Raw genomic sequence first — 43,497 nt, forward strand, 5'->3', positions numbered from 1 at the left:
GGTCCGAGGGGCACTGCGTGTTCGCCGCGAATCTCGGCCCGACGCCGGGCCTGCGTGACGTCGTGAGCGGCCAGGCCGGCTCCGGATCCATGGGTGTCGGCCCGGTCGGTGCCGCGATGCTCGGCCGCACCATCTACGGCGTCGGCGACATCGACCGCATGGCCACCGAGCTGAGCGATGTCGTGCAGGCCGTGCGCGCCGCGACCGGCGCCCGCCAGGTCGCGCTCGTCGGCCACTCCACCGGCGGCAACGTGATCCGGCAATACCTGCGCGCGCACGGCCCGGAGGCCGTGACGCAGGTGATCACCCTCGGCACCCCGTATCGGGGCTCCACCTGGGCCGGGCTGCGCACGAACTATCCGGACCTCGCCTCGCTCGGTCTGGAGAACGCGCAGATCGCCGCCCAGGTCTTCGGAACTCCGGGTCAGCAGCAGGTGGTTGGGTCACCGTTGCTGAACCGGCTGAACGCGGGAGGCGAGACCGTGCCCGGTGTCCGGTACACGGCGCTCGCCTCCCGCGCCGACGAGATCATCACCCCGCAGGAGACCGCGCTGCTGTCCGCGCCCACCGGCGACAATCGCAATATCTGGCTGCAGGACGGCTGCCCGACCGATATCGCCAATCACAGTGGGCTGCTGGGGGATACGCGCGCCGCCGCGGCCGTGCTCAGCGCATTGGCCAACGACAACCGCCCCCTGCCCTGCTGAACGGCGGCTACGCCGGGGTGACCCACGTGGTGATGTCGGCGTGCACGACCTCCAGGCCGTGCTTGTCGTAGATCGAGACCGGCACGATGAGGTCCCGGCCCTCGGTGACGGTCGCGAAGTCGGGGATCTCGTCCAGCTTCGCGACCGCCCGCAGGCTGGTCTCGGCCTTGGCCAGGTACTGCACGTTCATCGCCTTGGGGATCCAGCGATGGGTGCTCGGCACGGTCGCCTCGCTGAGCATGCCCATCGCCACCTCGGCCAGGTTGCAGGCCGCGATGGCGTGGTAGGTGCCGAGATGGTTGTGGATGCCGAACCACTTCGGCGAGGTCACCTCGCACAGGCCCGGCTCGAGGCGCACGACGCTCGGCAGCACCGTGCCGAAGTACGGCACCCGCGCCACCATGCCAAGGGAGAACAGCGTGTGGCCGAGCCGGTTGTCCGGCAGTTTCTTCCAGCTGCGGAGGGTCGCAGTCTCTTTCGTCATGCGCTCATCTTACTGCCGAGTAAGTTAGCGTCGCGCGGTGTGTCCCGATTACCTGGTTCTCTGCTATGTTGTTCGGTTGCGCCGAGCTGAGGCGCGGCTGGGGCCGTCCCCATTTCCATTGGCGGATAAGGGAACTGGGAGTTCTGAAGCATGGGTATTCGTACTGCCGTCGCGGCGTCGGCCATCGCGCTCGGTGGCGCCGCCATCGCGGCATCGGCCGGTGCGGGCCAAGCCGCCGCCTTCACGCCGGTGATCGCGCCGGAGGACGGCATCTACCTCGGCGTCGACCTCGATCACAACGAGACGGTCGCGCTGCAGCGCAGCCCGCTCGTCGGGATGCTCAACGGCCCGCTGACCACCGACGGCCTCTTCTACGTCGACGAGAAGTCGGTCTATCAGGGCGGCGTGGAAATCGACGGCATCCGCTACCAAGAAGACCTGGACTTCGCTGGGGTCACCGGCGAGGCCGCGAGCACGCGGAGCGGGACGATCTCGCTCGCCGTCGTCGACCCCGCCGTATTCGCGGGCTCGAGGTACGTGATTCTCCAGGTGCTCGGCTGATCGGATCGGCCGAGGATCTCGGCTGATAATGACGAGCGGCGGCGGCTGTCGCGGTTCCCCGGAACCGCTGCTCCGCCGCCGTCGTTGTTCTCGGTGTCACCGCGATGACCTGCGCTGAGCCGCTCGCGGGGGGCGGATTTGAAGTAGCCGAGCGCGTCGGGCATACTGTTCGGGTTGCCTTGCACCGGGCCGTGCCTGTTTCCGAGTGAAGCGGGATGGCTAGGCGGGGCGAGCAGTGCCAATCGTGTACCTCGCTGGTTTGTCCGGCGCGGGTACGTCCGGGACTCGTGTTCCAGGCCTAGATGAAGTTCGATCGGGGCCGAGGAATGAGCGGATGGGCGACACGCCCGACCGCGTGGACCGGAGAACCATGACAGATGAACAGCGGCGAGGGTCGAGCATGCGTGCTCGGTCGTGGTCTCACGTGAGACGTCTTCGTGTGTTCGGGCTGTGCAAATAGAGGGTGGTGCGGAAGCCAGCTTCCGGATCACGAAGGTATAAGCGGAGAAAAGGACACTTAGCGTGGCGGGACAGAAGATCCGCATCAGGCTCAAGGCCTACGACCACGAGGCGATCGACGCGTCAGCGCGCAAGATCGTCGAGACGGTGACCCGCACCGGGGCCCGTGTGGTCGGGCCGGTGCCGTTGCCGACCGAGAAGAACGTGTACTGCGTCATCCGTTCGCCGCACAAGTACAAGGACTCGCGCGAGCACTTCGAGATGCGTACGCACAAGCGGCTTATCGACATCCTCGACCCGACGCCGAAGACCGTCGACGCGCTCATGCGCATCGACCTCCCGGCCAGCGTCGACGTCAACATTCAGTGACGGGGACTGGAGATATGACTGACAACAAGAACAGGCCCGCGGCGGGCATCCTCGGCACCAAGCTCGGGATGACCCAGGTGTTCGACGAGAAGAACCGCGTCGTTCCCGTGACCGTCATCAAGGCCGGTCCGAACGTGATCACCCAGATCCGCACCGTGGAGCGCGACGGCTACAGCGCCGTCCAGGTCGCCTTCGGCGCCATCGACCCGCGCAAGGTGAACAAGCCGGTCTCCGGCCAGTTCGCCAAGGCCGGTGTCACGCCGCGCCGCCACGTCGCCGAGATCCGCGTCGCCGACGCGTCCACCTTCGAGGTCGGCCAGGAGATCAACGCCGACGTCTTCGAAGAGGGCACCTACGTCGACGTGACGGGCACCAGCAAGGGCAAGGGCTTCGCCGGCACCATGAAGCGCCACGGCTTCGCCGGTCAGGGCGCCTCGCACGGTGCGCAGGCCGTGCACCGTCGCCCCGGCTCCATCGGTGGCTGCGCCACCCCCGGCCGCGTGTTCAAGGGCATGCGCATGTCGGGCCGCATGGGTAACGACCGCGTCACCACGCAGAACCTGTCGGTGCACAAGGTCGACGCCGAAAACGGCCTGCTGCTGATCAAGGGCGCGATCCCGGGTCGCCGCGGCAACGTCGTGATCGTCAAGAGCGCAGTGAAGGGTGGTGCGCACGCATGACCAGCCTGGAGAAGAAGGCCAACCTGACCCTTCCGGTCAAGGAGCAGGGCGGCAAGACCAATGGCACCGTCGAGCTCCCCTCGGAGATCTTCGACGTGACCGCGAACATCTCGCTGATGCACCAGGTGGTCATCGCGCAGCTGGCCGCGGCCCGCCAGGGCACGCACTCCACCAAGACCCGCGGTGAAGTCCGCGGCGGTGGCAAGAAGCCGTACCGGCAGAAGGGCACCGGCCGCGCCCGTCAGGGCTCGACCCGCGCGCCGCAGTTCACCGGCGGTGGCACCGTGCACGGCCCGCAGCCGCGCGACTACAGCCAGCGCACCCCGAAGAAGATGGTCCGCGCCGCGCTGCGCGGAGCCCTCTCGGACCGGGCGCGTAACGAGCGCATCCACGTGATCACCGAACTGGTCGCCGGGCAGACCCCGTCGACCAAGACGGCCAAGAGCTTCCTCGCGGAGCTGTCGGACCGCAAGAAGTTCCTGCTCGTCCTCGGACGTGAGGACATCGCGGCCTGGAAGAGCGTGCAGAACCTCGAGTTCGTGCACCCGATCGCGCCGGACCAGCTCAACACCTATGACGTGCTGGAAAGCGACGAGGTCGTGTTCAGCGTGGAGGCCCTCAACGCCTTCGTGCACGGCCCCGCCGAGGCGGCACAGGAGGAGAGCAAGTGACCACCATCGCCGACCCCCGCGACATCCTGCTGGCGCCGGTCATCTCGGAGAAGTCCTACGGACTCATCGAGGAAGGCACCTACACCTTCATCGTGCACCCGGACTCCAACAAGACGCAGATCAAGATCGCCGTCGAGAAGGTCTTCGGTGTCACGGTTACCAGCGTCAACACCGCCAACCGTCAGGGCAAGCGCAAGCGGACCCGCTTCGGTTACGGCAAGCGCAAGAACACCAAGCGCGCGCTCGTGACCATCTCGGCCGACAGCAAGCCCATCGAGATCTTCGGAGGCCCGGTCGCGTAAGCGCCTGGGACCCCAGAAAGAAGAGAAGAACTCATGGCAATTCGTAAGTACAAGCCGACAACCCCGGGTCGCCGCGGGTCGTCCGTTTCGGACTTCGCTGAGATCACTCGGTCGACCCCCGAGAAGTCGCTGATCCGCCCGCTGCACAGCAAGGGTGGTCGTAACGCGCACGGCCGCATCACCACCCGTCACCGCGGCGGCGGCCACAAGCGGGCCTACCGTCTGATCGACTTCCGTCGCCTGGACAAGGACGGCATCCCCGCCAAGGTCGCGCACATCGAGTACGACCCGAACCGCACCGCGAACATCGCGCTGCTGCACTTCGTGGACGGCGAGAAGCGCTACATCATCGCGCCCAAGGGCGTGGTGCAGGGCACCCCGATCGAGTCCGGCCCCACGGCCGACATCAAGCCGGGCAACAACCTGCCGCTGCGCAACATCCCCACCGGTACCACCATCCACGCGGTGGAGCTGCGTCCCGGCGGCGGCGCGAAGATGGCCCGTTCGGCCGGGTCCAGCATCCAGCTGCTCGGTAAGGAAGGCACCTACGCCACGCTGCGTATGCCCTCCGGCGAGATCCGCCGCGTCGACGTGCGCTGCCGCGCCACCGTCGGCGAGGTCGGCAACGCCGAGCAGTCGAACATCAACTGGGGCAAGGCCGGCCGCATGCGCTGGAAGGGCCGTCGCCCCACCGTCCGCGGTGTCGTGATGAACCCCGTCGACCACCCGCACGGTGGTGGTGAGGGCAAGACCTCCGGTGGTCGCCACCCGGTCTCGCCGTGGGGTCAGCCGGAAGGCCGCACCCGCAAGCCCAACCGCCCGAGCGACAAGCTCATCGTCCGCCGCCGCAAGTCCGGCAAGAACAAGCGCTGAAGGAGGAGGTAAGAAATGCCACGCAGCCTCAAGAAAGGCCCGTTCGTCGACGACCACCTCCTCGCGAAGGTGGACGTGCAGAACGAGAAGGGCACGAAGCAGGTCATCAAGACCTGGTCGCGTCGTTCGACCATCATCCCCGATTTCATCGGCCACACCTTCGCCGTCCACGACGGTCGCAAGCACGTGCCGGTGTTCGTCTCGGACAACATGGTCGGGCACAAGCTCGGTGAGTTCGCGCCGACCAGGACGTTCAAGAGCCACGTCAAGGACGACCGGAAGAGCAAGCGGCGATGACGACTGACACTCAGAATCCGACTGCACGCGCGACTGCGAAGCATGTTCGCGTGACCCCGATGAAGGCGCGTCGCGTCGTGGACCTGGTCCGCGGCAAGCGAGTCGAGGACGCCCTGGCGATCCTGAAGTTCGCGCCGCAGGCCGCGAGCGAGCCGGTCGCCAAGGTCGTGGCCAGCGCCGCGGCGAACGCCGAGAACAACCTCGGCCTGAACCCGTCCACCCTGGTCATCTCGACGGCCTACGTCGACGAGGGTGCGACCATGAAGCGGTTCCAGCCGCGCGCCCAGGGCCGTGCGTTCCGAATTCGCAAGCGCACCAGCCACATCACCATCGAGGTCGAGAGCATCCCCACCGCCGGTGGAGCAACTCGCAACCGCCGGAAGGGAGGGGCAAAGTAAATGGGTCAGAAAATCAACCCCCATGGCTTCCGCCTCGGTATCACCACCGACTGGAAGTCGCGTTGGTACGCGGACAAGCAGTACGCGGACTACGTGAAGGAAGACGTCGCCATTCGCAAGCTCCTCGCCACCGGCATGGAGCGGGCGGGCATCTCCAAGGTGGAGATCGAGCGGACGCGGGATCGCGTTCGTGTTGATATCCACACCGCTCGTCCGGGCATCGTCATCGGCCGCCGCGGCGCCGAGGCCGATCGCATCCGGGCCGAGCTGGAGAAGCTCACCAAGAAGCAGGTGCAGCTGAACATCCTCGAGGTCAAGAACCCCGAGTCGGACGCGCAGCTCGTCGCGCAGGCCGTGGCCGAGCAGCTGTCCAACCGCGTCGCGTTCCGTCGTGCGATGCGCAAGGCCATCCAGTCGGCCATGCGTTCGCCGAACGTCAAGGGCATCCGCGTGCAGTGCTCGGGCCGCCTCGGCGGCGCCGAAATGTCGCGCTCGGAGTTCTACCGCGAGGGTCGCGTCCCGCTGCACACGCTGCGTGCCGACATCGACTACGGCCTCTACGAGGCCAAGACCACCTTCGGTCGCATCGGCGTGAAGGTCTGGATCTACAAGGGCGACATCGTCGGTGGCAAGCGTGAGCTCGCCGCCGCCAGCGCGCCGGCCGGCGATCGCGATCGTCCGCGCCGCGAGCGTCCGTCTCGCCCGCGTCGGTCCGGCTCGGCCGGTACCACGGCGACCAGCACCGAGGCCGGTCGCGCCGCCACCGCGGTGGTGGACGCTCCGGCAGAGACACAGGAGGGCTGACGCAATGCTGATGCCTCGTAAGGTCAAGCACCGCAAGCAGCATCACCCGGGTCGCTCCGGCATGGCCAAGGGCGGCACCTCGGTGGCGTTCGGCGAGTTCGGCATCCAGGCGCTGGAGCCCGCTTACGTGACCAACCGGCAGATCGAGTCGGCGCGTATCGCGATGACCCGCCACATCAAGCGTGGCGGCAAGATCTGGATCAACATCTACCCGGATCGCCCGCTCACCAAGAAGCCGGCCGAGACCCGCATGGGTTCCGGTAAGGGTTCGCCGGAGTGGTGGATCGCGAACGTCAAGCCCGGCCGCGTGATGTTCGAGATGAGTTACCCCAATGAGGAGATCGCTCGCGAGGCCCTGCGCCGCGCGATGCACAAGCTCCCGATGAAGTGCAGGATCGTGACCAGGGAGGAGCAGTTCTGATGGCTACCGAAACGCCGGCCGCAGAGCTCCGCGAGCTCACCGAAGAAGAGTTGGTGCAGAAGCTGCGCGACTCCAAGGAAGAGCTGTTCAACCTGCGCTTCCAGATGGCGACGGGTCAGCTGGACAACAACCGTCGGCTGCGCGTGGTCCGTCACGAGATCGCGCGCATCTACACGGTCATGCGCGAGCGCGAGCTCGGTCTGGCCTCCGGACCCGCTGACAAGGGAGATGCGGCATGAGCGAACAGAAAGTCGAAGAGCGCAACAGCCGCAAGGTTCGTACCGGCTACGTTGTCTCGGACAAGATGAACAAGACGATCGTCGTCGAGCTGGAAGACCGTAACCGGCACTCGCTCTACGGCAAGATCATTCGCACCACCTCCAAGGTGAAGGCGCATGACGAGAACGAGATCGCCGGCATCGGCGACCGCGTCCAGCTGATGGAGACCCGACCGCTGTCGGCCACCAAGCGCTGGCGTCTGGTCGAGGTGCTGGAGAAGGCCAAGTAAGCCTTTTCGGTTCATGGTCGAAGGCCCGCTTCCCACTTGGGAAGCGGGCCTTCGTTTTTGCGCTGCAAACTTCTATTCCACAGTAATTAGCGTGGGCCACGTGATAGTCTGTGGACATGTCCAAACGAAATGTGACGTTACAGCTCGATGAGGAGTTGATCACGGAGGCCAAAGTGGTCGCGGCAAGGCGGGGCACCTCGGTCAGCGCGCTTCTGGCCCAACAGTTGCGCGAGCTCCTCGCTGATGCCGCTCGCTACGAGGCCGCCAAAGTTCAGGCGTTGGAGTTGATGGCGAAGGCGGCGGGGCGTACAGGCGGCAGCGGTCCCGTCACCTGGAAGCGCGAAGATCTCTACGATCGTGCTGGAGGACGTTACCAATGAACTCCGAAAGAACCTTCGTAGATACCAACATCCTCTTTTACGCCTACGACTCCGGAAGCGACGACCCACGCAACGAGATCGCCCGAGAAGTCCTCGCGGATCTCTGGGACCGCGAAGTCGGCTTGCTGAGCACGCAGGTCCTTCAGGAGTTCTATTCGGTCGCCACGCGCAAATTCAAGACGAAGTTGAGTCCGGCCGAACTCCGTCGAATCATCGCGCTCTACAGCGAATGGTGCATCCGCGATACGGATCCGCTGATGGTCCTGAACGCGTCCTTCCTCGCCGAGCAACACACCGTGTCCTGGTACGACGCGCTGATCATCGAGGCCGCGTCTCGCTCCGGCGCGAAATACCTACTGACGGAAGACCTTCAGCACGGACGTGACTTCTGCGGCCTCGAGATCCGAAACCCGTTCCTGGAGTTGGGGGATCGGGCAACCGTCTGAATCCGGCGGCTAGAGCGAATGTTTCGCTGGTGCTGAGCGCATGTGGTGGTGAGTGCGCGAGCGGGATGCCGTCACGCGCAGGCTCGTCCTTGTAGTGTCGAGTTGACGGCGAAACGGACACTGCGTCGATGCACCCGGCCTCGATGGCGGCGTCGGCCGATGCGGAGGTGGGATTGTTGGTGCAGCCATATGATCGGGCGCTGCTACGGAAGCATCTGTTGCAGACGCGGATAGCGGGAGACGTCGCGACGCCGCGCGAGGGAAACCTGGCGCACTACCGCAGGATGGTCGCGAAAGATCCCGGCTACCAGTTCGGCTTGGCGCTGAAGGATTGGACCTTCGAGGAGACGCTGGACATGATGGCCCGGCTGTGCGGCGTCGATCCCGATCCGCGACACCGGCAGGGCGCCGACACCATCGGCGTCGACCTGACCATCGACGCGCTGGACGACATGGGCGCGAGAATCGGGCGCGCCGCGCGCGAACAAGAGACTGTGCTGCTGGCGACCGGTCACCCCGCCACGCTCATGGGCGTCTATCGCGCCGTCGAGGACGCGCTGCACAACGCGGGCTGCACCGTGCTGACCCCCGCCGCAGGCTGGTCGTATCAGGTGATCACGGCCAACGGATCGCGAGTGCGCGAGATCGTCTACACCTCGGGCGTCGCCGCGCTCAGCACCGGCGGCCGGTTGCAGCACACCCACGACCCGAACCCGATGCAGGCCATGCTCCAGGAACTCCACGACGCCCCCGAACCGCGATCCTGGCCCGACCTCGTCATCGCCGACCACGGCTGGGCCGGCGCCTCGGGCGAGGCCGGCATCGACACAGTCGGGTTCGCCGACTGCAACGACCCCGCCCTCTTCGCGGGCCACGCCGAAGGCAAGATCGCCGTCACCGTGCCGCTGGACGACGGTGTCTTCCCCGAGTACTACGAGCCCATGATCGACTACCTCCTCGACCGCGCGGGCCTCGCCGCCTGACCCGTCGCCCGCCTGGGGGCGAAAGGCGTACCAGCCCTTACCCGTTGGGCGGTCGTCGAGTTTCCTGGACGTGCTGAAAATTCATGGGATAAATCGCTGGCGGCTTGTCGGTGAGGCGTGACAAGCTCGGTTGGTGCGGTCCTATCGGGTGGTGTTGTCGAGTGCGGCGGTGCGAAATGTATTGCTGCTCGGGGCCCTGGTGCGTATCCCGTTATTCGCGGGGGCCGTGCTGCTCGCACTGCACGTCGTGCAGACGCTGCACGGGTCGTACGTGCAGGCCGGTGCGCTGAGCACGATCGTCACGGTGTGCATCGCGCTGAGCGGGCCGTGGCGCGGGCGGCTGCTCGATCGGTTCGGGCTGCGCCGCACCATCGCTCCGTCCATCCTGATCGGCGCGGTGTGCTGGTCGATCGCGCCGTTCGTCGACTACGTCCCGCTGCTCGTCCTGGCCGCCGTCGCCGGCCTCTTCGACGTCCCCATCTTCACCGTGGTGCGGCAGGCGGTCATCGCCGCGACCACCGAGCAGAACCGGCAGCCCGCGCTGGCCCTGGAGGCCGTGTCGGTCGAGTGCGCCTTCATGGTCGGGCCGATCGTCGGCGTCGCCGCCGCGGGTATCTGGTCGACGACGATGGTGCTGTTCTTCGTCCAGATGACGCTGGTGCTCGCGGGCATCCTGCTGTGGGTGCGCAATCCGCCGCTGCGCTCCGCCGAGGACGCCGACCAGGCGAGCTCCGTTGCGGTCCCGCGCCGCAGCTGGTTCCGGATGGAGTTCGTCGCCCTGTGCGTCGGGGCGAGCGCGGCCATCGCCGTGCTCGCCGCCTCCGAGCTGACCTTCGTCTCGGCGATCCGCGAGTTCGGGGCGCAGCAGTGGCTCGGTGTGGTCCTGGCGGTCTGGGGTTTCGGCTCGGTGGTCGGCGGCCTCTTCTACGGCGCGCTGCACCGGCCGATCTCGACCTACCTCCTGCTCGCGGGCTTGGGTGCGGTCACCCTCCCGATGGCCTTCGCCATCGGCCCGATCTCCCTCGCCATCACCGGCTTGGTCGCCGGATTGTGCTGCGCCCCAACGATTACCGCCTCCATCGATCAGATGAGCCGAATAGTCCCCGAGGGCGGCCGGGGCGAGGCCATCGGCTGGCACAGCGCCGCCCTGACCCTCGGCAACGGAATCGGCAGCTCCCTGGCGGGTGTCGCCATCGACGCGGGCGGCTTCCCGGCGGGTTTCGGCGCCGCGGCCGCCCTCGGCGTGGGTGTCGGCCTCGGTCTGCCCCTGCTGCTCGCTCTGCGTGGGCGTCGCCGTCCCGCGCTCGAGCAGGAACCGGCGGCCAGCGGCCACATCGGCGCCTGAACCGCGTACGAACCACTGCCGAGTCCCTCGGTGAAAATTTGCGCGCTTCCTCATGTCGAGAATGCGCGGTCGGCTCCGTCCCAGGTCTGTAAGCCCACGCGACCAGACCATGACAACGGAGGTACGACCATGCACGCCACCGAGATCGCCGAGATCCTGAACCGCCCGCTCAGCCAGGAACTGCTGGCCCGCGAGCTGACCCGACTGGCCTACGTCGCCAAGGACGGCACACCCCGCAACGTCCCGATCGGATTCACCTGGAACGGCTCGCAGATCGTCCTGTGCACGACGACGAACGCCCCCAAACTGCCTGCCCTGCGCCATAATCCGGCCGTCGCCCTGACCATCGACACCGAGGCGTTCCCGCCCCAGATCCTGCTCGTCCGCGGCCGCGCCGAGCTGGACGTGGTCGACGGCATCCCGGACGAGTACCTGCAGAGCAGCGGCACCTACAAGATGACGCCCGAGCAGCGGGTGCACTGGGAGGCGGAGGTGCGCTCGCTCTACTCCAGCATGGTCCGGATCGTCGTCACCCCGACCTGGGTGAAGCTGATCGACTTCGAGACGACCCTGCCCAGCGCGGTCGAGGAGCTGATCCAGCAGCGGGACCAGCGCCCCTGACGGCTCGTCGAAACTCGCCGAAAGAACTTCCCCGAAGGATGTCGAGAACTCGCGCTCGGCTCCGTCCCTGAACCGAGTACGGCCACAATGGGCCGAACCGCACGAGGAGTACACAATGACCAAGTACCTGTTTCTGAAGCACTACCGCGGCGCACCCGCGTCGGTCAACGACGTGCCGATGGATCAGTGGACGCCGGAGGAGTTCACGGCGCACATCCAGTACATGGAGGATTTCGCCGCCCGGCTCGAGGAGACCGGCGAGTTCGTCGGGCATCAGGCGATCGCGCCGGAGGGCACGTTCGTCCGCTACGACGGCGAGGGCCGGCCCCCGGTCACCGACGGACCGTTCGCGGAGACGAAGGACCTCATCGCCGGGTGGATGATCATCGACGTCGAGACCTACGAGCGGGCGCTCGAACTGGCCGCCGAACTATCCGCGGCGCCGGGCGCGGGCGGCAAGCCGATTCACGAGTGGCTCGAGGTGCGCCCGCTCTTGTCCGCGCCGCCGACCATCACGGAGTGAGCGAGGCGTGGACGAGTCGCTGGTGCGGACCCTCGCCCCGACCGTGATCGGCATCCTCGTCCGCCGCGGCGCCGACTTCGCGGCGGCCGAGGACGCCGTGCAGGACGCGCTGCTCGAGGCCGTGCGGGTATGGCCCGTCGATCCGCCGCGTGACCCGAAGGGCTGGCTGGTCGCGGTGGCCTGGCGTAAGTTCCTCGACGCCGTTCGCGCCGACAACTCGCGGCGGGACCGCGAGATTCGCGTCGAGATCGAGCCGCCGCCGGGCCCGAGCGAGGTCGAGGACGACACACTGCGACTGTATTTCCTCTGCGCTCACCCGTCCCTGACACCGGGTTCGGCCGTCGCGCTCACGTTGCGCGCGGTGGGCGGTCTGACCACGCGGCAGATCGCCCAGGCCTACCTGGTGCCGGAGGCGACCATGGCCCAGCGGATCAGCCGGGCCAAGCGGACGGTCGCCGACGTCCGGTTCGATCAGCCCGGCGACGTCGCCACCGTGCTGCGCGTGCTGTACCTGGTTTTCAACGAGGGTTACTCGGGCGACGTCGATTTGGCGGCGGAGGCGATCCGGCTCACCCGCCAGCTGGCGCGGATGACCAAGCACGAGGAGGTCGCGGGGCTGCTCGCGCTGATGCTGCTGCACCACGCGCGCCGCGCGGCCAGGACCGGCCCCGACGGCAGCCTCGTGCCGCTCGCCGAGCAGGATCGCGGCCGATGGAACACCCGGCTGATCGCCGAGGGTGTCGACATCCTGCAGGCGGCCCTCGCCCGCGATCGGCTCGGCGAGTTCCAGGCCCAGGCCGCCATCGCCGCGCTGCACGCCGATGCCCGCACGGCCGAGGAGACCGACTGGGTGCAGATCGTGGAGTGGTACGACGAACTGGTGCGTCTCACCGACAGCCCGGTGGCCCGGCTCAACCGGGCCGTGGCGGTCGGCGAGGCGGACGGCCCGCGCGCGGGTTTGGCGGCGCTGGCGCGGCTCGACCCCGCGCTGCCGCGCTACGCCGCGGTCGCCGCCTACCTGCACGAGCGCGACGGTGACCCGGTGACCGCCGCTCGCCTCTATGCCGAGGCCGCGAACTCGGCGCACAGCCTCCCGGAACGCGATCACCTCACCCGGCAGGCCGCCCGGCTCAACACCCGGCTTCGCGGCTGACCACTGCACGCCTTGGCTGACGACCGTCCGTCTCTGCTGATTGAGCGCACGCTTCGGCTGACCGCCGCACGCCGCGGCTGACCGAGCGCACGCCTCGGGCGACCTGCCGAATGGCAAAACACTGCTAGCTGGAGACCAACTTCTCGCCAGGTCTTGCGCTATACGTATACATCTACATATAGTTGGCTCGGAATGAGCGCCTGATGCGCATCGGGGTAAGGGATGAACACAGCTCTGCGGGGGTCGACGGCTGACGAGGGGTTCGTCGCCCACTCGGCCTATGCGCGCATGCGCAACTGAATATGAATGGAGCCATCATGGATACGCGGCACGCCGGTACAGGCGACGAGGTTGTCGGTCTCGACAAGGGGGAGGAATTCCGCGAAGTCGTGGTGAAGGTGGGGCCAGGAGGCGGGCGGGCACAGCGGTTCGTCGGCCGGCTCCTGGGCGAGTCGACCCACTTCACCTCCGCGGGAATCGAACTGATCCGGGTTTACCTGGGGCGCAAGGGAAAGTACGCGGTGCACAGGCAGGCGACGGACTGGACCGACTTCGCCGTGATGTCCGATTGGGTCAAGGACTTCCGCAAGGACTGGCGCCAAAGCCTCGAACTCGACGATCGGCGCTGGAGCGACTCCACCCTGGACGTGGCGAATTCGTTCGAGGAACTCCGAGATCGCTTGCCCGCCAGAGTTTTCCGCACGCTCACCGATCCCACCGAACATCCGTCCGTCGAGACCCTCGACATCTGAGCCGCGGCTCGGATACCGAAAGGAATTGTCCCCCATGTTCGCTCGGCTCGGCCGGCTGGTCGTCCACCACCCGTGGAAGGTGATCGGCCTGTGGCTGCTCATCATCGTCGGTGTGGTGGCGGCGGCGCCGAAACTCACCTCGACCACCGACCAATCCGACTTCCTGCCTTCGCATTACGAGTCGATTCAGGCTCTCGACATGCAGCAGAAGGCTTTTCCGCAGAGCGCGGCGCCCTCCGCCCTGATCGTCTTCGCGCGGTCGGACGGCGCGCAGTTGAGCGAGGGGGACACGGCTTCGGTCGCGTCGATCGGCGCGAAACTCACCGACGCGCACATCAAGGACGTCATCGGTCTACAGGCGATCCCACCGTCGGAGAATCGGCTGATCCAGGTCATCGCGGTGCAGCTGACGAAGATCACCAGCGCGAGCGACACCACGCAGAGTGACGCGGTGAAGGCGCTGCGCGACGCGTTGCAGGCGCAGGTGAAGGACACCGACCTCAAGGCGGGCATCACCGGTCAGGCCGCGCAGATGCTGGACCAGGTGGAGTCGAGCAACAAGGGCATGGCCATCATCGGCGCCGCGACGATCATCCTGATCCTCGTGCTGCTGCTGATCATCTTCCGCAGTCCGGTGATCGCGCTGCTGCCGATCGTCACCATCGGCGCGGTCTCCAGCCTCGTCTCCGGGCTGATCGCCATGGTGGCCAAGGCTTTCGACCTCAAGATCGACAGTTCGGTGAACGCCATTCTGCTGGTGGTGCTGTTCGGCGTCGGCACCGACTACATCCTGTTCCTGATGTTCCGCTACCGGGAACGGCTGCGGGCGGGGAGGACCCGAAGACGGCCATGGTCAGCGCCGTGACCAGGGTCGGCGAGGCCATCACCTCCGCGGCGGCCGCGGTGATCATCGCCTTCATGGCACTGACCCTGTCCACGCTCGGCATGTTCCGGGCGCTCGGCCCCGCGCTGGCGATCGCGGTCGCGGTGGCATTGTTCGCGGGGCTGACGCTGGTGCCCGCCGTCGTCTCGCTGTTGGGCACCAAGGTTTTCTGGCCGTCCAAGGCCTGGCGGACGGAGCCGAAGGGGGCGCGGTTCGCCGCGCTCGGCACGGCGCTCGGCCGTCGTCCCGCGGTGTTCGCCCTGGTCTCCGGCGGCGTGCTCGTCGTGCTCGGCATCGTGGCCGTCGGGTTCAACCCGACCTTCGATCTGAGTTCCGGCTCGACCTCGGACGCGTCCGAATCGGTGGTCTACAACAAGGAATTGCTCAAGGGCATGCCCGCGGGCGCCACTCAACCCTCGGACGTGCTGCTGCACTCGACGGGCGGTGCGCTGGCCGGCGATCAGCTGACGACGTACCGCGCGGCGCTGACCGCGGTGCCGGGGGTCGGCCAGGTGGCCGAGCCGCTGCTGTCCGCGGACAAGGCGACCGCCAACTTCCAGGTGACGCTCGCCGCGGCCCCCGAATCGGACGCCGCGCTCGAGACGGTTCGCGGTGCGCTACGCGATGCCGCGCACGCGGCGGCTCCGGCCGGAACGACCGCGGCCGTCGGCGGCATGACGGCGGTCTTCGTCGACTTCCAGGACGCGATGAATCACGACTACGCGATCGTGTTCCCGGTGGCCGCCGTCTTGATCATGATCGTGCTCGGGTTGCTGCTGCGCAGCTTGGTCGCGCCGTGGTACCTGATGGCCTCGGTGTTCCTCGGATTCGCGGCGACGCTCGGCGCGGCGGTGCTGGTGTTCCAGCACATGCAGGGAGAGACCGGGCTGATCTTCACGCTGCCGGTGATCATGTACCTGTTCGTGGTGGCGCTCGGCACGGACTACAACATCCTGATGGTCGCCCGCCTGCGGGAGGAGGCCCGCGCGGGGCACGAGCCGAGACAGGCTGCGGCGCTTGCCCTTCGGCACACCGGTCCGACGGTCGCGGCGGCGGGCTTGATCCTCGCGGGCACCTTCGCGTCGATGATGCTGGCAGGCAACAATGTGCTCTCGCAGATGGGATTCGCCATCTCGGTCGGCATCGGGATCGCCGCCTTCGTGATGGCGATGTTCTTCACCCCCGCGCTGACCGCCCTGCTCGGGCACCGCGCGTGGTGGCCGGGGCATGGGGACGAACAGTCCGGCTCGGCGGATCGGGGCGAGACGTTCGACATGCGAGACGATCGCACGCTGGCCGCGCCCGGTGGTCAGTGGACCAGCAGTGGTGAACGGCGGTAGATAGCACGAAAGGCTGCCCTCCCGAGTTACCATGGAGGGCAGCCTTTTTCGTTGTCCGTGTATGAGAGCGGGCTGGTCGTCAGCCGCTGATGGCGAAGGGGCGACGGACCTTGATGCCCGCCTCGACCGCTCGGTCTACGGCGGCGCGGGAGACGCCTACCTCGTTCGCGATACCCGGCGTCAGCCAGGATTCGTCGGCGAGCCGGAAGATCTGCGTGAGCTGCTCGACGGAGAGGTTGGACATCCCGCGGCGGGCGATCTCGTGCGCGAGAACGGTGATTTCGTCGTCCTCATCGATCTGCTCCTCGTCCAGGAGGTCCGATTCCAGCTCCTCCTCGACCTCGACGGGCGGGCGGGCGACGATGCCGGCGGGTTCGGCACGGACGCGAGGCCGCGGCGGCTCCGGGTCCTCCTCCAAGACAAGCTGTTCGACCTCGGCGTCGGGAACGCTCGGCGCCGCCTTTCGCCGGCTCGCGGTGGAGCGGGACGCGGATTCACCCGAGATCGCCTGCGCGACAGTGTCGGCGATGGTTGCTGCGGCCTTCCGTATGGGGTCACCAGGGTGAGGCTCTTCTGGCTCGTCGCCACGAGGGGCGTCCGGGGAGGTGTCCGCGGCGGGCGCTGCGGTGCCGGAGTCGGCGCGTTCGCGCGGAAGCTCGTTCATCGGAAACAGTTGCATGGCATGGCCGTCGCTGACTCCGTGGCCATTGGTCGCCGTCGGGCGTCCGCCATCGACAGCGTGGCCGTTGGTGCGCGGCGTATCGCCGTTGAGGGATGTGCGGCTGTTGACCGGCTGTCCGTTCGCTGCTCGGCCGCCGTCAGAGCCGGTGGTGCCGTTGGTGCCGGCAGGGTTGCTGGACACCGCGTGTCCATCGGTGGCGGTGCCGATCACCTGCTCGTCGGGTGTCGCGTCGCTGTCCGTGACCGCGTATCCGTTGGTGACCGTGCGCCCGTTAGTGACCGGGTGGCCGCTTGTGACCGCGTGCCCATTGGTTGTTGCACGACCGTCGATATCGGCGTGACCGTTGGTCACCGCGTGTCCGTCGGCGCCACCGTTGCCGTTCGTCGCTGCTCGACGGTCGGTTACTGCGTGGCCGTTGGTACCAGCGTGGGCGGAGTAATTGTTCGTGCTCGCGTGCTCATTCGGGGCGGCGTGGCCGTTGGTGACCGGATGCTGGTCGGCGGCATGGCCGTTCGGCTGCCCGTCGGCACCCCCGTGCCCATTGCTGCGCGCGCTGTCCGCAAGGCCGTTGGCTCCCAGGTGGCCGTTGATGGTGTGGCCGTTCGGGGCGGCGTGGCGATTGGTGACTGGATGCTGCGTGCCAGCGGCGCGGCCGTTCGGCTCGTTCTGCCTGTGGGCTCCCGCGTGCCCGTTCGTGACGCCGAGTCCACTGGTCCCCGTGGGCCCCTCGAGGACAGCATGGCCGTTCGTCACGGCGTGCACGTTGGTGGGGAACGAATGACCTTCGTCGGGCGCGGTGAAGTGGGGCGACCGTTGAGTGGGCGTCTCGACGGTGCTCGGTTCGGCCAGTAGCGTGGTGAACACCGAGTCGACCTGGGCCGCAATCCCATTGCTGACCGACCGACCGTTGCTGATCGGCGGAGCGGAGTACGTGTCGCGCGGCTCGACGGGCAGCGGGTGGCCGTTGAGTGCCGAGAACGGAATCACCACAGGGCCATTGGTGCGCTCTGCGGTCGAAGCCCCAGCCCCGTACTGGATGTCGGCCGGAACGTGGACCGCATGTCCGTTGGTCGACGGCCGACTGTGGTCGGTCTCGGCCGAGGGAGGAGTATCGGTCGAGACGGCTTGTACCGTAGCCGCGTTGGCCGCAGGCATAGAAGCAGGCTGCGAGTGATCCGACTCCGCCGACCCGCCATCACCTTCCCCGCGATCGGCGTCCGCGCCGGCCGCCCGGGCGTCGTTCGTATACGGATCACCACCGAGCAACCACCGCCGCTCATCCGGCGCGTCCACGGTCAGCCCCGCGAGCGAATCCCGCTCGCTGACGCGCCGCCGCACGACCGTGGCCGCACGGTCCAGCACCGGCGCCCCATCGATGAGCAACGCGTATCGCGCGGAGACCCAGGCGTGCAACCAGATCACGACCCCGACCATGACGGGCGCGATGGCGTACTCGGCGGCGCGACCGAAGGAACCGGTGGCCAGGTGCGGCCCCGCGTTCAATGCGATGGTGGTGCCCAGCAGCGCGGTCTCGAAGAACACCACCTTGCCGCGCGCGAGTTCGCGCCCCCAGCGGGCGGCGGTGGTCGCGGCGACCATGATGGTGATGATCGGGATCGAGATCATCGCCTCGATGCCGTAGCTCAGCCAGTAGAGCGGGTCGGACATGTCCCCGCTGGGCACCAGGTTGTGCTGCACGTTCACGCCCGCCCACACCATGCCGAGCACGACGACGGCGATCAACGCCCGCGACGACCACTCGGCGCGCCGGTAGAGCTGCGCCAGCCGCGCGTCCTCGCTGGATACCCGCCGCCGCGCGGCCAGCGCCCGCCGGTGCCACCGCTCGTCCGCCTCATCGGCCCGCCGAATGGCGCCGGCGCTGCGCCGTTCTCGCTTCTCGGCGGCCAGTTCCTCCTCGACCGCCCGTCGCCGCTGCTTGCGCCGCTGTGCCCGAACCCACTCCGCGAGTTCGCGTTCCGCCTTGATCTCGCTCTCGGACAACACCTCGAACAGCGCGGAATCGTGCTGCAACGGCAGTTTTCCGCGAGCCGTCTCGACCCGCTGCGCCAACGCGGCGATCTCGGAACTACCGGTGGATTGTTCGTCGCGCATCGCGAGCCTTCCCGGAGCAGATCGTCAGCAGACCTACTTGCTCGAACGTATGTGTGATCGCAATGAGGCTAAACCGGCCACCGGCCGAGGTCAATGCCGACGCTCGAAAACCAGTGCGAATATTCGGTCTTCGCAGGAACGCTCTGCCGCCGGTTCAACGGACGACGGAAATGCGCGACACGCAAGCGGAATTGCCCTGCGACACGCCAATTTTCCGCGCAATCAGCTCAATGTCGTATGCCAAACAATCGCCGCCGCCAGTGCCCCCGCACCGTTGACCGACCAGTGCAGCGCGATAGGCGCGAGCAAACTACCGCTGCGGCGGCGCAGCCACGTGAACACGACGCCCGCCGCCGCGGTCGCGAGCACGGCCAGCAGAATCCCGACGAGCTGACCGGCGAGCCCGCCGCCGACGAACCCGGCGAGCCCGCGATTACTACTGGTCAGCCCGAGCGAGGAGGCGATATGCCACAACCCGAACAGCAGCGACCCCGCCGCGAACACGCCTCGCGCCCCGTACACCCGATCCAGCGTGCCGTGCAGCACGCCGCGGAATGCCAACTCCTCGGGGATCACCGTCTGCAAGGGAATCACGATCATGGAGGCGATCAGCGCGCCGGAGATGGTGGCGTAGCGATCGGCCAGGAAGAACGGCCGGGTGATCGGGAGCGCCGCGCCGATGGCGACCGCCGCGAGGACGACGCCGACCGCCCCGAGCGCGTAGAGCGTCCCGCGCCGCCAGTGTCGCGGCGAGAGGCCGAGCTCATGCCAGTGCAGGCCGCGACGGCGCATCAGCGCTAACAGCACGAGCGCGGCCACCGGCACGGTGACGATGCTCGCCCAGGCGGTGGTGAAGTGCGCGATCAGGTTCGTGCCCGCCAAGACGACGACAACCACGGCGACATCGGCATACGCATGCAATTTGTGTCGGGGCGCGGCGGTTTCCCCTAGGTCCTGTGCGAGCATCCCGCCCAGTGTACGGATGGGCGTGGGAGCCGCCGATCGATTGGTCATCGGTGGTCCAGCTACCCGAATTCGCCCGATCCGCCGGTCTCGATGTGGCCGCGCGCCGGAGGGGTTACGCTCACTAGAACTTGTTTCAGTCGCAGGAGCCGCGCTCGGCGTGGCCTGAGCCACCGCGGCGGGCGCATGGGCCGGTTGACCTCCAGTGCCGTCAGCCGGCCCACCCGGCCGGATCCGTCCACGCCTGCAACTCGCGGGTGGTCTCGAAGCGCCGAGTGTCGTGACTGATCGGATCGGTGAACTCGAGCGACGCGGCGAGCAATTGCAACGGTCGGGTGAAATCGTCGACCGGCTTGTCGGTGAGCACGGGGTAGAAGTCGTCGCCGAGAATCGGAATGCCGAGGCTGTTCATGTGCAGCCGCAGCTGATGGGTCCGCCCGGTCAACGGCCGCAGCCGGTAGCGCCCGAGCCCGTCGCGATGCTCGAGCAGTTCGATCGCGGTCTCGGCATTGGGCTCGCCCTCGACCTCCTGCGCGGCGAGCACGTGCTTCTCCTTCACGATCCGGCTGCGCACCACGCGCGGCAGTGCCAGCGCCGGATCGAACGGCGCGATCGCCTCGTACTCCTTACGGACGGTTCGCTTGTGGAACATGGTCTGATACGCCCCGCGCCGCGCCGGGTCGATGATGAAGAGCACCAGACCCGCCGTCACCCGATCGAGCCGATGCGCCGGAATCAGGTCCGGCAGGTCGAGTTCGCGGCGCAGCCGCACCAGCGCGGTCTCCAGAATGTGCTGGCCGCGCGGGATCGTCGCGAGGAAGTGCGGCTTGTCCACGACGAGCAGATGCGCGTCGCGGTGCACGACGGTGATCTCGAACGGCACCGGCGTCTCGACGGGCAGGTCGCGGTGAAACCACACCGCGCCGCCCGGAACGTACGGCGCGTCCGGCGCGATCGGCCCGGCGAGATCGACGATGCCGCCCTCGCGCAGCAACTCGTCGATGCGGGCCGGATCCACCCGGGGCAGCCGCTCGACCAGATGGTCGCGAATCGTCGCCCACTCGCCGTCCTCCGGCAGCCGCAGCCGCGCCGGGTCGAGGCCGTGCCGCTTGGGCAACGGCGCTTTCTGCCGCCTTCTCATATCGGCATCGACCCTAGTCGGCGGGTGGGGTGCCGCCGGTCAGTGGGCGCGCAGGGCGATGCCGGGGTAGTCGAGGACGAACCCGGACTCGTCGTAGATCAGCGTGCCGGTGAAGTCGAATTGGGGTGCGGTGTAAGCGAACCGCTGGTGCGGGCCGTCGTCGTCGATTCGGTGATACACCTGCTCGAGCCGGGTCACCGTCAGTCCGGCGGCGTGCACGTAGACGGCGGGTGCCTCCGCGGTCGCGTCGAGGTCTAGGCCGAGGCGGTGCACCGGGAACGCGTTGGTCACCGCCGAGGCCTCGAGGTCCACGTCGAGGCAGCCGGCCAGAGCGGTGTCCGGCACGCCGTCGACGGTCCAGTGGCCCGCGCCGTCGGAGTCCAGTTCGACCGTGTGCCAGCCGCCGCGCCGGCGGGTGGCGACCGTGGCGCGTCTGGTGTGCCACTGCGGGTCGAGGATGATCTGGTAGTCCACTGCCCAGACCTGACCGTCCTCCACCGCGGTGGTACAGCCGTCGATCTGCACGCCGGCCTCGCTCACCTTGAAATAGGCGATCTCGAATCCGGTGCGCGCGCCGCGGTGCTGCCACGCGGCCGTGGCGGGTGCCGACTCGAACATGGGTGACACCGAATTCAGAAGCCGCGCAAGCGATCCGGGCGAATCCGGACGGCCGCCGAGTACTCGGCGAAGAATTGTTCGGCGGTCATCTCGATGTCCTTCAGGCCCTGGGTGTATTTCGTTGTGTACGCGGCGATTTCGTCGGCGGACGGGGCGGTGTCGTCGATGCGTGCCGTACCCGTGAAGATTACAACGTCGCCGCCCCACTCGGTGCTGTTGAAGTTCAGCGAGACGCGCGGATTGCGGACGAGGTTGCGCAGCTTGGCCTGATCGGGCTTGCTGAACACCAGGAACTCGTCGTCGCGCCACTGGAACCACACCGGGTTCGGCTGCGGGGTGCCGGTCGGGCCGACGGTGGTCAGCCAGATCACGTGCTCTCGGTTCAGTCGCTCGACGACCTTGGCGCCGAAGGGGCTGCTGGGGTCGACGACGGGCGCGGCGGAGCGGTCGGATGCCGTTGCGGTCATGTGAGGCACAACACCTCGGCGGGCCAGAGGATTCCGCGCTACGAAGTGGTCCGCGCGTCGAGCATCCCTCGGCAGGTTCGTTCAGTGCACCCGCCCGCCGTGAATATCCCGGTGACGGGCGGCCGCGCCATCCGGATCGCCCGGACCCGCGCCGAGCGGCTCCTGCAGGAATGCCGCCAGAATGTCGTTGGTGGCCCGCTGCGTGTGGCGTGGCCCGCGCTCGCCGCCGATGAACTGCGCCACCAGGAATCGGGCCGGATCGGCGAGGAAGCGCGGCGCGTCGGTGAAGCTGTAGTGGTTGGCCTCGGCGATCTCGTAGCGGTAGCCGGGCGCTGTCATCCGATCCAGCAACTCGCCGTTGCCGTTCAGGAACTGATCGGAGTGCCCGGTCTCCGAATGATCGCTCTCTATAAGAAGGAACGGCTTCGACAGCGATCGCTGCGGCAGTGTGCCGTATAGGGTTCCGTCGATATTCGCGGCGGCGCGCAATCGGGGGTCGCCCGCGAGCGCTGCCGCCGCTGCCGCACCGCCGAACGAATGGCCCACCGCGGCAATGTGTTCGGTGTCGAGGTGGCCGGACAAGCGTGGTCCCAGCACGCCGGGCCGTGCTAGTTGATCGACCACGAAGCGCAGATCCGCCGCTCGCACGTCGAGTTGCCCGGCCATATAACGGAATTGGTCCGGATCGTCGTCCAGGAAGCGCTGACGCGGGGTCGCGATGGTCCCGTCGGCGAGTTCGGTCACCGCGGCCTCGTACGGATGGTCGACGGCGAGCACGACGAATCCGCGGCTGGCCAGATCGGCGATCAGCCCGGTGTAGAAACCGCGGGGCGCACCGTATCCGGGCGAGAACAAGACGACGGGCCAGCGTGCGCGTTCCGGACTGACCGGCGCTTCCCGCACGGCATGAGTATCGATGCGGTCGTATCCGTGCATGAGGAATCGGGGCAGCATCGAGACGCTGCTCGGCAGCCGGTCCAGCCCGTCGAGGTACTCGGAGCTCGGGCCGCGCGCGGCAGGGTCGGCCGGATACCACGCCTGCACAACGACATTGCGGCGATCCTCGGCGGAATTCGTTGCCTCCTCGGGCCGATCCGGGTCAACCCACCGAAAAACCTCGGTGCCCACCGTATACGGACCCGTCGGGCGCGGTAGATGCGGGACGGGAACCACCATCCAGGCGAACACCGCGGGCACCACCAACAGCCCGACGCCACCCCGGGCGAGCGCCATCGCCACCCGGCGCGGACGCCCCACCCCCGGCCCACCGGGCCACTTCGCCTGTGCCACAACGAGTCCGCTCGCGGCGGCGATCAGCACGTACGTCGGCACCGACTGCCCGTAGAACCCTTCGAGCAGCCACTGCGCCCCGCATCCCGCGGGCAGCACCGGCAACGCCACGGGTGCCACACGCCGAGCGATCCGCCCGGACGCGATGACCGACACCGCGAACGCGACGCCGCCGAGCGCGAGTAGCGCATCGATGATCGACATGCCTCGCTGACCTCCACTCCGTCACCGGCGCGCGACCGGCCCCGAACCCGACTACCAGCCTGCGCCACGGACCATGGCCCGCGCGTCGACAGATGGTCGCGATCGGGGTCATCCTGCGGGATGAGCGGCTACCCCGCCGGGTAGCGCCTGTGACCTACTTCCAGTAGGCCTGTGACTTGATCGAGGTTTTCGGCAGGCCGTGGGTCGTCTTGAGCGCCTTGACGATCGATCGCGTGGTGTGACCGTCGCAGGCCACCCATGCGAAGGCGTCCTTCGGGCAGTCCAGCGTCTGCGCCTGTTCGCGCATGAGCCTGCCGTCGTCGACGCGCTGCAGCCAGGTCACCTCGTGGTGGGGTTTGTTCCGCACCGGCAGGGTGGTGTCGGACTCGTACTGCCACTCCAGCCACACCCGGGCCGGGGTATCGCCGACGGCGTCGAGCAGCGAGTTGATCGCGGGCAGCGAGGCGGTATCGCCGAATACGACGAACTCGCTCGGCATCGGGTCCGGCAGCTGGAAATCCGAGCCGAGGACCGATACGTCGATCTGCTCCCCGACAACCGCGTTTCGCGCCCACTCGGCGGCCGGCCCGTGGTGAATCGCGAACTCGATCCAGAACCGGTCGCCGGCCGGATCGGGGTCGACCAGCGTGTAGCCACGCTGATGTTCCTTGTCCCCGTTGGGAATCCACAACCGGACCCACTGCGTCGGGTGCACGGGGTGGTCTTTCAGCAGCCCCCCGGCGGAGAAGCCGAGCCGCACGAACTTGTCCGTGACGGCCTCGGTCGACGTGACGGTGAGTCGGTAGTCCTCGGCGCGCCACGCCTTCAGCAACAAGCCTTCGAATCCTCTACCCATGCGAGTAAGGTTAGCCTAAGGATACTTACGTCACCGGTGTGTCCTGCGCCACAGCGACTTTCGGCTGGTCGGGAAGATCGTTGTCGAGAATTCGGTCCCGTAAGATCGCTGCCGCTGTTTTCGTCGCCGGACACGTGGAGGTACCGATGACGCCGCCGGTGCCCAGCTGGATCGCGGCCCCCGTGCTCGGTTTCGCGTTCGTGGTGGCGGTCGCTCGCTGGATCCTGGTGCGCGAGTCGGCGATCAACCGGCTGGTCAACCGCATGCTGAGCTGGCAGGTCGCGGCCGGTGCCGTCTTCGAGGCCGGGCACGGCTCGCAGTTCGCCGACGCGACGTATCGGCTGTTCCTCGGCTGCGGGGTCATCACCGTCGCGTGTGCGTACGGCATCTCCGCGTTGTTCGCCGGCGCCGATCCCGCGACGGCACGGCGTCGGCAGCGCGGCTACGACGCCATTGCCGCGGTCTGCGCCGTGATCGTCATGATCATCGGCCGCCCGGCGGATCCCGCGCAGCCGAGCTTCGAGTGGAAGGTCCCGCTGCTCTGGGCGATCTTCAACATTCCGACGACCATCCTGGCCGTCAACATCATTCGAGCGAGTCTGCGTGATCTCCGGGTGTCGACGGCGACGCTTCGCGAGCGTTTCGTGTTCTCGGCGCTGTTCCTCGTCGCCGTGTACTGCCTCTACTGCGCTGTCTCCGCCGCGGTGCACGTGCTGCGCGGGCAGCCGTCGGACAGCCCGCCCACGACCTGGACGCAGGCGTCCTGCTTCAGCTTCTTCGTGATCAGCGCGCTGCTGGCGCTGCCGGTGGTGAACACCGTGCTGGCCCGCGTCGGCTGGGACCGGACCGGCCGCGACCACCGGAAGTTGTTCCCGCTGTGGCGCGATCTCACCGCCGCGGTCCCCGGCATCGTGCTGGACCAGGGCACCGCTCGGCTCGGTTCGGAGCCCCGGTTGTATCGCAGACTGATTGAGATCCAGGACGCGGTGCAGCATTTGAAGCAGTACATGCCGCCCGGCGATCAGCGGTCCGTCGACGGCTACGCGGTCCGGCTCGCGCAGGCCGCGGAGAACAAGCTGCGCGGCTGTGCGCCCGTGGTCGCCGCGCAGGAACGCGGCGAGCCCGTCGTCCGGGACCGGGCCGCCGAGCTCGACGATCTGCTCCGGCTCGCCCGGGCCTGGCCTGCGGCCCGCGCCGCGGCCTCGGCTGGGGCCCTCGCGCGCTGATTCGAGCCCGCATCGGCGAGGTCGAGGCGGTGGATCGATACCGTAAGATCGGCCACCGCCGATCATTCGACCGTGTCTGGAGGTACCGATGCCCCCGCAGGTGCCGACCGACATCGCGGCCGCGGATCGATCGCGCCGATGACGACGCCCGCGCCGATGTGGCTCGACCTCGCGGCGACCGCGGTGCTGTGCGTGGTCACGCTGACCAGATGGGTGCTGGTCGACTCGACGCCGACCTCCCGGCTGGTCAATCGCGCGGCCTCGTGGGTGGCGGCGGGGGCGGTCGCGCAGCACGCCGTGCTCGCCGCCGGGCACGAAGCGCTGGGCGTTCGGTTGTTCCTGTTCTGCTCGGTGCTGTCGATCGCCGATATCTACGGGCTGGCAAGGCTTTTCGCGGGTGCGGATCCGGCGGGCACTTGGGACCGGCAGCGCCGCTACGACATCGCGGCTGCGCCGGCGGGGCTGGTCGCGGTGCTCGCCGGGCCGCCGGAAGGCGCTGGGGGAGCGGGCTTCTGGGTGCGGGCGGTGATCAGTTGGTCGGTGTTCAACGGTCCGCTCTTGGTGGCCGGGCTGCACATCACGCGGGCCTGCCTGCGTGATATCCGAGTGGAAACCTCGCTGCTGAAGCAGGTTCCGTACCTCGGCTTGCTCATGTTGACGACGGGCTGGTACCTCGGCGCGGGTCTGACCGTGTGGCAGGCATTCGACGGCAAGCCGCCCGGCGCGATCTCGGTCAGGTGGAGTTTGGTGTCGTGCCTGTTCTGTGTGCTGGTCGCGTGCATCATCGCGGTACCGCTGGTCAATGTGCTGATGGCGCGCGCGGGGTTGGACCGGACCGGACGACAGCTGCGCCGGCTGGAGCCGCTGTGGCGCGATCTCACCACGGCCGTCCCCGAGGTCGTGCTGCCCGCGGGCGTCGGCCGCGGACGCGATCCCGAGTCACGCCTCTACCGGATGACCGTGGAGATCAGAGACGCGCTGTTGCAACTGCGACCACATCTGTCCGACGACCACCGGCCCGGGGCGTCCGTCGAGCTCTACGCGACGCAGATCGCCCGGGCGGCGCGCGCCAGGGCGGCCGGGGTCGCTCCCGTCGGCGCGCCGCCGCCGCGCTTTCACCAGACGTCGGCGCGGGACATGACCTCCGAACTCGGGCACCTGCTCGACCTGGCGCGCCACTGGCCGAAGGCCCGCGCGCTGGTCAGCGGTCGCGCGCGGGCGAGCCGACGATGACGGCGCCGACGGCGCATTCGGTCAGCTCGTCCACGCCCGTCGCCGCGGCGAAGGCGGCGGTATCGATGCGGCCCTGGGCGTGGGCGCCGAGTCCCATCGCGGTCGCGGTCAGGCAGACGGTGTGCGTGACGGCGCCGACGTGCTGCAAGATGCCGGCGTAGTCCGTCGGCTCGGTCCGCGGCCGCGCGGAGAGCACGAGCGCCAGCTGAGGTTCGCCGCCTGCACGGCTCGCCGAGGTGCGCAGAAGCCCTTGCACCGCAAGCGAATTCAGCCCCGCTATCGGGCGCAGCGCATGGTCGGACGAGTCGTAGTGGTACATGCCCGGCGTAAGCCCCTCGACGTGCCGCACGATCGGATAGAACTCGAGCTCGTGCGCGCCGCCGTCGGCCAGTTTTCTACCCGAGACGAATTCCGCACTGGCACTTCGGGAACGAGCCGCCCGGTACAGCAGCTCTGCCAGTTGGTCCTGGCTGATCGGGGTAGCGCCGTCGAAGGTGGAGACCCGATCCGTCGCGTCGGTGGTGCGCAGGGCGGCGAGGTCGAGGGCCGGGAGCGGCACCGGTTCGCCGGGGTAGCTCGACGACTGCCGGTCGAAACGATCCGAGGCGGGCCCGCTGCGGGTGCTGCGGCGATGGAACCACAGGTCGGCCGCGTGCCAGTCGCGGCCCGCGAGGTTCTGTTCCTCCTCGTCCGGGTCCGTGACGAGAAACCCGCACCAGTGCAGATCGGCCGCGAACTGCGACTTCATCGAGGCAGGCAACGGCGACTCGGCCGCGCCGAAGCCGTCGAGCAGCGAGAGCAGCCTCGGATCGTGGATGCGCACCTCGCACCACGACAGCGGGTGCTCGAGCACGAAGCCGTCCGAGTCCCGGTGCAGCACCGCGAATTTCGACAGCGTAGCCCGCCACGGCAGCCTGGTGGCCGGGCGTGCGGGCGGCTGCCCGAAGGGCCGGATGCTGTAGAGATTGCGGCCGCCGTCGCGCACGGTCACCGACAGCCAGCCGCCGTCGGTCAGCCGCTCCATCAACCCGGCCACCTCACCGCCGCCGCCTCCGTCGGACAGCTGCGACACCGTCGCAGGGCCCTCGTTCAGCGTCCGCAGCGCCTGTAGCAGGCCGCTGCCGAGTCCGGAGAGCTGCTCGTTGCGCGCCGGATCGAGCAGCAGTGCGCCCGCGGGCGTGGTCAGGCAGGTGACGCCCTCCCGCAGCGCGTACCTCGTCTGGTCTGGATATGTGACGGCGGACAAACCGCTGACCTCCGCTGATCGATCCGATGTGGTTGTGGTGCAGGCTATTTCGCCGCGGCGGCGAAGGCCGGCGCCAACTTGTCGAGAATGTAGGGCAGCGACAGCGGGGTCGGGGCGTTGATCGCGCTGATCTCCTGGGTGGTGAGGAACGCCACCGAGCCCTTGCGCACCGCGAGCAGATCGCCGTAACCGGGCAGCTGGCGGTACTTCTCGTCCATACCGGGGGAGTAGCCGGCGAGCAGCAGGTCCGCGGTCAGCTTGTCCACCCGCTCCGGCGAGAGCGCGACTCGGCCCTGGCTGGCGGGCAGGTCGGTGAGCTGCTTCGGAATCCCCATGCCCAGCTCGGTGAACAGCCTGGCGGAGCCGTCGCCGGAATCGGTGACCACCATCAGCTGCGTGGCGCTCGCCAGCCAGGTGGTCGCGAAGGTCTTGCCCTTCAGCCCCGGGTTGGCGTGGCCGATCGCCTCGATCTTCTGGTCGACGTCGGCGATGACCTTCGCGGCGGCGTCCTGCTTGTGCAGCACCTTGCCCAGCGTGGTGACCTGATCCTGCCAGGGCGCCACCACGTCTTTGCTGAGCGCGGGCAGGGTCGGGGCCACCTTGGACAGCTCGTCGTAGGTCTTCTGGTCGGCGATGAACGGATCGGCGAGGATGAGGTCCGGCTCCAGCGCCGCCACCTGCTCGGCGATGTTGCCGGTCTGGTTCAGCGCCTTTCCGCCGTCGAGCGTCTTCGGCTCCCACGGCGGCGTGCTCTTGGACAGCGTCGCGACGTTGTCGACGTACCCGACCGGCGTCACGCCGAGCGCCAGTGTGGTGTCGAGCCACTGATTGCCGAGGGTGACGATCTTCTTGGGGATGCCGGGCACTGTGGTCGAGCCGCGCGCGTGCGTGATGGTGATCGGCTCGCCCCCGGAGTCCGCGTCGTCGCTCGACGAACCGCAGGCGGCCAGGCCGAGCGTCAGCGCCGCCGCGACGGCCAGCACCGTGGCTCTCGCCCAGCGCGATGTGCGATCAGACTCCATCAGGTGGGCCCCTTTCGAGGACGTGCTTCGCCGGTAGGTCCGGAGACCGCCGATAAAATTCAGCTAAGGCTAACCTATGTCTCCCTCTTGATGGCAGGGCCTCATTTATGATTAGATCGGCTAACTATATAGTTTGCGGAGATAATCATTCGCGAGGGGCTGCCGTGACGATTCCATCCACCGATCTCGATCTTGGCGAGGTCAGCACCATCCGCCGCAGGCTGCGGTACGACCGCGATCACCCGCACTACAAGTGGATCGTGCTGACCAACACCACGCTCGGCGTGCTGCTCACCGCGATCAACTCCTCCATCGTGCTGATCTCGCTGCCCGCGATCTTCCGCGGTGTCGGACTGAACCCGCTCGACGCGGGCAACGTCGGCTACCTGCTGTGGATGCTGATGGGCTACCTGCTCGCCACGGCGGTGCTCGTCGTGATGTTCGGCAGGCTCGGCGACCTCTTCGGCCGAGTTCGCGTGTACAACTTGGGTTTCGCGGCCTTCGCGTTCTGCGCGCTCGCGCTGTCCTTCGACCCGTTCCACGGCGGGGCGGGCGCCATGTGGATCATCGTCTGGCGCGTGCTGCAGGGCGTCGGCGGCGCGATGCTGACCGCGAACTCCGCCGCGATCCTCACCGACGCTTTCCCTGCCAAGCAGCGCGGGACCGCGCTCGGCATCAACATGGTCGCGGCGGTCGCGGGATCCTTCCTCGGCCTGCTCATCGGCGGCGTGCTGTCGGAGTGGGATTGGCGTGCGGTGTTCTGGGTGAGCGTTCCGATCGGCGTCCTCGGCGCGTTCTGGTCGTACCGTTCGCTGCACGAGGTGGGCATCAGGTCGGCGGGCAAGGTCGACTGGGCCGGCACGATCACCTTCGGCCTCGGGCTCACCGCGCTGCTCACCGGCATCACCTACGGCATTCAGCCCTACGGCGGCCACGCCACCGGCTGGTCGAGCCCGTGGGTGCTCGGGTCGGTGATCGGCGGCATCGCGCTGCTCGGCGTGTTCTGCGTGGTGGAGAACCGGGTCGCGGACCCGATGTTCCATCTGGCGCTGTTCCGCAACCGCGCATTCGGGCTCGGCAACTTCAGCAACCTCATGGTCTCCATCGGCCGCGGCGGCATGCAGTTCATGCTGATCATCTGGCTGCAGGGCATCTGGCTTCCATTGCACGGCTACAGTTTCGAGTCCACGCCGCTGTGGGCGGGCATCTACCTGCTGCCGCTCACCGTGGGATTCCTTGCGGCGGGGCCCATTTCGGGCTGGCTGTCGGATCGCTACGGTTCGCGCCTGTTCACCACCGGCGGCGCGTTGGTCGCCGGGCTCACATTTCTGCTGCTGCTGATCATTCCCGTCGACTTCAACTACTGGGTGTTCGCGGCGATCGTCCTGCTCAACGGTATCGGCAGCGGACTGTTCTTCTCGCCCAACACCGCGGCCATCATGTCCAGCGTCCCCGCCGCCCAGCGCGGCGCGGCCTCCGGCATGCGCGGCACGCTGTTCAACGGCGGCAACGCGCTGTCCATGGGAATCTTCTTCTCCCTCATGGTCGTCGGCCTCGCCGCCAGCCTGCCCTCGGCGCTGGACGCCGGGCTGCGCGCCCAGGGGGTCTCCGCGGGCGCCGCCGCCGACGTGGCCAACCTGCCGCCGGTGGCGAGCATGTTCGCGGCGTTCCTCGGCTACAACCCGATCCAGGAATTGCTCGGCCCCACCGGCGAATTGGCCAAGCCGGGCGTGCACGCCGATACCCTCACCGGCCAGGAGTTCTTCCCCCACCTGCTCACCGGCCCGTTCCACACCGGTCTCGTCGTCGTGTTCGTCTCCGCCGCGATCATGATGTTCCTGGCCGCCGCGGCCTCCTTCTTCGCCGGCGACAAATACGTGCACGACGAGCAGGCCGAACTCGCCGAGGCCGCCGAACTCGCGCACACCGGACCCGTTCCCGCGCGCTGACCGACCGGGCTGACGCCGAGCGACCAAGGGCGGCGGCATTTATTCTCGACGACGATGAACTCCGCGCCACCCTTGCTGACCGGCCTCGTCGTGCTCTTCGCCAGTCTCGTCGTCGGTGGCCGATGGTTGCTCGTCAACGAGACGAGCACCGACCATCTGATAAACCGAGCGTTGAGCTGGGATATCGGGTCGGTCATCGGGTACGCGGCCGCCGCGAGCCTCGGCCACCCGGATCTCGGGCAGCGGGTGTTCCTCGCGATAGGCGCACTGTCGCTGTCCAATTCGTTCGGGTTCGCCGCGCTGCTGGGCGGCGCCGATCCGCGGTCGGTGCGCGGCCGGCAGCGCCGGTACGACGCGTTCGCCGCGTCCTTCGGCGGCGCCGTACTGATCTGTGCCGCGGCCGAGGAGATCGGTCTGCCACTGCATCGCTTCGTGGACTGGGAGCGGATGGCCTGGGTGGTGGTCTATGTGTTCCTCGCGTGGACCGGGCTGCTGCTCGTCCGTGCCTGCGTTCGTGAACTGCGTTGGGCCGCAACGACGATGCGGCCCGGGTGGTCCTGCACTCGCGGGACTCCGCGCGCGCCGGATCCGCCTCCCGTCTGTACCGCATGACCGTCGAGATCGGCGACGCGCTACTACATCTGCGGCAATTCGCTCCCGACACCGTGTCGTCCCGGGCCGAAACCATCGGCGACTACGCCCTGCGCATCGCTCAGGCCGCCGAGCTGAAGCGGCGGGGCATCCCGGCGCCAGGCCGAACAGAGCACTCACACAGCGTGATTCGTCCGCCCGCCGAAGATCGCACGGCCGAGCTGAGGAACTTGCTCGCGTTGTCGCGTGTCTGGCCGCCTGCCCAGGCCGCGGTGTGAGTACGGAAGGCGTTGCGGACGGCTAAGTTTGGTGGACCGGTGCCGGGCCGCACGCCGCGGCGATGGCCGCGGTGTCCCAATAGAACGGGTGTACCTCGGAGATTCGGTCGTCCGTGATCGTAATCGTCTGCAGGATGGGGAAAGTCAGCTCGTTGCCGGTCGCGCGGGAGCGGGCGTGGACGCGGGTGTGCACGACGGCGGTCTCGCCGGTCGCCAGAAAACGCTGCTCCAAAAGGTCGAAGGCCGACCAGGTGCGGGCCATCGCGAGGAAGAACTGTTCCATGCCATCGTGACCGTGCCAGGTGCCGCCGTAGGGCAGGCCGGCCGCCTGGTGCAGCACCACGTCGGGCGCGAAGAAGGGTGCGAGCAGGTCGAACGAGGCGCTGCCCGGCCCACCCGCCGCCAGGTATTCGCCCTCGGCCGCGTACATCCCGGTCAGCACGGCCATCGAATCGGTGGTTGATCGCGTCATGCGCTCAGTCTGCCCAGGACGCCCCGGCTCGGACCGGCGCTTATCGGACGTCGCGATCCACACGTCCGCGACGAAGCTGAGCGGCGTAAGAAAACTTCGCAACGCAGGGAACCGATCGGCATGTCATTGCGTCAGAAGAGGTATAGGCCAGAGCTCGGGGCCTCGAGAGCCGCTCACGCGTCTCCCGAGATACCCGGTCTCGCGTCATATCGATTGGTAGCGGATAAGGATCCGCTGGGAGGGGGCTCCATGGGAACCAATGTCGCTGTTGCCGAGGACCTCGTGCGAGGGGAACGCATGCATGTCAACCGAGGCGCCGACGAATCGAAGCTGTGGGTACACGCGGGCCTGCGCAAGAATTTCGACGCCATCCGCCCGAGGCTGTCGGGGATCGTGCCGAACGCCGACGCCGTCGAGTTCATCGACTACGACGAGATCAACACCCGGGTCGGCCGCGCCGACGGCCCGGTCATGCTTCCGGTCAACACCGAGTACCAGGCCGACGAGCTGCGCTTCATCCGCGCACACCACCCCACCGTCTTCCTCGTCGCGGTCACCCACGACCTGACCGGGCACTCCACCTACTACGCCATGCGGGCGGGCGCGAATTTCGTCATCAACCTGGCGATACCGTGCGATCGGGCAACGGATCTCGGCGCCGCCGACCTTCGACTACGGGCAACGGCCCACGAGCGACCGACCGCCGACACATCGGCAGGCCCGGAATCCGACGCCACCCCGAACCGCGGCAGCGTCCGATACCTCACCCAGCGAAGCAGACCTCCGGTCGCCCCCGCCGAACTCGACCAAGCCGACAAGCAATTGATCCAGATGCTACGAACCTCGCTGACGGTGGCCGACATCGCGCGACGAAGCTACATGTCCGAACGCTCCATGTACCGCCGCATCAGAAAGCTGTACAACGCCCTCGGCGTCACCGGCCGCACCGAACTCATCCAGGCAGTGGATCGACTAGAAGCATAGGCCTCTCGATCGTGCACATGAACGCGGATGCGGGTCAGAGCCGCACCCGCATATCGGCGGGCAGGAACATCTTGTCGTCCTCTTCGACGTCGAAGGCCGCATGGAACTCATCGATGTTGCGCACCACTTGGTTGCATCGAAACTCGTTGGGCGCATGCGGGTCTGCGGCCAACTGACGGATCTGCTGTTCGGGTCGAAGCTTCGCGCGTCTGGCCCGGGCGTACGCCAGGAAGACTGGGGCGTAGTCCGGGTTCTCGTTGCCTTCGGCACGGCGAAATGCCGCCAGCGCCATCGTGAGGCCGCGGAGATCGGCGAGGTTCTCGCCGACGGTCAGCGCGCCGTCGACATGGTTTTCCGGCGCGAGTCCGCTCGGTACCAGCGAGTCGTATTGCGCGATCAGAGCTCTGGTGCGCTGGTCGAACGCACTGCGGTCCGCAGGCGTCCACCAATCGCGCAGGTTGCCCTCACCGTCGAACCTCGATCCCTGATCGTCGAAGCCGTGGCCGATCTCGTGCCCGATCGTCGCGCCGATACCGCCGAAGTTCACCGCGGGCTCCGCATCGGGATCGAAATACGGTGGTTGAAGAATGCCCGCGGGGATCAGGATCGCATTGTTGTTCCAGTCGTAGGAGGCGTTCACCTCCTGCGGTGCCATGTTCCACTCGTACCGGTCCACCGGAGTACCGAGTTTGCCGAACATTCGTTTCCACTCGTGTCGCATCGTTGCTCGGATATTGGCGATGCGTTGCCCTTTGACGATGGTCAGCTCGGTGTAGTCCCGCCAGGTATCGGGATACCCCGTCTTGACGGTGAGTTTCTCCAGCTTGGCCAAAGCAGCGTCGCGGGTGGCCTGCGACATCCAGCCGCTCTGCTCGAAACTCTCTCGATAGGCCGCCAGGATGTTCGCCACCAGCTCATCCGCACTCGCCTTGGACTCCGGCGGAAAGTGCTGTGCCACGTACAGTTTGCCCAGCATCTGGTCCAGATACGTGGTGACCGAATCCATCGCCGCCTTCTCGATCGGCAGCCGCTGCGCCTGACCGCCGCGGGTCCGTTCGAAGAACTCGAAACTCGCGTCGGAGAACTCCCGACCCAATTGCGCGGCGAACTCCCGGACGACCCCCAGACGCAGGTATTCGCGCCACTCCGCGATATCGACCTCCGACCACAGGCGCGCCGCGGCGACCACATAGGACGGCTGCGCGAGCACGATCGTGTCGAAGAGGGCCGGTTTGTCCGAGTAAGCGCCGAGCCAGGCGTCCCACTCGAATCCTGGTGCCATATCGAGGAGTTCATGCCAGCGCCGGGGGTTGTAGGTGGCAGACGCGTCGCGATTGCGCACCTCGTCCCAGTGCGCCGCGGCGATGCGGTGCTCCAGTTCGAAAACCCGTCCTGCCATGCCCGCCGGCTCGGTGAACCCGGCCGTGCGCGCGATCCGCTCGAGAAAACCTCGATAGGCGGTCCGCTGGTCGGCCATGGCGGGGGATTGGAAGAACGAGGCCTTGAACCGCAATCCGGCCTGGCCGAGTTGCGGACGGTACGTGGCCGAGTCCTTCCCGTCGGGGAACACCACCATGGCGAACAGGCTGCACGCGGCAAGCGCGTTGTTGTGCGGCAGTTCCAGCGCGATCGATCCCATCACACGCGCCAGATCCCCCTTGGTCACGGCTCCGTCTATACGCTGGAGGAGGTCCGCGATGGGTGCGATGCCGAGCCGGTCCGCGGCGCTCTCGTCCAGGCAGGCGTCGTAGAAGTCGCGGATCCGCTGCTCGTCGGATCCGGGTGCCGGGTCGTGGATCGCCTCGATGATCGTCCTGAGCTGGTCCTGGACGCGGTCGGTGACCTCGAAGCCGGTGCCGTAGGCGGTCTTGTCCGGCGGCAATTGGTAGTCGCGCAACCACTTGCCGTTGGTATGCCGATAGAGATCATCTTGCGGGCGGATCATCGTGTCTGCATCCCTCAGATCTGGTCCGGAACCGACATGTGGTCCCTCGTAACACCCCGTCGCCAGGGTGAGAGTCGCGGGGATGGTCGCCACAGCGAGCAGAAATGCGCGCCGATCGAGCCCCCTCGGTATGCCTCGACTGCTCATCGATACCTCCACGTCGTCGGATCGGTGCTTCGAAGCCTCGACAGCACGAGACGTAGCCAAGACACACCGGCTTCTCGCGAGTAGTTTCTCCCTATTGAGGCGACATTATGGGAAGCTAACGCGGGCGGTAGCATCTTCGTACTAAATCTAACCGCCGGGCGCATCGACCGGTAATTCATTCATGATCCCACCGTGCGTCACCAGCGACATCGCTACACTGGTGCAGTGTCCCGGGCGGCTCATCGATGGCGTGGAAACGGTTGAAATAAAGGAACGTCTCGACGTGAAGTAAGAACTACTACATGCACTGACTGCGCGCAAGGTGCTCGGGTTGGATGGCAGCATTCCGGCAGTGGGCTTCTGGCAGGCATTGGCAGACTCATGGCAGGTTCCGATATTGACGTTCGAACCGAATCGGTGAAAAGTTGACACAGCGTACAGCAGTGGTCAACATTAGGGTGAGCGTTTGAGATTCGAACAGTACTGCATAAGTGATCGCGAGTTCTATACGGACCCGGGCTCTAGGGGGGCTTATGAACTGATTGTGCTTGACGCGGATTTGACTGGATACGAGGTCGTCTCAGAGGGCTACTGGACCAATCTGATTCCAAAATTGGGTCCGCAGATCGATATCCAAGGATGGAAGATTCATCTGAGCGCTGCGTTCGGTCGTGAGCAAGAAGTCATTAAAGCGGCGGTAGATATTTGCAGCACACAGTCAATGCCCTTCAAGTATGTATCATCCATTCCGCAGTACCGTTTGTATAATTCCAAGCATGCGAATCGTAGTACTGCAGGAAAGCTGGTTACGATATATCCGAGAATTGATCTTCTGGAGCAGACACTCAGGAGACTCGATGACCATCTTAGGCATATTGAGGGTCCACATATCCTCTCCGATGTACGCTGGAGTAATGGGCCGGTATTCGTCCGCTTCGGGGCATTTAAGCGTATGGAACATGATGGCAAGTTCTGCGTGTTGCGACCTGATGGTTCATGGGATGAAGATCGACGCCAGCCCTGGTTCATCCTGCCGGACTGGGTCACCGTACCGGATTTCTTGAAGCCTGCCGTCGATCGTAAAGAACTATATGACGTTCCGTTCAATGTCGAATCGGTCATCCGACAATCCAACGCAGGCGGCGTGTATTCAGCTTACATGATCGCCACCGGCGAAGAGGTGGTTGTCAAGGAAGGCAGAAGGCATGCCGGTTATACGAGGGATGCTGCTGATGGGCACGCCCGCATAAGGCACGAGGCAGAGGTACTCCGCCGTTTGGCCGGAGCCGAAGCGACCCCTCGTGTCGTATGGGAAGGGGATGTAGGTGGCCACTACATGGTCGCGTTGTCCAAGATGGTGGGTATGACTCTGGAACGATGGATTGTGCTGAACATGCCGCTGTACAGTTCGTTGCCAAAGGATTGGCAAGAATACGCAAGTAGATGCAATCAGATAGTGAACCGACTGATCGATGCTGTCGCCGGAATTAATGCCGCTGACGTTGTTCATGGTGACATTCATCCGCAGAACATTCTAGTCGACCCTAGCAATTTAAGTATTGCTATAATCGACTTTGAGACAGCGACGTCGCTTGTCGGAATGTTGACGCGAGCAATCAATGCTCCTGGATACACCGTGCCGGATGAGATTGAAACTTCGCACGCCGATCGATACGCAATAACGAAGTTGATTACTGATATGCTGACCGCAAGGGTTGAGCATGAAGATATCACCGATGAACGATACAATTGGGCCCTTCCTGTGCTGCTGGAGCAAATATCAGCTAAGAATGGCTCAGCGCCGGCCGCGATGCTTCAAATGATCGAAACGCGCCGCCGTATATTAGTAGATATCGGTTTACATGAAAAATCGGACATCGAGCCACCGGTGGCAAATTTCATTGCTAAGTTGCGCGCCGATATGCCCGCCGTGATGGCGGCATCGCAAAGTAGATTCGGTCACCTGCCCGTACATTACAGTGTGTTTGAGGATGAACTCAGCGGTGTCGGATTGGGCTTTGCGGGTCATGCGATTGCGCTCTACCCTGAACGTGATGAGTCATTGATTATCGGCATCACCAACGAAGCGCAGCGGTCCACCCGAGTAGGGATGTTCGACGGGCTATGTGGCTCCGTGTACGGCCTGCTTCGCCTCGGTGCCGAAACAGATGCTGTAGCCTTAATCGACGGTGTTGACCTGCTCGGTAGTGCACCCAGCATGCGAGTATTCGACGGAGCGGCGGGCATCTTAATTGCAGCGCTGAAGGCGGAGGCGTATGGCGCTGTCGTTAAAAAGATTTCAAGTAACCTCCAACGGGACATTGGCGAAGTTGCGCGTCAATATCTTGCCGCCACGGGCATGGATCATAAAGTACGCAGCATCAGGACGAACAGGTTCGTGTTGCAGAATTCGGGTCTTATGTACGGGGACCTTGGGCTGGCGTGGTTATTCGCCGAAGCGTATATCCGCTTCGGAAGCACCCTTTTCATCGATGCGATGAATCATGCATTGATGAGCGAGCTGCGCAGTTACGAGTTCACACCGGGAGGTGGGTTGCAATTTGAAGACAACGGACGGCTGCTGCCATATCTAGCCACTGGATCGGCAGGATTTGGTGTCGTCTTACACGATATCCCCGCTGACCTCGTTAATCCCGCGGTGAGCGCTGTCATTCCCGACCTAATTACCGCCTGTGCCCCTACGTTCAGCGCAAGTTGCGGTTTGTTCAACGGGTACTCCGGGTTGTTCTATGGCAGAAACGGGCTGAAGAAGTTCATGGGAGCCGATCTGGCGCCGCTTGCAGATCTGGATACCTCGGTCCGCGCCATGGCCGTTTATACCTCATTCGAAGCCTGGGCGGTGCCGAGTGATGAAAACTTTCGGGTTACCACGGATTTCGCGACTGGCGCTAGCGGCATAATTCATGTGGCAAATATGGTCAGATCTGGGTACTACGGGCTGCTTCAGCCTCTACAAACGTGACGCCATGGAACGGCGTTATGAGTCTCGGTAATCACCGAGATGTAGTTTCACGAGAAAGTCAGGAATCGGATGACGCAAATCAATGTCCTCGACCTCCAAAAGATGACAGAGGACCCGGGCTACCCAGGCGAATATCAGACGGCCTGGAGTGGGGTCAGCTGGTCTAAATGCAAGGGCCCGAGTGTGCTTAGTCATAACAACTGCGGTTGGGACTAAGTAGCCTAATAGGCTGTAGTGGCAGCGCTGTTGCACTCGATGTTAAGCATACTAGTGTAACGGCGTTGCCGTGCGGCTACATGAGTCGACGATTAAGCGGGATAATTATATGGGGTGGGACAGTGAGAAAAGTTCGACTTCCCAAGGCGAATGGACCGCAAGCGAGATCACTGCTTTTTGCCCTGGAGAATATCGCTGAGCCCGGGTGGGTGAAGGATCGACACAGTGTCGCATCGGTGAGCACCGTCGACAGCTTCCGCAACCTTCCTAAGACCTTGCGGCTGACGATCGCTACAGGTTGGGGTGCTGCGCCGCTGCTGGTAATTGCTGCCGGAGTAATTAGCGTAGTCAGTGGAATTCTGACAGCGTTCGGCCTATTGGCGACAGCTGATGCGCTTTCTGTGCTTCTGCGAACTACCATTACTCCTGAGCGGATCTCTGAATCAATCCCTGAAGTCTCGCTCGTGCTCGTCATCTACTCGGCGCGCGCCCTGATCGAAAGCCTAGAACGAACAGTCGAAGCGAGCGTGCGTCCCCATGTAGCATGTGCAGCCGAGAATAATCTCGCGCGGGTGGTGTCAGGTATCGATGTAATCGCGTTTGAGGACGCGAGTTTTCGTGAATTGGCGGCACAGGGTGGACAAGCGGGAGTTCGTGCGTTGGCGAACAGTGTGACGCCACTGTTGGGACTGCTGTCATCTATCGCGACGGTAACTGCATCTGTCGTTGCAACATCGTTATTTCATCCATTACTCGCCATAGGCGTTGTCGTGGCATGCGTTCCGTCGGCGTGGGCCGCTTCTCGTAGCAGTAGACTAAACAACTTGCATATGCTTGGGACGGTATCCGATCATTTGCAGAAGTCGATTCTTGCTGAGATATCTACCGACAGTAGATTTGCGATGGAAAGAGCGGTATTTGGGCTTCGAGATCGACTTATTGTCGAGTATGAGCTGGTTTCTAAAAGGTTGTGTCAAAAGGAAATAACGTCAGGGCTGAAGCGAGCTCGTATACAGCTGGCTGGGCGCGCACTATCAGGTTTATCCGGCGCAGTAGCCTTTGGTGTGCTCGCCATTCTCTTGTATACGCGGTGGATAGACGTGGCAGTGGCGGGTGCTGCGGCAGTAGCGATGCGTGTGTCTATAACTTCGGTGACTGGTGCGGCCGGCCGTTTGTACAACCTATTCGAACTGGGCTTCAGCATTGAGCTTTATAAGGATCTACTACGAGGGGCTGCTGAGCGTCGCAGGTCGGTCGGCTCGGTCGCGTTCCTCGAAACGGGTCCTGACATTATCACGATGAGCGCCGTCGGTTTCTGCTATCCGGGCCACTCCCGGCCGTCACTGTGCGATATTAATTTAACAATAGGTCGAGGTGAAGTCGTCGCGATTGTCGGCCGGAACGGCTCAGGGAAGTCGACGCTGGCTAAGATCATCGGCGGGTTATATGTGCCCTCGATCGGGAAGGTCTTTTGGAATAGTGTCGATCTGGCGTATGTGAGAGAGAATGATATTCGAAAGAACGTGTCGTTTGTCGCGCAGACCCCCATGGCCTGGCCCACTACGGCTGGTAACAATGTGGAAATCGGTTGCCATGCAGATCTTCCCATCAAGGAGTGGTGGGATCGGTCGCTTAAGGTTTCCGGCGCTGGTGATGTTATCGACTCGTTGCCACACAAGATGGAAACACTGTTATCGACTAGGTTTGTCGACGGTCGTGATCTCTCTGTAGGCCAATGGCAACGGTTGGCCATCGCCCGCGCACTGGTACGCAATGGTTCCATCTTGATAGCGGATGAAGCGACTTCCGCATTAGATCCGCACGCCGAGAGCCAGGTTCTCGAATTCTTGACCAGCAGCAAAGAGTCGATGAACCAAGTGACGACGATCTTTGTCACCCACCGCATACTCAACGCGCGAAAGGCTGATCGAATTGTCGTCATGGAAGGTGGACGGATCGTGGAGACTGGGTCGCACAATGAGTTGATGCAGAACCCTGAAGGTCACTACCGCCTCATGTACGAGGTTCAGGTCCCGCCGATCAATACTCGCGGCTAATTGTGACTACTTCGAAACTGGGCGAGGAGGGTCGGGCCGTCGATACATGCACGGCCCGACCTTGTTACAGTGCGACGCGCTGGTCCGGGGGAAGGTACAGCCGATCAGATTCTTTGACGTCGAAAGCTGTGTAGAATTCCGGCAGATTGCGAACCACTTGGTTGCAGCGGAACTCTGCAGGCGAGTGGGTGTCGATGGCGAGAAGTCGCTCTGTGTACTCCTTCGTTTGTTTTTCTCGCCAACTGCGGGCCCAGGACAAGAACATCGTCCGGAGATCCGGTTCTTCACCCCTCCGCTGCGCTGCGCGCAGGTAGGCGGCCAGCGCGATCTGCAGTCCCCGGAGGTCCGCCAGGTTCTCTCCGACGGTGAACTCACCGTTGACATGTTTACCTGGATCGACGCCCTCGGGCACGAGCACGTCATATTGGGCGATCAGTTGATTGGTTTTGGCGTCGAATGCAGTCCGGTCAGTCGCTGTCCACCAGTCTCGGCGGTTCCCGTCGCCATCGTACTTGGATCCCTGGTCATCGAATCCATGTCCAATCTCGTGTCCGATGGTGGCGCCGACCGCGCCATAATTGACCGCAGTCTTTGCGTCCTTGTCGAAGAACGGTGGCTGGAGATACGCCGCCGGAAAAACGATCTGATTGAAGGTTGCCTGGTAGTACGCGTTGACGGTTTGTGGGGTCATGCTCCATTCGGCCTTATCAACTGGCTTGCCGAGCTGGTCGAACGAACGCTTCGCTTCGAAATCATTGATGGCACGCAAGGAATGGATTAGCCGGCCTCTCGTGACCTGAAGTTTAGAATAGTCGACCCATTTATCTGGATAGCCGATCTTCGTATCGAATTTTTCCAACTTTGCTATCGCCGCTGCACGGGTCTCCGGTGACATCCATGAGGACTTCGTGAAACTTTCCTTGTATGCAGCCATCAGATCGCCGACCATCTCTATGGCGCGGTCTTTGGCTTTCGGTGGAAAGTATTCCGCCACATACAGCTTACCTAGCTGCTCACCCAGATATTCGTCTATCGTCGCGACTGCAGACTTCCAACGCTCTGGACGCTCGTCCTGGCCGTTGATGATCCGGCCAAAGAAGTCGAAGTTCGCGTCGTTGATTGCCTTGGGCAGAAATTTGGCGTATGTACGAACGAGGTACAACTTCAAATAGTCGCGCCAGAGAGCAATGTCTACGTCAGCCCACAACTTGCCGGCCTCGACGATGTACGAAGGCTGACCTACCACCAACGTTTCGAACAGTCGTTTCGGTTGATCGGTGGTACCGGCCAACCAAGCATCCCAATCGAATTGAGGTGCGCTGGAGATCAGTTCGTTCCAACTGCGGACGTTGTATGTCGCGTCCGCATTTCGATTGCGGACGCTGTCCCAATGCCCAGCCGCGATCCGCTTCTCCAGGTCGAATACCCGTTGTGCCATAGCTGTCGGCTCTGGGAATCCGGCTCCAATGGCGATTCGTTCCAGAAACGTACGGTATCCATCGAGCTGTACAGAGAACTCAGGCTTGCGGTAGTACTGCTCGTTGAGGCCGGTGCCTGACTGAGTCAGCGTCGGAATGTGCTTGGTCGAGTCTTTCCGATCGATGCCGACGCTCAACCCGATGAGGCCTGCGATAGGCAACTCGGCCATGACCTTGGCCAGATCCTGCTTAGCGGTCGCCGTATCGATCTTGGCGAACAGATCCTCCAGCGGTGACATACCCTGTCGTTCGATTTCGTCGAGATCGAGCCGGGCGTCGTACAGATCGCGAATCTGCTGCGCTTCAGAGCCGGCCTTGGGATCTTTGATGCCTTCTATGATGGCGCGGAGTTGCATCTCCGTTCGGTCCGACGCTTCGCTCGATGCCCCCACCGACACCTTGTCCGGCGTCAGTTGAAACTCGCGGAGCCATTTGCCGTTGACGTAGCGATACAGATCGTCCTGTGGACGGATGGTCTCGTCGGCGCCGCTCAAGTCCACCGCGGTGAGTGGTTTGCTCTCGTCGTCCGAGCATCCGACCAGTGCTGCTGCAGCGGGCACGAGCCCGAGCGCGAGCAGGAATGCACGCCGATCAAGGCGCACCGAGTCCGACGCTGCCACCAAAACCCGCTCCCCGGCGCGGGGCTGTTCCCGCACCATCTCTAGTAGTGAGTGTGCTGCGGACGAGGCTACAGGGATTGCCATCTCAGAGAAGCGGTCAGAGGTCGATGCGTCGGGCTGGTGAGTGGAAGATGCTGTAGCGATCCTTGATGTCGCAGCAGGATAGAGCAAAGCCCGACCACGCACTATCTGGTTGCAGCGGAACTCCGGGGGTGCGCGAGTTCGTGTCCGTTAGTCTCGGCGCACTTGCGCTTGCTTGTATCGCCAGTCGTGCGCTTGCGACGGGACATCGATTGGCGGCCGAGATCGCCAGCGCTCCTGCAACTTTCGACGATGCGGAACACGGTTGACGAGTTCATCAGCTAGTGCGGTGCGGCGAGGCCGTCATCGGTGGCGGGTACCGGGTCGCGTCCTCATTCTGGCGCAAGCCATCGATGTTCACGATATGCACTGGGCGATTGAGCTTTCGGCCCTGGTTCGGGCGCGGTTTCACCTGCTGCGTTCCACCAGTCATGCAGGTATCCGTCGCCATCTTGCGCAGGCCTGATCATTGAAGCCGTACTGATCTAAGCTGTGACGACTGGGCCGCCTCCACCGTGGCCCTGTCTCTATTGTCGCCGGGCGGGCCGAGTCAATCGGAGCCACGCCGTTCCTTCGTTGGTCCCAAACGGAACGACCCGAGTGCTGTAGGCCACGGAGGACGGGTTGACCTACCTCCACCGTGTGGAGCAACTCATTCGAACAGGACATCTCGCTG

Annotated in this window: 43 protein-coding genes and 1 pseudogene; 31 read left to right on the forward strand and 13 right to left on the reverse strand. The window is 65.4% G+C overall.

Features of this window, described 5'->3' with window-relative positions; all coding sequences use genetic code 11:
- The coding region (locus ON39_RS04575; RefSeq protein ID WP_051186303.1) for a lipase family alpha/beta hydrolase at window positions 1–707 on the forward strand (707 nt) is incomplete at its 5' end.
- 7 nt (window positions 708–714) lie between these two features.
- Here ON39_RS04575 and ON39_RS04580 read toward each other — a convergent pair.
- Window positions 715–1,191 (reverse strand): hotdog fold domain-containing protein, encoded by a 477-nt coding sequence (locus tag ON39_RS04580; protein WP_040731328.1) that lies wholly within the window; start codon window positions 1,189–1,191, stop codon window positions 715–717.
- 150 nt (window positions 1,192–1,341) lie between these two features.
- Between ON39_RS04580 and ON39_RS04585 the strand changes: the two genes are divergently transcribed.
- The 22 genes and pseudogenes from ON39_RS04585 to ON39_RS50395 all read left to right on the forward strand — a co-directional run bounded on the left by ON39_RS04585 (window position 1,342) and on the right by ON39_RS50395 (window position 15,960).
- Complete coding sequence (locus ON39_RS04585; RefSeq protein WP_040731330.1) at window positions 1,342–1,752, forward strand: hypothetical protein; 411 nt, start codon at window positions 1,342–1,344, stop codon at window positions 1,750–1,752.
- A gap of 522 nt (window positions 1,753–2,274) precedes the next feature.
- The gene (gene rpsJ, locus ON39_RS04590) at window positions 2,275–2,580 is read left to right on the forward strand and encodes a 30S ribosomal protein S10 (protein ID WP_003938093.1); all 306 of its coding nucleotides are present in this window, start codon (window positions 2,275–2,277) and stop codon (window positions 2,578–2,580) included.
- 14 nt (window positions 2,581–2,594) lie between these two features.
- Window positions 2,595–3,260, forward strand: a complete 666-nt coding sequence (gene rplC / locus ON39_RS04595) for a 50S ribosomal protein L3 (protein ID WP_040731331.1) — start codon at window positions 2,595–2,597, stop codon at window positions 3,258–3,260.
- Window positions 3,257–3,931 carry a 50S ribosomal protein L4 gene (rplD, locus tag ON39_RS04600; protein WP_040731333.1) on the forward strand — a complete coding sequence of 225 codons (675 nt, stop codon included), beginning with the start codon at window positions 3,257–3,259 and terminating at the stop codon, window positions 3,929–3,931. Before rplC ends, rplD begins: the two co-directional genes overlap by 4 nt.
- Complete coding sequence (gene rplW, locus ON39_RS04605) at window positions 3,928–4,233, forward strand: 50S ribosomal protein L23 (RefSeq protein WP_040731336.1); 306 nt, start codon at window positions 3,928–3,930, stop codon at window positions 4,231–4,233. The genes rplD and rplW overlap by 4 nt, the downstream gene beginning before the upstream one ends.
- 33 nt (window positions 4,234–4,266) lie before the next feature.
- Entirely contained in the window at window positions 4,267–5,106 is an 840-nt protein-coding gene (rplB, locus tag ON39_RS04610) for a 50S ribosomal protein L2 (protein WP_040731337.1), read from the forward strand.
- 15 nt (window positions 5,107–5,121) lie between these two features.
- On the forward strand, window positions 5,122–5,403 hold the full coding sequence (gene rpsS, locus ON39_RS04615) for a 30S ribosomal protein S19 (protein WP_019045020.1): 282 nt from the start codon (window positions 5,122–5,124) through the stop codon (window positions 5,401–5,403).
- Window positions 5,400–5,801: a 50S ribosomal protein L22 gene (rplV, locus tag ON39_RS04620; RefSeq protein ID WP_040731338.1), complete on the forward strand. Its 402-nt coding sequence runs from the start codon at window positions 5,400–5,402 to the stop codon at window positions 5,799–5,801. Before rpsS ends, rplV begins: the two co-directional genes overlap by 4 nt.
- Entirely contained in the window at window positions 5,802–6,605 is an 804-nt protein-coding gene (rpsC, locus tag ON39_RS04625) for a 30S ribosomal protein S3 (protein ID WP_040731339.1), read from the forward strand.
- 4 nt (window positions 6,606–6,609) lie between these two features.
- Window positions 6,610–7,026 (forward strand): 50S ribosomal protein L16, encoded by a 417-nt coding sequence (gene rplP / locus ON39_RS04630; protein WP_025347180.1) that lies wholly within the window; start codon window positions 6,610–6,612, stop codon window positions 7,024–7,026.
- Window positions 7,026–7,265, forward strand: coding sequence for a 50S ribosomal protein L29 (gene rpmC, locus ON39_RS04635; protein ID WP_039822417.1), 240 nt, complete (start codon window positions 7,026–7,028; stop codon window positions 7,263–7,265). The genes rplP and rpmC overlap by 1 nt, the downstream gene beginning before the upstream one ends.
- Window positions 7,262–7,534 carry a 30S ribosomal protein S17 gene (rpsQ, locus tag ON39_RS04640; protein WP_040731348.1) on the forward strand — a complete coding sequence of 91 codons (273 nt, stop codon included), beginning with the start codon at window positions 7,262–7,264 and terminating at the stop codon, window positions 7,532–7,534. Before rpmC ends, rpsQ begins: the two co-directional genes overlap by 4 nt.
- Window positions 7,535–7,650: 116 nt before the next feature.
- Window positions 7,651–7,914, forward strand: a complete 264-nt coding sequence (locus ON39_RS04645; protein WP_040731393.1) for a DUF6364 family protein — start codon at window positions 7,651–7,653, stop codon at window positions 7,912–7,914.
- Window positions 7,911–8,360, forward strand: a complete 450-nt coding sequence (locus tag ON39_RS04650; RefSeq protein ID WP_040731351.1) for a PIN domain-containing protein — start codon at window positions 7,911–7,913, stop codon at window positions 8,358–8,360. The genes ON39_RS04645 and ON39_RS04650 overlap by 4 nt, the downstream gene beginning before the upstream one ends.
- 179 nt (window positions 8,361–8,539) lie before the next feature.
- Complete coding sequence (locus tag ON39_RS04655; RefSeq protein WP_040731395.1) at window positions 8,540–9,343, forward strand: phosphatase; 804 nt, start codon at window positions 8,540–8,542, stop codon at window positions 9,341–9,343.
- 169 nt (window positions 9,344–9,512) lie between these two features.
- Window positions 9,513–10,688: an MFS transporter gene (locus ON39_RS04660; RefSeq protein ID WP_246002844.1), complete on the forward strand. Its 1,176-nt coding sequence runs from the start codon at window positions 9,513–9,515 to the stop codon at window positions 10,686–10,688.
- A gap of 129 nt (window positions 10,689–10,817) precedes the next feature.
- Window positions 10,818–11,309, forward strand: coding sequence for a pyridoxamine 5'-phosphate oxidase family protein (locus ON39_RS04665; RefSeq protein WP_040731354.1), 492 nt, complete (start codon window positions 10,818–10,820; stop codon window positions 11,307–11,309).
- 115 nt (window positions 11,310–11,424) lie between these two features.
- Window positions 11,425–11,832, forward strand: a complete 408-nt coding sequence (locus ON39_RS04670) for a YciI family protein (protein ID WP_040731357.1) — start codon at window positions 11,425–11,427, stop codon at window positions 11,830–11,832.
- A 7-nt stretch (window positions 11,833–11,839) separates the two neighbouring features.
- Entirely contained in the window at window positions 11,840–12,985 is a 1,146-nt protein-coding gene (locus tag ON39_RS04675; protein ID WP_040731358.1) for an RNA polymerase sigma factor, read from the forward strand.
- Window positions 12,986–13,302: 317 nt separating this feature from the next.
- Complete coding sequence (locus ON39_RS04680; protein ID WP_051186305.1) at window positions 13,303–13,737, forward strand: EXLDI protein; 435 nt, start codon at window positions 13,303–13,305, stop codon at window positions 13,735–13,737.
- A 199-nt stretch (window positions 13,738–13,936) separates the two neighbouring features.
- Window positions 13,937–14,814, forward strand: a pseudogene (locus ON39_RS50390) (MMPL family transporter); the annotation flags it as partial.
- A gap of 198 nt (window positions 14,815–15,012) precedes the next feature.
- Window positions 15,013–15,960: an MMPL family transporter gene (locus tag ON39_RS50395; RefSeq protein WP_255219229.1), complete on the forward strand. Its 948-nt coding sequence runs from the start codon at window positions 15,013–15,015 to the stop codon at window positions 15,958–15,960.
- Window positions 15,961–16,039: 79 nt separating this feature from the next.
- Here ON39_RS50395 and ON39_RS45620 read toward each other — a convergent pair whose 3' ends face one another.
- The 7 genes from ON39_RS45620 to ON39_RS04720 form a co-directional block, all read right to left on the reverse strand.
- Window positions 16,040–18,754, reverse strand: a complete 2,715-nt coding sequence (locus ON39_RS45620; protein ID WP_051186306.1) for a hypothetical protein — start codon at window positions 18,752–18,754, stop codon at window positions 16,040–16,042.
- A 222-nt stretch (window positions 18,755–18,976) separates the two neighbouring features.
- Window positions 18,977–19,720, reverse strand: a complete 744-nt coding sequence (locus ON39_RS04695) for a CPBP family intramembrane glutamic endopeptidase (RefSeq protein ID WP_040731359.1) — start codon at window positions 19,718–19,720, stop codon at window positions 18,977–18,979.
- A gap of 208 nt (window positions 19,721–19,928) precedes the next feature.
- The gene (locus ON39_RS04700) at window positions 19,929–20,858 is read right to left on the reverse strand and encodes an RluA family pseudouridine synthase (RefSeq protein ID WP_040731360.1); all 930 of its coding nucleotides are present in this window, start codon (window positions 20,856–20,858) and stop codon (window positions 19,929–19,931) included.
- 39 nt (window positions 20,859–20,897) lie between these two features.
- Window positions 20,898–21,476, reverse strand: coding sequence for a putative glycolipid-binding domain-containing protein (locus ON39_RS04705; protein ID WP_040731361.1), 579 nt, complete (start codon window positions 21,474–21,476; stop codon window positions 20,898–20,900).
- 14 nt (window positions 21,477–21,490) lie between these two features.
- On the reverse strand, window positions 21,491–21,943 hold the full coding sequence (locus tag ON39_RS04710; protein WP_040731362.1) for a TIGR03667 family PPOX class F420-dependent oxidoreductase: 453 nt from the start codon (window positions 21,941–21,943) through the stop codon (window positions 21,491–21,493).
- An 81-nt stretch (window positions 21,944–22,024) separates the two neighbouring features.
- Window positions 22,025–23,437, reverse strand: coding sequence for an alpha/beta hydrolase (locus tag ON39_RS04715; protein ID WP_040731365.1), 1,413 nt, complete (start codon window positions 23,435–23,437; stop codon window positions 22,025–22,027).
- 154 nt (window positions 23,438–23,591) lie between these two features.
- The gene (locus tag ON39_RS04720; RefSeq protein WP_040731369.1) at window positions 23,592–24,293 is read right to left on the reverse strand and encodes a siderophore-interacting protein; all 702 of its coding nucleotides are present in this window, start codon (window positions 24,291–24,293) and stop codon (window positions 23,592–23,594) included.
- A 146-nt stretch (window positions 24,294–24,439) separates the two neighbouring features.
- On the opposite strand from ON39_RS04720, the gene ON39_RS04725 reads away from it, so the two are divergent.
- Window positions 24,440–25,519, forward strand: a complete 1,080-nt coding sequence (locus ON39_RS04725; RefSeq protein ID WP_110293495.1) for an MAB_1171c family putative transporter — start codon at window positions 24,440–24,442, stop codon at window positions 25,517–25,519.
- Between the two features lie 138 nt (window positions 25,520–25,657).
- Window positions 25,658–26,752 (forward strand): MAB_1171c family putative transporter, encoded by a 1,095-nt coding sequence (locus ON39_RS04730; RefSeq protein ID WP_040731376.1) that lies wholly within the window; start codon window positions 25,658–25,660, stop codon window positions 26,750–26,752.
- Here ON39_RS04730 and ON39_RS04735 read toward each other — a convergent pair.
- Both ON39_RS04735 and ON39_RS04740 read right to left on the reverse strand, forming a co-directional pair.
- Window positions 26,721–27,998: a SagB family peptide dehydrogenase gene (locus tag ON39_RS04735; RefSeq protein ID WP_063713307.1), complete on the reverse strand. Its 1,278-nt coding sequence runs from the start codon at window positions 27,996–27,998 to the stop codon at window positions 26,721–26,723. The genes ON39_RS04730 and ON39_RS04735 overlap by 32 nt on opposite strands.
- 44 nt (window positions 27,999–28,042) lie before the next feature.
- Window positions 28,043–29,020 carry an ABC transporter substrate-binding protein gene (locus ON39_RS04740; protein ID WP_040731378.1) on the reverse strand — a complete coding sequence of 326 codons (978 nt, stop codon included), beginning with the start codon at window positions 29,018–29,020 and terminating at the stop codon, window positions 28,043–28,045.
- Between the two features lie 164 nt (window positions 29,021–29,184).
- Here ON39_RS04740 and ON39_RS04745 point away from each other — a divergent pair, with 164 nt between their 5' ends.
- From ON39_RS04745 to ON39_RS04755, 3 genes are read left to right on the forward strand one after another with little or no spacing between them, the layout of a single operon-like run.
- Window positions 29,185–30,969 carry an MFS transporter gene (locus ON39_RS04745; protein WP_040731379.1) on the forward strand — a complete coding sequence of 595 codons (1,785 nt, stop codon included), beginning with the start codon at window positions 29,185–29,187 and terminating at the stop codon, window positions 30,967–30,969.
- A 54-nt stretch (window positions 30,970–31,023) separates the two neighbouring features.
- On the forward strand, window positions 31,024–31,581 hold the full coding sequence (locus ON39_RS04750; RefSeq protein ID WP_110293494.1) for a hypothetical protein: 558 nt from the start codon (window positions 31,024–31,026) through the stop codon (window positions 31,579–31,581).
- On the forward strand, window positions 31,578–31,838 hold the full coding sequence (locus ON39_RS04755) for a DUF6545 domain-containing protein (protein WP_040731388.1): 261 nt from the start codon (window positions 31,578–31,580) through the stop codon (window positions 31,836–31,838). Before ON39_RS04750 ends, ON39_RS04755 begins: the two co-directional genes overlap by 4 nt.
- A 22-nt stretch (window positions 31,839–31,860) precedes the next feature.
- Here the strand turns inward: ON39_RS04755 and ON39_RS04760 are convergent, their stop codons facing one another.
- Window positions 31,861–32,310 carry a nuclear transport factor 2 family protein gene (locus ON39_RS04760; protein WP_040731389.1) on the reverse strand — a complete coding sequence of 150 codons (450 nt, stop codon included), beginning with the start codon at window positions 32,308–32,310 and terminating at the stop codon, window positions 31,861–31,863.
- Window positions 32,311–32,607: 297 nt separating this feature from the next.
- Here ON39_RS04760 and ON39_RS04765 point away from each other — a divergent pair, with 297 nt between their 5' ends.
- Window positions 32,608–33,294, forward strand: coding sequence for a helix-turn-helix transcriptional regulator (locus tag ON39_RS04765; RefSeq protein WP_051186307.1), 687 nt, complete (start codon window positions 32,608–32,610; stop codon window positions 33,292–33,294).
- A 34-nt stretch (window positions 33,295–33,328) separates the two neighbouring features.
- On the opposite strand, the gene ON39_RS04770 is transcribed toward ON39_RS04765, so the two are convergent.
- Window positions 33,329–35,239, reverse strand: coding sequence for a M13 family metallopeptidase (locus ON39_RS04770; protein ID WP_063713308.1), 1,911 nt, complete (start codon window positions 35,237–35,239; stop codon window positions 33,329–33,331).
- 691 nt (window positions 35,240–35,930) lie between these two features.
- Between ON39_RS04770 and ON39_RS46950 the strand changes: the two genes are divergently transcribed.
- Window positions 35,931–38,369, forward strand: coding sequence for a class III lanthionine synthetase LanKC N-terminal domain-containing protein (locus ON39_RS46950; RefSeq protein WP_146251080.1), 2,439 nt, complete (start codon window positions 35,931–35,933; stop codon window positions 38,367–38,369).
- 452 nt (window positions 38,370–38,821) lie between these two features.
- Window positions 38,822–40,642, forward strand: coding sequence for an ATP-binding cassette domain-containing protein (locus ON39_RS46710; RefSeq protein WP_157195406.1), 1,821 nt, complete (start codon window positions 38,822–38,824; stop codon window positions 40,640–40,642).
- 64 nt (window positions 40,643–40,706) lie between these two features.
- On the opposite strand, the gene ON39_RS04785 is transcribed toward ON39_RS46710, so the two are convergent.
- Window positions 40,707–42,779, reverse strand: coding sequence for a M13 family metallopeptidase (locus ON39_RS04785; RefSeq protein ID WP_051186309.1), 2,073 nt, complete (start codon window positions 42,777–42,779; stop codon window positions 40,707–40,709).
- Between the last annotated feature and the right edge of the window lie 718 nt (window positions 42,780–43,497).

Source organism: Nocardia tenerifensis NBRC 101015, assembly GCF_000308715.1.
GTDB classification, from domain to species: domain Bacteria; phylum Actinomycetota; class Actinomycetes; order Mycobacteriales; family Mycobacteriaceae; genus Nocardia; species Nocardia tenerifensis.

What these genes read in the sequence shown, in the direction of transcription:
- ON39_RS04580 (WP_040731328.1), bottom strand. Translation starts at nt 1,191, where the DNA reads ATGACGAAAGAGACTGCGACCCTCCGCAGCTGGAAGAAACTGCCGGAC.
- ON39_RS04585 (WP_040731330.1), top strand. Translation starts at nt 1,342, where the DNA reads ATGGGTATTCGTACTGCCGTCGCGGCGTCGGCCATCGCGCTCGGTGGC.
- rplC (WP_040731331.1), top strand. Translation starts at nt 2,595, where the DNA reads ATGACTGACAACAAGAACAGGCCCGCGGCGGGCATCCTCGGCACCAAG.
- rplD (WP_040731333.1), top strand. Translation starts at nt 3,257, where the DNA reads ATGACCAGCCTGGAGAAGAAGGCCAACCTGACCCTTCCGGTCAAGGAG.
- rplB (WP_040731337.1), top strand. Translation starts at nt 4,267, where the DNA reads ATGGCAATTCGTAAGTACAAGCCGACAACCCCGGGTCGCCGCGGGTCG.
- rpsS (WP_019045020.1), top strand. Translation starts at nt 5,122, where the DNA reads ATGCCACGCAGCCTCAAGAAAGGCCCGTTCGTCGACGACCACCTCCTC.
- rplV (WP_040731338.1), top strand. Translation starts at nt 5,400, where the DNA reads ATGACGACTGACACTCAGAATCCGACTGCACGCGCGACTGCGAAGCAT.
- rpsC (WP_040731339.1), top strand. Translation starts at nt 5,802, where the DNA reads ATGGGTCAGAAAATCAACCCCCATGGCTTCCGCCTCGGTATCACCACC.
- rplP (WP_025347180.1), top strand. Translation starts at nt 6,610, where the DNA reads ATGCTGATGCCTCGTAAGGTCAAGCACCGCAAGCAGCATCACCCGGGT.
- rpmC (WP_039822417.1), top strand. Translation starts at nt 7,026, where the DNA reads ATGGCTACCGAAACGCCGGCCGCAGAGCTCCGCGAGCTCACCGAAGAA.
- rpsQ (WP_040731348.1), top strand. Translation starts at nt 7,262, where the DNA reads ATGAGCGAACAGAAAGTCGAAGAGCGCAACAGCCGCAAGGTTCGTACC.
- ON39_RS04645 (WP_040731393.1), top strand. Translation starts at nt 7,651, where the DNA reads ATGTCCAAACGAAATGTGACGTTACAGCTCGATGAGGAGTTGATCACG.
- ON39_RS04650 (WP_040731351.1), top strand. Translation starts at nt 7,911, where the DNA reads ATGAACTCCGAAAGAACCTTCGTAGATACCAACATCCTCTTTTACGCC.
- ON39_RS04665 (WP_040731354.1), top strand. Translation starts at nt 10,818, where the DNA reads ATGCACGCCACCGAGATCGCCGAGATCCTGAACCGCCCGCTCAGCCAG.
- ON39_RS04670 (WP_040731357.1), top strand. Translation starts at nt 11,425, where the DNA reads ATGACCAAGTACCTGTTTCTGAAGCACTACCGCGGCGCACCCGCGTCG.
- ON39_RS04680 (WP_051186305.1), top strand. Translation starts at nt 13,303, where the DNA reads ATGGATACGCGGCACGCCGGTACAGGCGACGAGGTTGTCGGTCTCGAC.
- ON39_RS50395 (WP_255219229.1), top strand. Translation starts at nt 15,013, where the DNA reads ATGCCCGCGGGCGCCACTCAACCCTCGGACGTGCTGCTGCACTCGACG.
- ON39_RS45620 (WP_051186306.1), bottom strand. Translation starts at nt 18,754, where the DNA reads ATGCGCGACGAACAATCCACCGGTAGTTCCGAGATCGCCGCGTTGGCG.
- ON39_RS04695 (WP_040731359.1), bottom strand. Translation starts at nt 19,720, where the DNA reads ATGCTCGCACAGGACCTAGGGGAAACCGCCGCGCCCCGACACAAATTG.
- ON39_RS04700 (WP_040731360.1), bottom strand. Translation starts at nt 20,858, where the DNA reads ATGAGAAGGCGGCAGAAAGCGCCGTTGCCCAAGCGGCACGGCCTCGAC.
- ON39_RS04705 (WP_040731361.1), bottom strand. Translation starts at nt 21,476, where the DNA reads ATGTTCGAGTCGGCACCCGCCACGGCCGCGTGGCAGCACCGCGGCGCG.
- ON39_RS04710 (WP_040731362.1), bottom strand. Translation starts at nt 21,943, where the DNA reads ATGACCGCAACGGCATCCGACCGCTCCGCCGCGCCCGTCGTCGACCCC.
- ON39_RS04715 (WP_040731365.1), bottom strand. Translation starts at nt 23,437, where the DNA reads ATGTCGATCATCGATGCGCTACTCGCGCTCGGCGGCGTCGCGTTCGCG.
- ON39_RS04720 (WP_040731369.1), bottom strand. Translation starts at nt 24,293, where the DNA reads ATGGGTAGAGGATTCGAAGGCTTGTTGCTGAAGGCGTGGCGCGCCGAG.
- ON39_RS04725 (WP_110293495.1), top strand. Translation starts at nt 24,440, where the DNA reads ATGACGCCGCCGGTGCCCAGCTGGATCGCGGCCCCCGTGCTCGGTTTC.
- ON39_RS04730 (WP_040731376.1), top strand. Translation starts at nt 25,658, where the DNA reads ATGACGACGCCCGCGCCGATGTGGCTCGACCTCGCGGCGACCGCGGTG.
- ON39_RS04740 (WP_040731378.1), bottom strand. Translation starts at nt 29,020, where the DNA reads ATGGAGTCTGATCGCACATCGCGCTGGGCGAGAGCCACGGTGCTGGCC.
- ON39_RS04750 (WP_110293494.1), top strand. Translation starts at nt 31,024, where the DNA reads ATGAACTCCGCGCCACCCTTGCTGACCGGCCTCGTCGTGCTCTTCGCC.
- ON39_RS04755 (WP_040731388.1), top strand. Translation starts at nt 31,578, where the DNA reads ATGACCGTCGAGATCGGCGACGCGCTACTACATCTGCGGCAATTCGCT.
- ON39_RS04760 (WP_040731389.1), bottom strand. Translation starts at nt 32,310, where the DNA reads ATGACGCGATCAACCACCGATTCGATGGCCGTGCTGACCGGGATGTAC.
- ON39_RS04765 (WP_051186307.1), top strand. Translation starts at nt 32,608, where the DNA reads ATGCATGTCAACCGAGGCGCCGACGAATCGAAGCTGTGGGTACACGCG.
- ON39_RS04770 (WP_063713308.1), bottom strand. Translation starts at nt 35,239, where the DNA reads ATGATCCGCCCGCAAGATGATCTCTATCGGCATACCAACGGCAAGTGG.
- ON39_RS04785 (WP_051186309.1), bottom strand. Translation starts at nt 42,779, where the DNA reads ATGGTGCGGGAACAGCCCCGCGCCGGGGAGCGGGTTTTGGTGGCAGCG.